Consider the following 55,103-nt stretch of genomic DNA (forward strand, 5'->3'; position numbering starts at 1 on the left):
TCCTCAAGCGCCGTTATGCCCCCCTTATGAGCTAGGGCCTCTGATGTTAGGTATGCGGCCGGGGCTGCTTCCCAGCCCATCGCCGGCAACGCCGGCTCCCACGGGAAAGGGGTCACCACCAGACCTGTAGGAGCTGGCAACGCCTGCGATCGAGCGCAAAGCGCTCGCAAAAGAGGCACCTGCAATGATTGACCTCTACCCAAGACTTACTCCCTGGCTCCAAGCCCCCGCCTGGTGCGTCGCGCTCTCCGGCGGCCTCGACTCCACGGTCCTCCTGCATCTGCTGGCACGTCTGCCCCGTCAGCACCCGTTACCGCCCCTTCGCGCGATCCACATCCACCACGGCCTGCAAGCCGCGGCTGACGCCTGGCCGGCCCATTGCCAGCGACTGTGCGACGATCTCGGCGTCGATCTGCAGGTCATCCACGTCACGGTCGCCCCCGGTGCCAGCCTCGAGCAGGGCGCTCGCGATGCACGCTACGCGGCCTTTGCCCAGAATTTGCGTCCAGGCGAAGTGCTGTTCACCGGACAGCACCGCGAAGATCAGGCCGAAACCCTGTTGTTCCGGTTGCTGCGTGGGGCCGGAGTGCGCGGTCTGGCAGCCATGCCTGCGCAGCGTGGGCTGGGGCAGGGGGGGCTGGTGCGGCCTTTGCTCGACGTATCGCGTACGGCGCTGGAGGCCTATGCCAATACGCAGCATTTGGCGTGGGTGGAAGACCCCACCAATGCCGACACGCAGTTCTCGCGTAACTATTTGCGTCACGCGGTGTTCCCGCTGTTGCGCCAACGCTGGCCGCACGCCGCGCAGAACCTGGCACGCGCCGCCGAGCATCTGGGCGAGGCTCAGGGATTGCTGGATGAATTGGCAGTCGCGGACCTGAAGCAGGCCTCAACCCCCAGTGGTTTAGACTGGTTGTGCCTGGCTTCGCTGGACCTGACGGTGCTACGTGGGTTCTCTGCGGCGCGCCAGCGCAATGCGTTGCAGTATTGGCTGGCGATGCGCACGCGCCTGCCTGATACCCGGCACTGGGCTGGCTGGGAAGACCTGCGTGATGCCTCAGGCGACGGGCGGCCGTGCTGGCGCCTGACCGACGGTGAACTGCACCGGGGCAATGAGCGCATCTGGTGGCTGTCCGACGACTGGTTGAAGGCGCCTCTGGGGCAGGATTGGGAAAGTCCTGCGCAACGGCTGGCACTGCCGGGCAACGGCAGCCTGCACCTGAGCGGCATGATGCCGCAGGGCCCGTTACGCATCGCTTATCGCCAAGGCGGTGAAAGCCTGCAGATTGCCGGGCGTGGCAGGCGTGATCTGAAGCGCTTGCTCAACGAGCGGCAGGTGCCCGCGTTTGTTCGCTCGCGCCTGCCTTTGCTCTATCGCGGCGAACAACTGCTGGCGGTGGCCAACCTGCCGGAACTGAGTCAGGGCGACTGGCAATTACATTGGTGTGTACCGACGAGCGCGCAAGGTTTGAGATGAAAGGCACATTCCGGTAGACTACGCTCCCTTCTTGATACAACTTCTGTGGCTTCCCTGAAATCACGGCAGTTGCCGATTACCAAGCAGTTTTTTGCTGGGCGATTCTAAAAATGTGTAGCGAGCTCCGTACCGGGTCGAAAACCCCCGGTCTGTCCAGACGCGGCAGTTTTTTAAGTAGCACTGTGATTGACGCAGGTGATCGGGGGCTTCGGCCTTCCTTCGCTTTCCCCGGCGGCGCAGACCGCTTTAACGCAGACTTCTAGGGTTTTTCATGACGCGCTACATATTCGTCACGGGCGGTGTTGTTTCTTCATTGGGGAAAGGCATTGCCTCGGCTTCATTGGCGGCCATCCTGGAGGCGCGGGGGCTCAAGGTCACCATGCTCAAGCTGGACCCGTACATCAACGTCGACCCCGGCACCATGAGCCCGTTCCAGCACGGTGAAGTGTTCGTCACCCACGACGGCGCCGAGACCGACCTGGACCTGGGGCACTACGAGCGGTTCATCCGCACGACCATGACCCAGAACAACAACTTCACCACCGGCCGTATCTACGAGCACGTGCTGCGCAAAGAGCGTCGTGGTGATTATCTGGGCGCGACCATCCAGGTCATTCCGCACATCACCGACGAGATCAAGCGCCGCATCATCAAGGGTGCCGGCGATGCCGACGTGGCCCTGGTGGAAATCGGCGGTACCGTGGGTGACATCGAGTCGCAACCGTTCCTCGAAGCCATCCGTCAGCTGCGCGTTGAAGTGGGCTCCAAGCGCGCCATGCTCATGCACCTGACCCTGGTTCCGTACATCGCCACCGCAGGCGAAACCAAGACCAAGCCGACCCAGCACTCGGTCAAGGAGCTGCGCTCCATCGGCCTGCAGCCTGACGTGCTGATCTGCCGTTCCGACCACCCGGTCGACGTCTCGTCGCGCCGCAAGATTGCCTTGTTCACCAACGTTGAAGAGCGTGCGGTGATCTCCCTGGAAGACGTCGACACCATCTACAAGATCCCGGCCGTGCTGCACGCCCAGGGCCTGGATGATTTCGTCGTCGAGCGCTTTGGCCTGCAGTGCAACGGCGCCGACCTCTCCGAGTGGGAAAAGGTCGTCGATGCCAAGCTCAATCCAGAGCACGAAGTGACCATCGCCATGGTCGGCAAGTACATGGAACTGCTGGATGCCTACAAGTCGCTGATCGAAGCGATGAGCCATGCCGGTATCCAGAACCGTACCAAGGTCAACCTGCGTTACATCGACTCCGAAGACATCGAGAACCAGGGCACCAGCCTGCTCGAAGGCGCCGATGCCATCCTGGTGCCGGGCGGCTTCGGTCTGCGTGGTGTCGAAGGCAAGATCACTGCCGTGCAGTACGCTCGCGAGAACAAGGTCCCTTACCTGGGTATCTGCCTGGGCATGCAGGTAGCGGTCATCGAGTTCGCCCGTAACGTCATGGGTTGGAAAGACGCCAACTCCACCGAGTTCGATCGCAACAGCGGTCATCCGGTCGTCGGCCTGATCACCGAGTGGGAAGATGCCACCGGCGCGGTCGAAACCCGTACCGAAGCGTCCGACCTGGGCGGCACCATGCGTCTGGGTGCCCAGGAATGCCAGCTGGAAAGCGGCTCCAAGGTCCATGATTGCTACGCCAAGGACGTGATCGTCGAGCGTCACCGTCATCGCTACGAAGTGAACAACAAGCTGCTGCCGCAACTGGTTGACGCCGGCCTGAAAGTCTCCGGTCGTTCCGGTGACGGCGCGCTGGTCGAGGTGGTTGAATCGCAGGATCACCCATGGTTCGTCGCTTGCCAGTTCCACCCGGAATTCACCTCGACCCCGCGTGACGGCCATCCGCTGTTCAGCGGTTTCGTCAAGGCGGCACTGGCTCAAAAGAACAAGGCCTGATTCATGACCCAGAAGATCATTCGCGTCGGTAACATCGAGATCGCCAACGACAAGCCGTTCGTTCTGTTCGGCGGCATGAACGTCCTGGAATCCCGTGACCTGGCCATGAAGGTCTGCGAGGAATATGTACGGGTTACCGAGAAGCTCGGTATCCCTTACGTGTTCAAGGCCAGCTTCGACAAGGCCAACCGTTCGTCGATCAACTCGTACCGTGGCCCTGGCCTGGAAGCGGGGATGAAGATCTTCGAAGAGATCAAGCGCACCTTCAATGTGCCGGTGATCACCGACGTGCACGAGCCGCATCAGGCCCAAGCCGTGGCGGACGTCTGTGACATCATCCAGCTGCCGGCATTCCTGTCGCGCCAGACCGACCTGGTTGTGGCCATGGCCAAGACCGGTGCGGTGATCAACATCAAGAAGGCCCAGTTCCTCGCGCCGCAGGAAATGAAACACATCCTGACCAAGTGCGAAGAAGCCGGTAATGATCAGTTGATTCTCTGCGAGCGCGGATCGAGCTTCGGCTACAACAACCTTGTGGTCGACATGCTGGGCTTCGGCATCATGAAGCAGTTCGAATACCCGGTGTTCTTCGACGTTACCCACGCCCTGCAAATGCCGGGCGGTCGCGCCGATTCCGCCGGAGGCCGTCGTGCCCAGGTCACCGACCTGGCCAAGGCGGGCCTCAGCCAGGGCCTGGCCGGGCTTTTCCTCGAAGCCCACCCGGACCCGGACAACGCCAAGTGCGACGGTCCATGCGCCCTGCGCCTGGACAAACTGGAGCCATTCCTGGCCCAGCTCAAGCAACTGGACGATCTGGTGAAGAGTTTTCCGACGGTAGAAACCGCGTAATCCTCATTTCTCCGGTAAAGTACCGCCCGTTCAACCCCTGACCTTCGGGTCAGGGGCACGCCATCGTCAGGCCTGCCCGTTTTCAACAGCCAGGCGAACGGCAAAGATTTTTTTCAGCTGCGTTGTTTTCGTCAATTCTGGAGTGCTTACAACAATGGCAAAAATCGTCGACATCAAAGGTCGTGAAGTTCTCGATTCGCGTGGTAACCCTACCGTAGAAGCGGACGTACTGCTCGACAACGGCATCATCGGCAGCGCTTGCGCGCCGTCCGGTGCTTCCACTGGCTCGCGCGAAGCGCTGGAGCTGCGTGATGGCGACAAGAGCCGTTACATGGGTAAAGGCGTACTGAAAGCCGTTGCCAACATCAACGGCCCGATTCGCGACCTGCTGCTGGGCAAAGACCCGGTTGACCAGAAAGCCCTCGACCACGCCATGATCAAGCTGGACGGTACCGAGAACAAGGCCAACCTGGGCGCCAACGCCATCCTGGCAGTTTCCCTGGCTGCAGCCAAAGCCGCAGCCCAGGATCAGGACCTGCCGCTGTACGCACACATCGCCAACCTGAACGGCACCCCGGGCCAGTACTCGATGCCGGTTCCGATGATGAACATCATCAACGGTGGCGAGCACGCCGATAACAACGTCGACATCCAGGAGTTCATGGTTCAGCCAGTTGGCGCCAAGACCTTCTCCGACGGCCTGCGCATGGGCACCGAAATTTTCCATCACCTCAAAGCCGTGCTCAAGGCCCGTGGCCTGAACACCGCCGTGGGTGACGAAGGTGGTTTCGCACCAAACCTGGCTTCCAACGAGGACGCCCTGGGCGCCATCGCCGAAGCCGTTGCCAACGCTGGCTACAAGCTGGGCACCGACGTGACCCTGGCCCTGGACTGCGCGGCCAGCGAATTCTACGAAGACGGCAAGTACAACCTGTCTGGTGAAGGCAAGTCGTTCGACGCTGAAGGCTTTGCCGAGTACCTGAAAGGCCTGACCGAGCGCTTCCCGATCATCTCGATCGAAGATGGCCTGGACGAGTCCGACTGGGCTGGCTGGAAGATCCTCACCGACAAGATCGGCGCCAAGGTGCAACTGGTCGGCGACGACCTGTTCGTGACCAACACCAAGATCCTCAAAGAAGGCATCGACAAGCAGATCGGCAACTCGATCCTGATCAAGTTCAACCAGATCGGCTCGCTGACCGAAACCCTGGAAGCCATCCAGATGGCCAAGGCTGCCGGTTACACCGCGGTGATCTCGCACCGTTCGGGCGAAACCGAAGATTCGACCATCGCCGACCTGGCCGTCGGTACTGCTGCTGGCCAGATCAAGACCGGTTCGCTGTGCCGTTCCGACCGCGTTTCCAAGTACAACCAGCTGCTGCGTATCGAAGAGCAACTGGGCAGCAAGGCTGTGTACCGTGGTCGTGCCGAGTTTCGCGGCTAAGCAAGAGATGGTAAAAAGACAGCAGCTAGCGTTCGCTGAACAGCCATACTGACGGTTCAGCGGCGTTATGCAGCAGGTCTGACTTCACAAAGCCTGGCTTCGGCCAGGCTTCGTGCCATCAGAGCCCTGCTGAGGCAGCGGTTTTTTTCCACTGGATACCCTGATGCGCAGTCCCTATTGGTTGTTCCTCGTCCTGCTTCTGCTGCTCGGTGGCTTGCAATATCGCCTGTGGGTGGGCAATGGCAGCCTGGCCCAGGTCACCGAACTCAAGCAACAGATTGCCGACCAGCACGCCGAAAACGAGCGTCTGCTGGAACGTAACCGTGTGCTTGATGCAGAAGTTCTGGAGTTGAAGAAAGGTATGGAAACCGTCGAAGAACGGGCTCGCCATGAATTGGGTATGGTCAAAGAGGGCGAAACCCTCTTCCAGCTGGCCCAATGATCCAGACCTTGCCGGCCTTCTGGGCCGTGATTCCCGCCGCGGGCGTTGGTGCCCGCATGGCCGCCGACCGTCCCAAGCAATACCTGCAACTGGGCGGGCAGACCATCCTCGAGCATAGCCTCGACTGTTTTCTTGACCATCCCTGCGTCAAAGGGGTGGTGGTCAGTGTCGCTGCTGACGATCCTTACTGGCCGGGCCTGCGTTGTGCCACTGATCCGCGTATTCAGCGCGCAGAGGGTGGCCAGGAGCGCGCCGACTCTGTCCTCAATGCCCTGCTGTTGCTGCATGCCCAGGGGGCAGCCGACAGTGACTGGGTGCTGGTGCACGATGCTGCACGGCCCAACCTTGCGCGTAGTGATCTCGACCGGCTACTGGGCGAACTGGCCGACGATCCTGTCGGCGGGCTACTGGCGGTACCGGCGCGTGACACCCTCAAGCGGGCCAACGCCGATGGCCGTGTGAGCAAAACGATCGACCGCAGTACCGTCTGGCAAGCTTATACCCCGCAGATGTTTCGTCTTGGCGCCCTGCATCGCGCGCTTGCTGATAGCCTGGTGGCGGATGTGGCAATTACCGACGAGTCCTCGGCCATCGAATGGGCAGGGCAGTCGCCACGTTTGATCGAAGGACGTAGCGACAATATCAAGGTTACCCGCCCGGAAGACCTGGAGTATTTGCGTCAGCGCTGGGCCAAGCGCAGCTGAAGCACGTCAGGCGACCCGGTATTCTGGCAAGCCAGCCAATCCCTCACGCAGGTAATCCACCAGTTTGCGTACTTTTGGCGACAGATGCCGCTGTTGCGGGTAGAGCGCCCATACTGCTGTGTTAGGTGGCTGCTGGGCCTCAAGCAGAGAAACCAGCGCCCCGGTGTTCAGATGCTCAAGCACGTAGTAGTCGGGTAACTGACACAACCCCATCCCCTGCAATGCCGCATCCAGCACCGCCTGACCGCTGTTGCAGCGCCAGTTGCCCTGTACCCGCACGCTGTGCTCGCGCCCCTCTTGCTGCAATGTCCAGGTATCCGAGCTGCCGATCAGGCAGTTGTGCCGGGCCAGCTCTGACAGGCTGTGAGGCCGTCCATAGCGCTCAAGATAAGCCGGTGAGGCGCACAGGTACATGCGCCGCGGGGCCAGGCGAGTCGCCACCAGACGCGAGTCCTGAAGGCGGCCGAGGCGAATGGCCAGGTCCATGCCTTCGTGAAGCAGGTCGAGCGTGCGGTTGCTCAGTTCGATATCCACGCGCAGCTGCGGGTAGGCCGCCATGAAGCGTGTCACCAGCGGCACGATAAAGCGTTCGCCATAGGCCACAGCACAGGTCATGCGCAGCAAGCCTTTGGGTTCGCTGGTGAGGTCACCCATGGCACGCAGGGCTTCCTCACGGCCATCTTGAAGGCGCTGGCAATGCTGCAGGAAGGTGTGCCCGGCTTCGCTCAGGGTCACTTTACGCGTGCTGCGGTAGAGCAGGCGGGTTTGCAGGCGGTCCTCCAGGCGGGCGATCTGGCGGCTGATATGCGACGACGACACCCCCAGGCGCTCTGCGGCGGCGGTGAATTGTCCCGATTCGGCCACGGCAACAAACTCATCGATGCCTTCCCAGCGACTGCTCATTGATTATCCCTGAATGGCAATAATGTTTTGTCTTCGGCCTGATTATTAATCAAATGGCGATGAATTACACTTTGAGCTTGAACTGAACCCTTGCTGGAGAAGATTGATGATCAAGTCCCGTGCCGCCGTTGCCTTCGAGGCCAAGAAACCGCTGGAGATCGTTGAAGTCGACGTGGCCATGCCCAAGGCAGGCGAAGTGCTGCTGCGCGTTGTCGCCAGCGGTGTTTGCCACACTGATGCCTACACGCTTTCTGGCGCGGACCCTGAGGGTATCTTCCCGTCGATTCTGGGCCACGAAGGCGGTGCTGTCGTCGAGGCGATCGGTGAGGGTGTTACGTCGGTGGCGGTGGGCGATCATGTGATCCCGCTGTACACCCCCGAATGCGGCCAGTGCAAATTCTGTCGCTCCGGCAAGACCAACCTGTGCCAGGCGATTCGCGCCACGCAAGGCAAGGGCCTGATGCCGGATGGCACCACGCGCTTCTCCTACAAAGGCCAACAGCTGTTCCATTACATGGGTACGTCGACGTTCTCCGAGTACACCGTGCTGCCGGAAATCTCGGTTGCCAAGATCCAGAAAGAAGCTCCGCTGGAGAAAGTTTGCCTGCTGGGCTGTGGCGTTACTACCGGGATCGGCGCAGTGCTGAACACCGCCAAGGTCAAGCCGGGCGATACCGTTGCCATCTTCGGCCTGGGCGGCATTGGCCTCTCGGCGATCATCGGCGCGGTCAAGGCCAAGGCCTCGCGGATCATTGCCGTGGATATCAACCCGGGCAAGTTCGAGATCGCCAAACAGCTGGGGGCCACCGATTGCGTCAACCCGAAGGACTACGACCGTCCGATCCAGGACGTTATCGTTGACCTTACCGACGGCGGTGTGGATTTCTCCTTCGAGTGCGTAGGCAATGTGCAGCTCATGCGCGCGGCGCTGGAATGCTGCCACAAGGGTTGGGGCGAGTCGGTGATCATTGGCGTCGCAGGCGCTGGTCAGGAAATCGCGACCCGTCCGTTCCAGCTGGTGACTGGTCGCGTATGGCGCGGTTCGGCGTTTGGTGGCGTGCGTGGCCGCAGCGAGCTGCCGAGCTACGTGGAAATGTCGGAAAAGGGCGAGATCCCGCTGGATACCTTCATCACCCATACCATGGGCCTGGAAGACATCAACAAGGCCTTTGACCTGATGCATGAAGGCAAGAGCATCCGTAGCGTCATCCATTTCTGAGGTTTGCCATGAGCCTGGAAAACATTTCCTGCCAGAAAAGTTTCGGCGGCTGGCACAAGCGATACCGTCACCGCTCCGAGGTGCTCGGTTGCGACATGGTGTTTGCTGTCTACCTGCCGCCGCAAGCAGAGCAGGGCGGCAAGCTGCCAGTGCTGTACTGGCTGAGCGGTCTGACCTGCACTGACGAGAACTTCATGCAGAAGGCGGGGGCGCACAAGCTGGCGGCCGAGCTCGGGTTGATCATCGTCGCCCCCGACACCAGCCCGCGCGGGCCTCAGGTGCCGGGTGATCCGGACGGCGCCTGGGACTTTGGTCACGGCGCCGGCTTCTACCTGAACGCCACCGAACAGCCCTGGGCGCAGCACTACCGCATGCACGACTATGTGGTGCACGAGCTACCGAAGCTGGTCGAGGCGCATTTCCCCGCGTCCGATCGTCGCGGTATCAGTGGGCACTCCATGGGTGGCCATGGGGCGTTGGTTTGTGCGCTGCGCAACCCCCAGCGATACCAGTCGGTGTCGGCGTTCGCCCCGATCAGCAATCCGATGGATTGCCCTTGGGGGCAGAAGGCCTTCTCCCGCTACCTGGGTGAAGACCGCACGCGCTGGCGTGAATGGGATGCCAGTGTGTTGATTGCCGAAGCCGGGGAGCGCCTGCCGTTGCTCGTGGACCAGGGTGATCGTGATGATTTCCTCGAAAACCAGCTCAAGCCCCAGGTGTTGATCCAGGCGGCGAAGGCTGCCGGTCATCCGCTTGAGCTGCGTCTGCAGCCAGGTTATGACCACAGTTATTACTTCATCGCCAGCTTCATCGATGAGCACCTGCGCCATCACGGCGTGGCCCTGGGTTTGTTGTAGGCACCGCCCTACAAATCAGCCAAAGGCCCGGCAAAGCAGGTAGAATCACGCCCTGACTCAATCAGGGCGTTTTTTATGCGTATTGGCCACGGCTACGATGTGCACCGCTTCGCGGAAGGCGATTTCATCACCTTGGGTGGGGTGCGCATTGCGCACAAGTTCGGGCTGCTGGCCCATTCCGATGGCGACGTCCTCTTGCATGCCCTGAGCGATGCCCTGCTGGGTGCTGCTGCGCTGGGCGATATCGGCAAGCACTTCCCCGACACCGACCCGCAGTTCAAAGGCGCCGACAGCCGAGTGCTGTTGCGTCACGTGGTACAGATTGTCCAGGCCAAAGGCTGGAAGGTCGGTAACGTCGACGCCACCATCGTTGCCCAGGCACCAAAAATGGCTCCGCATATCGACACCATGCGCACGCTGATCGCCGAAGATCTGCAGGTTGAACTGGATCAGGTCAACGTCAAGGCCACCACCACCGAGAAACTTGGTTTCACCGGTCGTGAAGAAGGCATTGCCGTGCATGCCGTTGCCTTGTTGCTGCGCGCATGACGGAACTTGAACTCCTCGGCCCGCGCGCATCGGGCCCGGCACTGGGTAGCGCAATTCTCAAGGCCACTGCCGAAGACTTCCAGGTGGATGAGGTCCTCGATATTCCCTTGTCCGGTACTGGCGAGCACCTGTGGTTGTGGGTCGAAAAACGCGACCTCAACACGGAAGAGGCTGCCCGCCGCCTGGCCCGCGCCGCCGGTGTGCCGCTGCGCAGTATCAGCTATGCCGGCCTCAAGGACCGTCAGGCCCTGACCCGCCAGTGGTTCAGCCTGCATTTGCCGGGCAAGGCCGACCCGAACCTGAGCGCTGCTGAAAACGAAACCCTGAGCATCCTCAAGCAGACCCGGCATTCGCGCAAACTGCAGCGTGGCGCTCACTCGGCCAACGGTTTTACCCTGCGCCTGACCGGCTTGAGCGCTGACCGCGCTGCGCTGGATGCGCGCCTGGAACAACTGCGAAGCCAGGGCGTGCCGAATTACTTTGGCACCCAACGCTTCGGCCATGCCGGCGGCAACATTCACGACGCCCGTGACTGGGCGCAGCGCCAGGCGCTGCCGGAGCAGCGCAATGTGCGTTCACGGTTGCTCTCCAGCGCGCGCAGTTACCTGTTCAATCAGGTGCTTGCCCAGCGTGTTGCCGATGGCAGCTGGCAGCGTGCTCAGGTCGGTGACCTGCTGGCCTTTACCGATAGCCGCAGCTTTTTCCCGGCGGGCGAAACCGAGTGCTCCGATCCTCGCCTGGCGATTCTCGACCTGCACCCGACCGGCCCGCTGTGGGGCGAAGGTGTGTCGGGGGCCACTGGCGCTGCCGGGGTGCTTGAGCAAGCGATCGCCGAACAGCACGCCGCGTTGTGCCAATGGTTGGCGCGGGCGGGCATGAGTCACGAACGTCGCATCCTGCGACTGCCCATTGGCGGCCTGACGTGGCATTATCCCGAGCCTGATATCCTGCAACTGGAATTCGTCCTTCCGGCCGGATGCTTTGCCACCGTCGTGGTGCGCGAGCTCGTTGATCTGGTGCCGGCAGGGCAGACGGACAGCCCATGCGTATTCTGATTTCAAATGACGACGGGGTCACCGCACCCGGAATCGCCGCGCTGCATGCTGCGCTGGCGGATTATGCCGACTGTGTGGTCATCGCGCCGGATCAAGACAAAAGCGGCGCCAGCAGTTCGCTGACGCTGGATCGGCCGCTGTGCCCGCAGACGCTGGCCAACGGCTACATCAGCTTGAACGGTACACCGACAGACTGTGTTCATCTGGGGCTTAACGGTTTGCTGGAGCACACGCCGGACATGGTGGTGTCGGGGATCAACCTCGGCGCCAACCTCGGTGATGACGTGTTGTATTCCGGCACGGTCGGCGCTGCCCTTGAGGGGCGTTTTCTGGGGGGCACTTCCTTTGCGTTCTCATTGCTCTCGCGCCTGCCCGACAACCTGCCAACCGCGGCCTATTTCGCGCGCAAACTGGTTGAGGCGCACAAGAGCCTGGAATTGCCGCCGCGAACAGTGCTCAATGTGAATATCCCCAACTTGCCGCTGGAGCACATCCGCGGCATCCAGTTGACGCGCCTTGGGCATCGCGCCCGTGCGGCGGCGCCTGCCAAGGTGGTCAACCCGAGGGGCAAGGAAGGCTACTGGATCGCTGTGGCCGGTGACGCCGAGGACGGTGGCCCCGGCACCGATTTTCATGCGGTGATGCAGGGCTATGTCTCGATCACCCCATTGCAGCTGGACCGCACGTTCAATGACGCCTTTGAGCGTCTGGATGGCTGGCTGGAGGGGCTGCTCTGATGCGTGAACAGGAGGATCTGATGCGCCATGGTATCGGTTTTACCTCTGAGCGAACCCGTGAGCGGCTGATCAAGCGCCTGATCGAAGAAGGGGTATCCAACCCCAAGGTGCTCGATGTGCTGCGTCGCACACCGCGCCATCTGTTTGTAGACGAGGCGCTGGCGCACCGTGCCTATGAGGACACGGCACTGCCGATCGGCAATAACCAGACGATCTCCCAGCCGTTCATGGTCGCGCACATGAGCGAACTGTTGCTCCAGGCCGGGCCGCTGGACAAAGTGCTGGAAATTGGCACGGGCTCTGGTTACCAGACCGCGATTCTGGCGCAACTGGTCGAGCGGGTGTTTTCCGTGGAGCGCATCAAGGTGCTGCAGGATCGTGCCAAGGAGCGCCTGAGCGAACTCAATCTGCGCAATGTGGTATTTCGTTGGGGCGACGGCTGCGAAGGATGGCCGGCACTGGCGCCCTACAACGGTATCATCGTCACCGCAGTAGCGCCGGAAGTGCCTCAGGCCCTGCTTGACCAGTTGGCCCCGGGCGGGCGAATGGTGATTCCTGTAGGGCCGGCAGGTGAGGTTCAGCACCTGATGCTGATCGTCCGTGAAGAGCACGGTTTTTCACGACGGGTGCTGGGCGCTGTCCGCTTTGTACCGTTATTGACCGGCCCGCTCGCCTGATCAGGACTTTTTTTCGCAGCGGGCGAATTCCTCCGACATTGCCCTGTCTATCTGGCGGGCTACCCTGCACTGTCAGGGTTCACAATTTGCGAATGTCCGGCGTCCGCAAGGTGTAGGCGCTCGGTTATAATTGCAACAATATTGCATTTTTACAGCAGTCACCATGAGAGGGAGCGGCGGGTGGGGCACACAATCATTCGGCAGCGCAGGGGATTTTCGAGCGTCAGGCTTGTGTTGATTGCGCTTGCCGTGGGGTCGATGGTGACGGGTTGCTCCAGCACCTCCAGCAACAGCGCCCGGGTAGTCGATCGCAATGCACCTGCGGTGGCCAAGCGTCCTGCCACCACCAGCGGTCAGTATGTGGTGCGCCCTGGCGATACCCTGTTCTCGATTGCCTTCCGTTATGGCTGGGACTACAAGGACCTGGCTGCCCGCAATGGTATTGCTCCCCCCTATACCATCCGCCCAGGGCAGGCGATTCGTTTTGACAGTCGCTCCGGTACCGCTACGCGGACTACCACCGTTGTCACAAGCTCGTCATCGTCTTCAAGCAAAACTACCGTAACCACACGCCCTGTAGGCACGCCAGCCAGCAAGCCCGTGACGACCGCGCCAGCGACAGTTGCAACACCCGCGCCGGTGGTAGCCACCCCAACTCAGGTGCCTGCCGCAGAGCGTGCAGTGGGCGGCTGGGCATGGCCGGCCAACGGCGTGTTGATTGGTAAATTTGCTTCAAACGGCAGTTTGAATAAAGGCATTGATATCGCCGGTGATTTGGGACAGCCTGTTTTTGCTGCGTCTGATGGTTCGGTGGTCTATGCCGGAAGTGGCTTGCGGGGCTACGGCGAGTTGGTAATCATCAAACACAGCGACACCTACGTCAGTGCCTACGGCCACAACCGCAGGCTTTTGGTTCGGGAGGGACAGCAGGTCAAGGTTGGGCAGACAATTGCCGAAATGGGTTCCACGGGCACAGACCGGGTGAAGCTGCATTTTGAGATTCGCCGCCAGGGCAAACCTGTAGATCCGCTGCAATTCCTGCCGCGTCGTTGATTGCTAGTACCCGGCCTGTTCCTCGCGTAGAGGGGACAGGCTCCAGCGCTGCCAAGGATATCGGCGCCGCTCGAGTCTGAGTTCGAACTCAGCAAAGGACTATAACAATGGCTCTCAGTAAAGAAGTGCCGGAGTTTGACATCGACGATGAAGTGCTCCTGATGGAGACGGGCATCGTTTTGGAAACGGATGTGGTGTCAGACGAACCTGCTGTACCTTCGGTTCGGACCAGAGCTAAACAAGGCTCTACGCTCAAGCAGCACAAGTATATTGATTATACCCGTGCGCTTGATGCGACCCAGTTGTACCTTAATGAAATTGGTTTCTCACCGCTGCTCTCGCCAGAGGAAGAAGTCCATTTTGCGCGCCTGTCGCAAAGTGGCGATCCGGCAGGGCGCAAGCGCATGATCGAAAGCAACTTGCGTCTGGTGGTGAAAATCGCCCGGCGTTATGTGAATCGGGGGCTTTCGCTGCTGGACCTGATCGAAGAGGGCAACCTGGGCTTGATTCGTGCGGTCGAGAAATTCGACCCTGAACGGGGTTTCCGTTTTTCCACTTACGCCACCTGGTGGATTCGGCAGACCATCGAACGGGCGATCATGAACCAGACCCGTACCATCCGCTTGCCCATTCACGTGGTCAAGGAATTGAACGTATACCTGCGTGCCGCGCGGGAGCTGACCCAGAAGCTCGATCACGAACCGTCCCCGGAAGAGATCGCCACCCTCCTGGAGAAGCCGGTCAATGAAGTCAAGCGCATGCTCGGTCTCAACGAGCGAGTCTCCTCGGTGGATGTGTCGCTTGGGCCAGACTCCGACAAGACGCTCCTTGACACCCTGACTGACGATCGACCCACCGACCCGTGTGAGCTGCTGCAGGATGATGACTTGTCCCAAAGCATCGATCAGTGGTTGAGCGAGTTGACCGACAAGCAGCGTGAAGTGGTGATTCGCCGGTTTGGCTTGCGGGGGCATGAAAGCAGTACGCTGGAAGATGTTGGTCTGGAGATCGGCCTGACCCGTGAACGGGTTCGTCAGATCCAGGTAGAGGGGCTCAAGCGTCTGCGCGAGATCCTTGAAAAGAACGGTCTGTCCAGTGAGTCGTTGTTTCAGTAATTGTTGTTCCGTTAACTTCGGTTAACCGCAAAAGACGCCTCGATATGATCGAGGCGTTTTTGTTTGTGCACGAAAAAAGTGGGCCTATGTTTCGTGCTATTGCTATACAAACATCCGGTTTCACTCAGCGCGACCATGTGTTGTTCCTCTGGTTATATTCTGTGTAAGCCTTTGCTTACCTGTTATGTAAGTCATCGCTGTAAAGCTCAGTAAACCGAAGTCGCTTTTTCTGTATGCGATTTAGTAAACTATTGATAAATAGATGTTTTTTATTTATTTCACTAATGCTTCAGCAGCTTTTTGAGAGCTTTAACCAGTTGCTGGAAAATTCGCAGGCGCTAGTATCTGAACTGTGTCTACGGACTGACACAGGCTTTCAAGGATGAAGGTCAAGGACATCGCAGGATGCGATTCATCAGGATGATGAAAGGGAATAAAGGGACTACGGAAAAAATGTGGGCGGGTCATACCGCCCCTTTTTTTTGCCCGCACCACATACGAAAAAAGGCCCTTGAAGGGCCTTTTTTGTGATCCGCGAGCGCTTAACGCTCCAGATCGGCGATCTTGCCTGGCTTGCCATCCCACTCTTCAGCGTCTGGCAGGGCATCCTTACGCTCGGTGATGTTTGGCCATACTTCTGCAAGCTCGGCGTTGAGCTCGATGAAGTTCTCCATGCCAGCCGGGATTTCATCTTCCGAGAAAATGGCTTGGGCGGGGCATTCAGGCTCGCACAGTGCACAGTCGATGCACTCATCCGGGTGAATGACCAGGAAGTTCGGGCCTTCGTAGAAGCAGTCCACCGGACAGACTTCTACGCAGTCGGTGTACTTGCACTTGATGCAGTTGTCGGTGACGACGAAGGTCATTTCTAATTCTCTCCTCAGGCGACGGCAGCGATACCCTTCCAGACAGGGTCGCTCGGCTTGGTCGTTGGGCTGCAGGCCAGGCTAGTAACCTGCAGCTTCGCCAAACCGCGCGGGATTCTATCAGCTTGTGCGGGCTCGCGTTATAACAGAGTCTTCAGTGTATAGAGCATTTCGATAGCTTGGCGTGGCGTCATGTTGTCCAGGTCGAGCCTCCCGAGCTTCTCGATGGCCGGGTGAGGCAGGCTGGCGAACAGGTCGCTCTGGTGCGGAACATCGGCTGCACCTTTGGCTACTACTGGCATTTCGTGCGGCAGGCTGGCGGTTTCCAGGCGGCCCAGGTGTTCACGTGCGCGCTGGATCACCGGTGTCGGTACACCCGCCAGCTGCGCAACAGCCAGGCCATAACTCTGGCTCGCAGGCCCCGGCAGCACATGGTGCAGGAACACAATGCGCTCGTTGTGCTCGGTGGCATTCAGGTGCACGTTGGCAACCAGCGGCTCACTGTCCGGCAATACCGTCAGTTCGAAGTAATGCGTGGCGAACAGGGTATAGGCACGCAGTTGCGCCAGGCGCTCTGCTGCGGCCCAGGCCAGGGACAGCCCGTCGAAGGTGCTGGTGCCGCGGCCCACTTCGTCCATCAGCACCAGGCTGCGGTCGGTGGCGTTGTGCAGGATGTTGGCGGTTTCGCTCATCTCGACCATGAAGGTCGAGCGCCCGCCGGCCAGGTCGTCGCTGGAGCCGATACGGGTAAAGATCCGGTCGACCAGTGACAGCTCACAACTGGCGGCAGGTACGAAGCTGCCGATGTGCGCCATCAGTACGATCAACGCGGTCTGGCGCATGTAGGTGGATTTACCACCCATGTTCGGCCCGGTGATGACCAGCATGCGGGTGTTGTCGTCCAGCGCCAGGTCGTTGGCCACGAACGGCGTGGTCAGTACCTGCTCTACAACCGGGTGGCGACCCTGGGTGATGCGCATGCAGGGCTCGTCAACAAAAGACGGGCAGTTCAGGTCGAGGTTCAACGCACGCTCGGCGAGGTTGCTCAGCACATCCAGTTCGGCCAAGGCAGCGGAGGTATCTTGCAGGGGCGCCAGATGACCGATCAGGGTTTCCAGCAGTGCGTCGTAGAGCATCTTTTCGCGAGCAAGGGCGCGACTCTTGGCCGACAGTGCCTTGTCTTCGAAGACTTTTAGCTCGGGGGTGATGAAGCGTTCGGCACCTTTGAGCGTCTGCCGGCGGATGTAGTCGGCAGGGGCCTGCTCGGCCTGCTTGCTGGGCAGTTCGATGAAGTAGCCATGCACGCGGTTGTAGCCGACCTTGAGGTTGGCCAGGCCCGTGCGCGCTTTTTCCCGTGCTTCGAGGTCAATCAGGAACTGGCCGGCGTTCTCGCTCATGGACAGTAACTCGTCCAGTTCGCTGTCGTAGCCGGTTTTCAGTACGCCACCGTCGCGGATGACCGCGGGCGGGTTGTCGATGATGGCCTTTTGAAGCAGGTCGGCCAGCTCCGGGTACGTGCCGGTGATGGCCGCCAGGCGCGCGAGGTGCGGCGCTTCAAGCTCGGCCATGGCGTTTTGCAGTTCAGGCAAGGCGCCGAGGGCATCGCGCAAGCGCGCCAGGTCCCGAGGGCGGGCGTTACGCAGGCCGATACGGGCAAGGATGCGTTCGAGGTCGCCGATTTCCTTGAGTTGCGGCTGCAGCTTTTCGAAACGGTAGCCATCGAGCAAGCAGCGGATGGAACCCTGGCGCGCCTGCAGTACTTTCAGGTCGCGCAGCGGACGGTTCAGCCAACGGGTCAGCAAACGGCTGCCCATGGCCGTCTGGCAGCGATCGATGACTGATTGCAGGGTGTTGTCGCGTCCGCCGGCCAGGTTCACATCGAGTTCGAGGTTGCGACGGCTGGCGCCGTCGAGCACCACGGTGTCGTCCAGGCGCTCGTGCTTGAGGCTGCGCAGGTGGGGCAGGGCGGTGCGCTGGGTTTCCTTGGCATAGCCCAGCAGGCAACCGGCAGCGCCGATGGCCAGGGTCAGCTTCTCGCAACCGAAGCCCTTGAGGTCCTGGGTTGCGAACTGCTGGCACAGGCTCTTGCGAGCCGAGTCGCGATCGAAGTCCCAAGGTGCACGACGACGGGCGCCGCGGCGCTTCTCCGCAGGCAAGCCTTGCGGCCAGTCATCCGGGATCAGCAGCTCGACCGGGTTGATGCGTTCGAGCTCGGCCAGCAGGTTCTCCCAGCCTTTGATCTCCAGCACGGTGAAATTGCCGCTGGTGATATCCAGAACGGCCAGGCCGAACAGGCGCTCGTCACCCAGTACGGCGGCGATCAGGTTGTCGCGGCGCTCGTCGAGCAAGGCTTCGTCGCTGACCGTGCCGGGGGTGATGATACGCACCACCTGGCGCTCCACCGGCCCTTTGCTGGTGGCCGGGTCGCCGATCTGCTCGCAGATCACCACCGACTCGCCCAGCTTCACCAGCTTGGCCAGGTAACCTTCGGCCGCGTGGAAGGGGATACCGCACATGGGAATCGACTGGCCAGCCGACTGCCCGCGGGCGGTCAGGGTGATATCCAGCAGTTTTGCGGCTTTCTTCGCATCTTCATAGAAGATCTCGTAGAAGTCGCCCATGCGGTAGAACATCAGCTGGTCCGGGTGCTGGTTTTTCAGCTTCCAGTACTGCTGCATCATCGGGGTGTGTGCGGAAAGATCGCTCATTACAGAAACTTGGCTCGCAGTGTCGTTTAGACCAAAGGCAAGCGCGCAATGGTACAGGGATTTTGCCGGCGATGCCGAGGTGAACCGCCTTGTCGTGACCATTTATCCATGCATTTCCGTGCATATCGGCTGTTGCGTTTTGCAAAAACCGGTTGCACTATGCAATTTATGCAAAAACGCAACGTAGCATCTGTCTTGAGAGCATTGCTCGACCGCCACGGTATCTCCCCTACGGAACTGTACCGGCGTACCGGCGTGCCGCAATCCACCCTGTCGCGCATTCTCAGCGAGAAAATCGTCGACCCTTCCGACAAGCATGTGTCGAAGATCGCCGAGTATTTCGGTGTGAGCACCGATCAGTTGCGGGGACGCGTCGACCTGGGCGAAAGCCGCGAAGCTGCGCCCGGGCGCAGCCATGCCGAACTACGTGACATCAGCTTGTGGGATGACGACACCCCCGTCGATGACGACGAAGTGTCCATTCCTTTTCTTCGCGAAGTCGAGTTGGCTGCAGGATCAGGGCGGTTCGTCATCGAGGAAAGCGAGAAGGCCAGCCTGCGTTTCGGCAAACGCAGCCTGCGGCACAACGGTGTCCAGTTCGACCAGGCCAAGTGTGTCACGGTACGCGGCAACAGCATGTTGCCAGTGCTGCGTGATGGCGCGACGGTCGGGGTCAACTCCGGCAAGAACGCTATTGGCGATATCGTTGACGGCGACCTCTACGCCATCAACCACAATGGCCAGTTGCGGGTGAAGCAGCTCTACCGCCTGCCTACCGGTATCCGACTGCGCAGCTTCAACCGCGATGAGCATCCGGATGAAGACTACAGCTTCCAGCAGATGCAGGAAGAGCAGATCAGCATCCTTGGTCATGTGTTCTGGTGGGGCATGTACGCCCGTTGACCACTACCCCGATCATCAGAGAACCCGCTTCGGCGGGTTTTTTTTCGCCTGCTGAAAGTACTTCAAACCCCGCGACGCACGGCTTACATGCACATGCGCATTTTCCTGTGCATAAATATTTCCATAAACGCATTGACTGCATATGCATCAATGCATAATCTTCATCTCAAGCCGGTCGACACCGGCGGTGACAAAGGCAGCGATGAACAGGCCTGAACTGTTCAGAGGGTTGGCAACTGGCCCGGGTGTGCAGCGTAAAGCACCACAAGCAGTTATCTGGCGGGTAGGCGGCCGCGGTCGGAGGAACAATGTGAAGCGGAGTTGCCCGGGCACCATGCGTGGCGGGCTTTCTAGATAGCGAGGTAATCGGTTTTAACGCTTACGCCGCAGGCAAGGTGTCGTGCGGAATGACTCAAGGAGACAGGGCAGTGACAAGTGAGCAATTGACGTTACTGGAAATGCCGATCTGGCCGGTGGTGATTCTGGCCTTGCTGGGCGGCCTTAGCGGAGAAATGTGGCGTGCGGACAAGGCCGGTGCCCGGGGATGGGCGCTGGTTCGACGTCTGCTTTTGCGTTCGGGCGCCTGCATGGTCTGCGGCGTGTCGACGGTGATGCTGCTGTATGCCAGCGGCATGTCGATCTGGACGGCCAGTGCCTTTGGCTGTTTGACAGCCATGGCCGGGGCTGACGTGGCAATCGGGCTCTACGAGCGTTGGGCGGCGAGACGCTTGGGTGTTGAAACGAGGGCGCCTGAGTGGAACCGCCAGGACAACAAGGAATGAGCAGATAAAGAGTCAGGTGCGAAGAGCGGTACTGCTTGCTGAAAGGGCATGATGGTGAGGTCTGTATGGAAATGACTGAAAAGACGTTGTTATTGATTTTCCCCAACGCCCGCCAGCAAGCGGGCGTTTTTGTTCCTGCCCTGAACGCCGCCATGCAGCGCTGGGAAATCGACTCTCCGCGACGCGTGACGGCGTTCCTGGCACAGATTGGCCATGAATCGGGGCAGCTGCGCTATCTGAAGGAACTGGGCAATGACCGCTACTTGTCGCGCTATGACACTGGCAGCCTTGCCTTGCGTCTGGGTAACAGCCCGCAAGCCGATGGCGACGGTCAGCTGTATTGCGGGCGGGGTCTGATCCAGGTCACCGGCTGCAATAACTACCAGGCCTGCAGCATGGCGTTGTTCGGCGACGAGCGTTTGCTGGCGCTGCCACAGCTGCTGGAGCAGCCACGCTGGGCATGCGAGTCTGCGGCCTGGTTCTGGCATTCGCGCGGGCTCAACCAGCTGGCCGACCGTGGTGAGTTCAATCGCATTACCCGTCACATCAATGGCGGGCTCAATGGCCTGGAAGATCGTCTGAAACTCTGGGCAAGGGCCCGTGAGGTGTTGGCGTGAGTCGGTTGCGGGTGGCACTGCTGGTGACCCTCTTGTTGGTGATGGCCGCGGCAACCTGGCAGCTCCAGGCCTGGCGATACGGCCGGCAGTTGGCCGAGCAGGCAAATCTGCATGCTCAAGAACGCCAACAGAAGGCCGAAGCCACCACGCGCGCCCAACTTGACCCGGCGCATGCTCGGCGAATTGTCGCCATCACCGACGCGGGCGATCAGGGATTGATCGCGCTGCGCGCCTGTCAGGCGTATGTGCGGGCGTTACAGCGCTGAAGCAGCTGGTGTAGGGTAGGCGACAGTCTTTCAAGGAGCTTGTCATGGACCCGATCACTGCGCTTTCAGCCCGCCTGGGGGAACACCTGCGCCGCTTCAACGCCCAGGTGACCACGGCCGAATCCTGCACCGGCGGCGGTATCGCCGAAGCCATTACCCGGATTCCGGGCAGCTCGGCCTGGTTCGAGGCCGGGTATGTGACCTATTCCAATAAGCAGAAAACCCGCCAGCTGGCGGTACCCGAGACGCTGTTCGTTCAGGTTGGAGCGGTCAGCCAGGAGGTGGTCGAAGCCATGGTTCGCGGCGCCCAGATAGCCAGCGGGGCACGCTTTGCCGTGGCGGTCAGTGGCGTGGCCGGGCCCGACGGCGGTTCGCCGGCCAAACCGGTGGGCACGGTCTGGCTGGCCTGGGCTGATGGCAGCCATGTCAGCAGTGAGCGCAGGCACTTCGACGGTGACCGTGATGAGGTGCGCCGACAAACGGTAACCGCCGCGCTAGAGGGCTTGTTACAGCTTGGCGCAGAGTAAATCGCACATCGGGGGTAGGCGGGAAGAAAACCCTGTGGAATAATACTGGCTACTTATACAGGTGTTCTGGCCGTCAGGCCCTATCGATTACGTGAGGACTTCAATGGACGACAACAAGAAGCGCGCCTTGGCTGCGGCCCTGGGGCAAATCGAGCGTCAATTCGGTAAAGGCGCGGTCATGCGCATGGGCGACCACGAGCGTCAGGCGATTCCGGCCATTTCCACCGGCTCCCTGGGCCTGGACATTGCCCTGGGCATTGGCGGCCTGCCAAAAGGTCGTATTGTCGAGATCTACGGCCCTGAGTCGTCCGGTAAAACCACGCTGACCCTGTCGGTGATCGCCCAGGCTCAAAAAATGGGTGCAACCTGCGCCTTCGTCGACGCCGAACATGCGCTCGATCCGGAATACGCCGGCAAGCTGGGTGTCAACGTCGACGACCTGCTGGTCTCGCAGCCTGACACCGGCGAACAGGCACTGGAAATCACCGACATGCTGGTGCGCTCCAACGCCGTTGACGTGATCATCGTCGACTCCGTGGCCGCATTGGTACCCAAGGCTGAAATCGAAGGCGAAATGGGTGACATGCACGTGGGCCTGCAAGCCCGCCTGATGTCCCAGGCTCTGCGTAAAATCACCGGTAACATCAAGAACGCCAACTGCCTGGTGATCTTCATCAACCAGATCCGTATGAAGATCGGTGTGATGTTCGGCAGCCCGGAAACCACCACTGGTGGTAACGCGCTGAAGTTCTACGCGTCGGTCCGCCTGGACATCCGCCGTACCGGCGCGGTGAAGGAAGGCGACGAAGTAGTCGGCAGCGAAACCCGCGTCAAGATCGTCAAGAACAAGGTGGCTCCGCCTTTCCGTCAGGCTGAATTCCAGATTCTCTACGGCAAGGGTATCTACCGTAACGGTGAGATCATCGACCTCGGCGTGCTGCATGGCTTCCTGGAAAAATCCGGTGCCTGGTACAGCTACCAGGGCAGCAAAATCGGCCAGGGCAAGGCCAACTCGGCCAAGTTCCTTCAGGACAACCCGGAAATTGCCGCCACGCTCGAGAAGCAGATTCGCGACAAGCTGCTGAGCGCGGGTGCCGTTGACGCCGCGGCCAAAGCTGCAGCCGTCAATGCCGAGCCTGAAGACGATCTGGCCGACGCTGAAGCCGGCTACTGATCGCACCCATGTCCGCCGTACTCGACACCCCCGTCGCCGTAAGGCGGACAGCCATGGACCTGCTCGCTCGCCGCGAGCATGGTCGCGTAGAGCTGACGCGCAAATTGCGTCAGCGCGGCGCTCCCCCCGAATTGATTGACCAGGAACTCGACCGCTTGACGGAAGAGGGCTTGCTCAGCGAAGCCCGTTATCTGGAAAGCTTTATCAGCTATCGCTCGCGCTCTGGTTACGGCCCGGCGCGTATACGCGAAGAGCTGAGCCAGCGTGGCCTGCAACGCGGCGACATCGATCAGGCGCTGCGCGAGAGCGGGGTGGACTGGGCGAGTCAGCTGCAGGATGTCTGGCAGCGCAAGTTTTCTGGTCAGCTACCTACCGATCCGCGCAGCCGCGCCCAGCAAACCCGCTTTCTGGTCTACCGGGGCTTTTCCATGGAAATGGTCGGCCGCCTGTTGAGCGGCCGAGGGCTGGACGACTACTAGCGCACGCGCCTCAGGTGACCTTGAGTGCTTCGCGGGCACGTTGTGTCGTGTGCATCGGTTCGGGTTTGGCCCAGTTTTCCGACAGATTGATGAAGTCCACCAGTTCGCGCAGGCGCCCTTGATCACGTCCGTTGAAGGCGAAGGTCAGGCGCGTCAGGTGACTGAACCTGAGCTCATCATGGTGTTCGCCGGCATAGGCGTGCTGATGGTAATGACCGCTCAGCCGCAAGTCGGCAAAGCCCTCCTGCAGATCAAGTAACGCACCTTCGCTGAGCGGATGGTGCATGCGGATCACGAACTGGTTTTTCAGCCAGCGGCTGGAGTGGTAGTTGCTGTAGAACTGGTTGATTTCCTCCACGGCGTCTTCGGCGCTGTGCACCAAACGCAGCAGTTTCAGGTCGCTGGGCAGGATGTAGCGGTTCTCTTCCAGTTGCCGGGTAATGAAGTTCAGCGCGTCCTGCCAGAAGGTGCCCCCCGGAGAATCCAGCAGCACCACCGGCACCAGCGGGCTCTTGCCGGTCTGGATCAAGGTGAGTACTTCCAGTGCTTCGTCCAGCGTGCCAAAGCCTCCTGGGCATAGCACCAGGGCGTCGGCTTCCTTGACGAAGAACAACTTGCGAATGAAGAAAAAGTGAAACGGCAGCAATTTGTCGGTGCCATCCACCGTCGGGTTGGCGTGCTGTTCGAACGGCAGGGTGATGTTGAAACCCAGGCTGTGGTCAACGCCAGCGCCTTCGTGGGCGGCTGCCATGATGCCACCGCCGGCACCGGTGATGACCATCAGGTCGGAACGGGCCAGTGTTGCGCCAAGCTCACGCGCCAGCGCATACATGGGGTGTTCGAGTGGAGTGCGGGCCGAGCCGAAGACGGTGACTTTGCGGCGTCCTTTGTACTGTTCAAGGGTGCGGAAGGCATGGTCAAGTTCGCGCAGCGCCTGCAGGGTAATCTTGGCGTTCCAGCGGTTGCTGTCGTCCTCGGCCATGCGCAGGACGGTCAGCATCATGTCGCGATACAGCGGCAGGTTAGGGCTTTGCGGGGCAACCAGTTGCAGTTGCTCGTCCAGCTTGCTCAGATCGATTCCGTTACGGGTGAAGTGACTCGCTAGCAGTTCATTCGGTTGGTACGGCATTCAACGTCTCCTTCTGCAGCAAAACCTCTGACCGGGCCTGATGCGGCTTCCGGCCGCGACACTGCGTGTGTCGCTGGCTGCCATGGCTCGAGTGTACGCCTCGAGCGTTGCAGTAGACCTGCAAGGTCTTAGTGCAGTGATGATGGGCTCTTTGTAATTGTCGCTCGGCCGTGCATGCAAGGCGTCGGCGGGCATCCCCCTGTGCGAGCCCTGAAACGGGCGGGCGCTTGCTATCAATCTAGACCCTGGCGGCTGTTTATGCTGAAACGATCTTCGTTGAACCCAACAATCGCGAAGGTCCGCAGTAGACCGCTCGTCAGCCGGGATCCAGGCCAGGTGAGGGTCTGGTTAACTGGAGGCCTGAGCGATTGTCGCGGTGCAGGGAGGCTGTCACATGCAACGGCTTAATCTGGAGCTCGATGCTCAGCTGTTTGAGTTACTCGAGCGATCGGCCCAGGCCAATCACCTGAGCCTTGAAGAGGAGTGCCTGCGTCGCTTGGGGGGAGGAGAGCGGCACTCACGTTATGTCCAGGCCCTGGTGGCCGAACTGCGCGCCGATGAAAAACAGCGACGCGATAGCGAGCAGGTGGCCTAGGCTTACTTGCTTAGCTTAATGCCGCAACTCTTGGCATCGAACGCCTGCTCGCTGACTGGGCGGTTCGTCTTGTACTCGGTGAAGCGGTAGGTCAGCACTGCGCCTTTGGCCATCAACTGACGGTAACCGGAATTCTTGCAGACGCTGTCACCCAATTGGCTGCGCACCCGGTTTGGGTCAGCCTTCATTTTTTCAGCGTGGCTTGGAAGTACGCTCAGGTGATTGATCAGCTGCTTGCCTTCAACGGTGTAACCCTGGTCGAGGATGTCTTCGTTGATCGCACGCGGTGTACCTACACTGCTCTCGGTGGCAACTTTTTGCAGCATCTGGCTCAGCTCGTATTCCTGCTTGGAGGCTGCGTTGGCGGCCAGGGGCAGAGCGAGCAACAGGCTCAGGGACGGGGCGATGAAGCGCAGCATGAATTTCTCCTGGGTCGGTAACTGGCGATTGGACCGGCAACACGGCACGGTGTTCCGCCACGTACGTCGTTGCGGTGCCAGCGGGTAGCATCAGGGGGACGATTATAGGGGAGACGGCGCTGTGGCTGCACGGCAAATACCGTAAGTGCGTAAGCTGTCTCTGATAAACTGACCGGGTTTTCACGTCTTGCTGAGTCCGTGCAGTGCCATCCTTCCTTTACCGCCTAAGACTGCTGCCATGAACCATGCTGTTTCGCGCCTGCGGGCCGAGCGCCTGGCGCGCAGTGTCAAACCCTTCGTTGCCCGCGGATCCCGGGCGCCACGCTGCCCGCAGTGTCGCGTTATCTTCAGCCATTGCCTGTGTGCCTGGCGTCCACAGGTGCCAGCCGATTCGGCCATGTGCCTGCTGATGCACGACACCGAGCCATTGAAGCCGAGCAATACCGGCTGGCTGATTGCCGACCTGATTGCCGACACCTCGGCATTTGGCTGGCAGCGCACCTCGGTCGATGAAACTTTGCTGGCCTTGCTCGATCAGCCTCACTGGCAGCCGTACATTGTGTTTCCCGGTGAGTTTGTCGCTCCGCAACGGGTGGTCAGTGAAGTGGTCCGCGAGCCTGGCAAGCGGCCCTTGTTCATCCTTCTGGATGCAACCTGGACCGAGGCGCGCAAGATGTTTCGCAAGAGCCCGTACCTGGATCGCTTCCCCGTACTCAGCCTGCAGCCCGAGCAATTGTCACGTTATCGACTGCGCCGTTCCAAGCGCGACGATCACTTCTGCACCGCCGAAGTGGCCGCCATGTGCCTCGAACTTGCCGGCGATCAGCGTGCTGCCGAGGCGCTGGACGCCTATCTGGATGTGTTCAGCACCCACTACCTCAGCGCCAAGCACCAGTGGCCGCTGGATGAACAGGATACAGTGCATCAGCGTTTGCACACCTTCCTATAGTCCAAGGGGCAGCCAGCGCACATTGGTTCATAATAGATAGCCAGGACGTCCAGATCGTGCCTGCCGTGACCGGGTAATCAACTTGACCACCCGGTTCTGGCTCGGCATCCTTGGCGCCGGTTCAGGCATATCCAGGGCTTGAAACACTATTTTTCTGGCCTTGAAGTGCCTTTTGGGTGGCTGACACTGCTGTCAGCACCTTGAGTTGCCCGCCAGGCGCCCCTTCTTCCTCCCCGCGCCTGCACAGAACAGGATCATTAGATCGATGGCCACGTACGAAATCCTGATAGCCGATGACCACCCGCTGTTTCGCAGTGCCCTGCGCCAGGCCGTTACGCTGGGGCTTGGCCCAGACGTTCGCCTGGTAGAAGTCGCCAGTATTGCCGAACTGGAGACCCGTCTTGCCGAGAAGGCTGACTGGGACCTGGTGTTGCTGGATCTGAACATGCCGGGCGCCTATGGCTTTTCCGGCCTGGTCCTGCTACGTGGCCAATACCCGCAGATTCCGGTGGTGATGGTGTCGGCTCAGGAAGAGGCCGCAGTGGTGGTGAAATCGCGCGAATTCGGTGCCAGCGGTTTCATACCCAAGTCGAGCTCCCTTGAAGTCATTCAGGATGCGGTGAAGAAGGTGCTCGACGGTGACGTCTGGTGGCCGCCACAAGCCTTCGAAAAAGTCGACGTGTCAGCGGAAGCCAAGGCTGCCAGTGAGGGCTTGGCCAGCCTCACGCCTCAGCAGTTCCGGGTACTGACCATGGTCTGTGAAGGCTTGCTGAACAAACAGATCGCCTATGAGCTGAATGTCTCGGAAGCGACCATCAAGGCCCATGTTACGGCGATTTTCCGCAAGCTTGGTGTGCGTACGCGAACCCAGGCCGCGCTGTTGCTGCAACAGTTGGAATCAGTTCCAGCGAGCTGAGGGCCTGGCCTTCACGCTTTTTTGACTGTGCCTACATTAGGCTGCAGCGCATTTTTCAGTGGACGAAGTGATCTTCTATGTCATCGCCTTTCAAGGGCCAGACCGGCCTTAAACGTATTTTCAACGCCGCAGGCTATTCGTTTGACGGTCTGCGAGCAGCTTTTACCGGTGAAGCCGCGTTCCGTCAGTTGGTGCTGCTCAATGTCGTGCTGATCCCGGTGGCGTTCTGGCTGGATGTCAGCCGCGCCGAGCGCGCCATTCTGATTGCCGTGTGCCTGTTGGGCCTTATCGTCGAGTTGCTCAATTCGGCTGTCGAGGCGGCAATTGACCGGATCTCCCTGGACCGCCACCCCCTGTCGAAAAACGCCAAGGACATGGGCAGCGCTGCCCAGTTCGTGGCGTTGTCGATGGTGGCGGTGATCTGGGCGGTGATTCTGCTCTAGGCAATGTTGGGCAGGACGATTTCGTCACTGCGTTGCACGCCGGCGGTAAAGCTGCGGCACAACTCGAGGAACTCTCGCATGGCTGAAGTCTGGTACTTCTGTTTGTGCCAGATGAAGTAAAACTGCCGGGCGAGATCAAGCTCGGGTGTTTCTACCGCCACAAGGCTGCCGCGGCGAAAGGCGTCGCGCAATGCCAGGCGTGAGATACAGCCGATACCCAGCCCGGACTCCACCGCGCGTTTGATCGCTTCGGTGTGTTCAAGCTCCAGGCGAATGTTCAGGTGTGAGCGGTGATGGCGCATGGCCTGATCGAAGGTCAGGCGTGTGCCTGAACCCTGTTCGCGCAGAATCCAGGCCTCTTGGGTCAACTCTTCCAGGCTGGCCTGGCCACGCCTGGCCAGTGGATGTTGCGGGGCGCAAAACACCACCAGTTCATCTTCAACCCAGGGTTGCACTTCAAGGTCCGGATGATTGCAGTCGCCTTCGATTAGACCCAGATCAATTTCATAGTGGGCCACCTGTTGCACTATATGCGCAGTGTTCTGCACATGGAGCTTGACCTGACTCTCCGGGTGGATCTGCATGAAACTGCCGATCAGCAGGGTAGCCAGGTAGTTGCCGATGGTCAGTGTGGCACCCACCGCCAATGAGCCGAAACCGGACTTGCCGTTGAGCAGGTCTTCGATTTCCTTGGCCTGGTCGAGCAGTGCCACCGCTTGTGGTAGTAGCTGATGGCCCAAAGCGTTGAGGCTCAGGCGTTTACCCGCGCGGTCGAACAACTGACAGCTCGATTGGCGCTCAAGTTCGGTGATCGATGTACTGGCGGCCGACTGCGATAGCGCCAGTATGCCAGCGGCTCGCGAGACGCTTTGGTACTGGGCTACGGCAACGAACACCTGGAGCTGACGAAGTGTAAATCGCATATCTATATAACCGATAAGACATATCTTGATAATTCATTTAACAGATATTGTCGCTCGCACTAAACTATCGCGCAATCGCGCTCTAGGTTAGCGCTGCGTTTTATTTCAGGAGCCCGTACATGAGCAACATGAACCACGAACGTGTCCTCAGTGTTCACCACTGGAATGACACCCTGTTCAGCTTCAAGTGCACCCGTGATCCGGGGCTGCGCTTCGAGAACGGTCAGTTCGTGATGATCGGCCTGCAACAGGAAAACGGCCGCCCGCTCATGCGTGCCTACTCGATCGCCAGCCCGAACTGGGAAGAGCATCTGGAGTTCTTCAGCATCAAGGTGCCGGACGGCCCGCTGACCTCCCAGTTGCAGCACCTGAAGGAAGGCGATGAGATCATCATCAGCAAGAAGCCTACCGGTACGCTGGTGCTGGACGACCTGAACCCGGGCAAACACCTGTACCTGCTCAGCACCGGTACTGGCCTGGCGCCGTTCATGAGCGTCATCCAGGACCCGGAAACCTACGAGCGCTTCGAAAAAGTGATCCTGGTTCACGGTGTCCGCTACGTAAACGAAGTGGCCTACCGCGAATTCATCACCGAGCACCTGCCGCAGAACGAGTTCTTTGGCGAGGCGCTGCGTGAGAAGTTGATCTACTACCCGACCGTTACCCGTGAACCGTTCGAGAATCAGGGCCGTCTGACCGACCTGATGCGCAGCGGCAAACTGTTCAGCGACATCGGCCTGCCACCGATCAACCCGCAGGACGACCGTGCGATGATCTGCGGTAGCCCGAGCATGCTCGACGAAACCAGTGAAGTGCTCGACAGCTTCGGCCTGAAAATCTCGGCCCGTATGCGTGAGCCAGGTGACTACCTGATCGAACGTGCATTCGTCGAGAAGTAAGCAGCGCTGAACACAAAAAAGCAGGCCTTGGCCTGCTTTTTTTATGCCCGAACCCAATCCCTACAGGTCTGCCACCACTTCCAGCACCCGGATCCGATCCCGCTGAGGGTAGTGCCAGCGCACCTGTACATCCCAGAACTTCACCCCGTACACACGCTCGGGTGGTGGTACCTGGTAAGCCGGGCGCGGGTCTTGGGCCAGGCACTGCTCGATCAACTCCGTGAGGGGCTCTCCGAGGCGCAGCGCGTGTTCGTGGGCCTGCTGCAAGGCACCATCGCCCCAGGCGACCGGAATCGGTGCTGGCGGCGCGCTGGCCATCTGGTTGGTTGCGCTGCTGACCGCGTCGGCATAGGGCACATAGGGCTTGATGTCGATCACCGGCGTGCCATCGAGCAGGTCGATACCCGACAGTATCAGCCGGCCCGGCTCTATCTTCTCCAGGCGCACCACCGATTGGCCAATGCCGTTGGGGCGGTGGGTCGCACGGGTGGCGAACACGCCCATGGAGGTGTTGCCGCCCAGGCGTGGCGGGCGCACTTTGAGCCGCGGCTTGTCTTCCAGTGCCTGGTGGAACAGGAACAGCAGCCAGACATGGCTGACCTGCTCGAGCCCCGCCACCGCATCAGCGCTGTCGAACGGCGGCGTCAGTTCCAGCACGCCCCGGGCGGCAGGCGCCAGTTGCGGCTGGCGCGGGATCGCGAACTTTTCCTTGAAGCAGGAGCGGACGAAGCCGATCGGCGTGACACTGTAGTTCATCGCCGGCTCAGCCACGAACCCGCAGGGTCAGGCCCTTGAGGAAGTTGCGCAGCAGCTGGTCGCCGCAAGGGCGGTAGTTGTTGTGGCCGACTTTACGGAACAGGGCGCTGAGTTCCGGCTTGGAGACCGGGAAGTCGGCAGCCTTGAGAATCGCGTGCAGGTCGTCTTCCTTCAGTTCGAAGGCCACACGCAGCTTCTTCATGATGATGTTGTTGGTCACCGGCAGTTCGATCGGCAGCGGCGGGCGGCTGTCGTCCTTGCCACGCTTGAAGATCACCAGGCCGTCAAGAAAGTGCGCAATGACTTCGTCGGGGCAGCGCTCGAAGCCTTCTTCGTCTTCTTTCTTGAGGTAGGCGACGATATCGTTTTTGGCGACCTCATAACCGCCGAGCTTGATGATATCGGAGAGCTTGGCGTCGTTGACGTCGAGCAGGTAGCGCAGGCTACGCAGCACATCGTTGTGAATCATGGTGAAAATCCTGTTCGGGAGGCGCAGCCCGGTTGGCGGCGCCTTGTTGCTAGAATCTTTCGCTGGTGGCCAGGTAGCGCCATTGGCCCAGGGGCAGCTTGCTCATCGATACGCCACCGAGGCGAATCCGGCGCATGCTCAGCGGGGTCACCCCGACGCTGCTGCACAGCAGGGCGATCAGGCCGGGCTGCGGATTTTTCAGGACCATGCGCAAGCGCGTTTCGTTCTGCCAGCTGGCCTTGATCTTCGGCAGCTCGTTGCCTTTCCAGATGAAGCCGCGGTTCAGCCGCTCCAGGCCGTGGGCGATCATGTCGCCGCTGACTTCAACCACGTATTCCTGCTCAAGCTTGGCCAGGTCGGCGTTGAGTTTGCGGGTAACCCGCCAGTCCTGGGTGAACACCTGCAAACCGCTGGCGCCCTGTTGCAAGGGGGCCACGCAGCTCAGGCGGGCGAAGTGGCCCTTGAGCGGGCGACGGCCCTCGCTGTGGGCTTCGGACAGGCTGGCAGCGGTGATGCTGTTGCAGGCGCTGTCGAGGTCTTGCCCGGCCGGCTGGTGAAGCAGCAGCGTGACCGGTTCCAGGGCCTCGGCGCGGGCGCCGCCCTGCAGTTCAACCTTCTGTTCGGTGACCTTGAATTGCGGCTCGTCGATGACCGTGCCGTCGACGGTGACCCAGCCGCCCTCGATGTACAGCTCGGCCTCCCGTCGGGAACAACCGACCAGTTCAATAAGGCGTTTGGAAAGACGAGTGGGTTCAGACATGACGACAGCCGTAGACGCAGGGAAAGGTTGTCATTGTAACCGCCTGGGCGGTCTCAGGTCCGGCAACATTCGGCCCCGGGGCAATTATTCTGCGATTTCGCTACATTTCAGAAGGAACTGACGTTATCTGTCAGCCGATCTGCGCTGCTTTTGTCTGAATAAGCCTCAGGTGCAGTAAAGGGTAAGGCTGGCCCATGCCGTCTGTTTCCGAGCGGCCGACTACTTCGAAGCCTTGGCGCAGGTAAAACCCCAGCGCCTGTGCATTCTGCTCGTTGACATCCAGCTGAACGGCGTTGAGTTCTTCGATGGCGTAATGCAAAAGCCTTGTGCCCAGCCCCTGGCCACGTACTGCCGGGTCGATGAAGAGCATCTCGACCCTGCCGGCTGCGACGCCGGCAAAGCCGGTTATGCGCTGCCTGGCGTCCTTGCAGCAAATCAGCATGACGGCATCCAGGTAGTGGCTCAGCAGCAGCTCGCGCAACAGGCTGATGTAGCTGTCGGGCAAGAAATCATGGGTGGCACGCACCGACGCCTCCCAGACCTGCGCCAGCTCTGGATAGTCGCTGAAACTGGGGGTTTGTACGCCATTGTGCCTGTACATCGTTCTGCTCTCCCTGGGCAACAGAGAAACGATAGTTGCAAAAAAAAGCCCCGCCAGGGCAGGCGGGGCTATTTTTCAGCGGGGACCGATCAGATCGGTTCGGCCCACATGTCGTACTCGTCGGCGTCGGTGACACGGCAGCGTACGGTGTCACCCGGCTTGAAGCCGTGGTTGCCATCGATGAAGACGTTACCGTCGATTTCCGGCGCGTCGAAGTAGCTGCGGCCAACCGAGCCTTCTTCTTCCACTTCATCGATCAGCACGTCGATTTCACGGCCGATGCGCAGTTGCAGGCGGGCGCTGCTGATCGCTTGCTGGTGGGCCATGAAGCGGTCCCAGCGGTCTTGCTTGACGTCGTCTGGCACTACGTCAAGCGCCAGGTCGTTGGCCGGAGCGCCTTCGACCGGGGAGTACTGGAAGCAGCCGACGCGGTCGAGCTGAGCTTCGGTCAGCCAGTCGAGCAGGTACTGGAAGTCCTCTTCGGTCTCGCCCGGGAAGCCGACAATGAAGGTGGAGCGGATGATCAGTTCCGGGCACTGCTCGCGCCACTGCTTGATACGCGCCAGGGTGCGGTCTTCGAACGCCGGGCGTTTCATCGACTTGAGCACTTTCGGGCTGGCGTGCTGGAACGGAATGTCCAGGTACGGCAGGATCTTGCCGGCCGCCATCAGCGGGATCACGTCATCGACGTTCGGGTAAGGGTAGACGTAGTGCAGGCGTACCCAGGCACCCAGGCTGCTCAGCGCTTCACACAGCTCGAGCATGCGCGTCTTGACCGGACGACCGTTCCAGAAATCGGTCTTGTACTTGACGTCGACACCGTAGGCGCTGGTGTCCTGGGAGATCACCAGGATCTCCTTGACGCCAGCCTTGACCAGGCGCTCAGCCTCGCTGAGCACGTCGCCCACCGGACGGCTGACCAGCTTGCCACGCATCGACGGAATGATGCAGAAGCTGCAGCTGTGGTTGCAGCCCTCGGAAATCTTCAGGTACGCGTAGTGGCGCGGGGTCAGCTTGATGCCTTGCGGTGGTACCAGGTCGATCAGCGGGTTGTGATCCTGGCGCGGCGGTACCACTTCGTGCACGGCGTTGACCACCTGCTCGTACTGCTGCGGGCCGGTAACGGCCAGCACGCTCGGGTGCACGTCACGGATATTGCCTTCTTCGACACCCATGCAGCCGGTGACGATGACCTTGCCGTTTTCCTTGATGGCTTCGCCGATCACTTCCAGGGACTCGGCCTTGGCGCTGTCGATGAAGCCACAGGTGTTGACCACCACCACATCGGCATCCTGATAGGTGGGCACGACTTCATAGCCTTCCATGCGCAGCTGGGTCAGGATGCGCTCGGAATCGACCAGGGCTTTGGGGCAACCCAGGGAAACGAAGCCGACCTTGGGCGTGGTGGGCGTAGGGGTGGTGGACATGACTAACCTCGGTATTGAAGAGCTTGCCGGGCGGACGGCCGGGCAACCTTTGGCGGGCGTTGGGAGCGCCTCTGATCAAAAAGTGCGCAATTCTAGCGAGCGCAATGTCACTTGACCAGCAGAAAAGCGACGAACGCTCAGCTATGCTTCGCGGCGATATGCCTGCATTTCTATCGAATCCCCGTCACAGCAGTGGTGAGGTAGTGGAAATCATAGTGACTGGCGTGAATTTAACCGACCCCAAGGGTCTTGGTTGCGGGAGTGACGGATGGTTCAGGCAAGCAGTCAGGCGGACTCCGGGCAGTCAGTGGCGAAATCGGCGAGTTTGCTGGTGGCGGCAGTCGGGGTGGTGTTCGGTGATATCGGAACCAGTCCGTTGTACACCCTCAAGGAAGTGTTCTCCGGCGGTTATGGCGTACCGGTCAACCATGACGGGGTGCTGGGTATCCTGGCGCTGATCCTCTGGTCGTTGATCTGGGTGGTGTCGATCAAGTACGTGGTGTTCATCCTGCGTGCCGACAACCAGGGCGAGGGTGGCACCATGGCCCTTACCGCGCTGGCACGTCGCGCTTCGGCGCCTTATCCCAAGCTGCGCTCGATGATGGTGGTGTGCGGCCTGATCGGTGCTGCGCTGTTTTATGGTGACAGCATGATCACCCCGGCGATCTCCGTGCTGTCGGCGGTCGAGGGCATGGAGCTGGCCTTCGAGGGTATTGACCATTGGGTAGTGCCGGTGGCCCTGGTGGTGCTGGTGGGGTTGTTTCTGATTCAGAAACACGGGACCGCACGGATCGGCATTCTCTTCGGGCCAGTGATGGTCACCTGGTTCGTGGTGCTGGGTGCACTGGGCGTGCACGGCATTTCCCAGAGCCCGGAAGTACTCAAAGCGTTCAACCCGGTCTGGGCCGTGCGCTTTTTCATCGTCCACCCGGGCATGGGCGTGGCGATTCTCGGTGCGGTGGTGCTGGCCTTGACCGGCGCCGAAGCGTTGTATGCCGACATGGGCCATTTTGGCCGCAAGCCGATCGCCCGGGCCTGGTTTCTTCTGGTATTGCCTGCGTTGGTGCTGAACTACTTCGGTCAGGGCGCCATGCTCCTGCAAAACCCCGAAGCTGCGCGCAACCCGTTCTATCTACTGGCGCCGGGCTGGGCCTTGATCCCGTTGGTCGGGCTTTCTACGCTGGCCACGGTGATTGCCTCGCAGGCGGTGATCTCCGGTGCGTTCTCCCTCACACGCCAGGCCATCCAGCTTGGTTACGTGCCGCGCATGCAAATTCAGCACACCTCAAGTGATGAGCAGGGGCAGATCTACATCGGCGCAGTGAACTGGGCGTTGATGGTCGGGGTGATCTTGCTGGTGCTCGGTTTCGAGTCGTCCGGGGCGCTGGCCTCGGCCTATGGCGTGGCGGTGACGGGCACGATGCTGATGACCACCTTCCTGGTGTCCACCGTCATGCTGCTGTTGTGGAAGTGGCCGCCCGTGCTGGCCGTGCCGGTGTTGCTCGGCTTTCTGTTTGTAGACGGCCTGTTCTTTGCCGCCAACGTACCGAAGATTGTGCAGGGCGGGGCCTTTCCGGTGCTCGCGGGGATTGCACTGTTTGTGCTGATGACCACCTGGAAGCGCGGCAAGCAGATTCTGGTTGAACGCCTGGACGAAGGCAGCTTGCCGTTGCCGCTGTTCATCAGCAGCATTCGTGTGCAGCCTCCACACCGGGTGGAAGGGACCGCCGTGTTCCTGACCGCGCGTCAGGATGCCGTTCCCCATGCCTTGTTGCACAACATGTTGCATAACCAGGTGCTGCATAACCAGGTGGTACTGTTGACGGTGATCAGTGAGGACATGCCCCGTGTGCCGGCACAACAACAGTTTGAAATCGAAGCCTATGGTGAAGGGTTTTATCGTGTGTTGCTGCACTTTGGCTTCATGGACGAGCCTGATGTACCTGCGGCACTGAAGTTGTGCCACCTGGACGGGGTCGATTTCAGCCCGATGCGCACCACCTTCTTCCTCAGCCGCGAGACAGTGATTCCTTCGCGGCTGGTAGGCATGTCGCGTTGGCGCGCGGTGCTGTTCGCGTTCCTGTTGAAGAACGCCAACGGCACCTTGCGGTTCTTCAACCTGCCACTGAATCGGGTGATCGAGCTGGGAACGCAAGTTGAAATATAAGTAGCAGACAGGCGCGCTTCAATTCTGCTCGGCAACGCTGGTCTTGCCCTGGCGACTCTCGATATCGCCGATCAGGCGCTTGGCCAGTGCCGGGTAGTTTTCGTCGAAGTGGTGGCCGCCGGGCAGCTTCAGGCGTTCACCTACGGCAGTATGGTCGGTGCAGCCGCTCTCGTCGGCTTCTTCCTCGCCATAGATGCATATCACTTTCGCCGCTGGCAGCTTGGCCATTTCCGGCCCGGTAGGTGCTTCCTTGCCGGCATTGCCCAGCCAGCCTTCGACTTCGATCTCAAAACTGCCACTGCGGGCAAACGCCAGCAGTATCACCGCATCGATGCGTTTCTGATCTTCCGCCGGAAGGCGGTTGTAGATGGCCGGCAGCACATCGGCACCGAAGGAGTAGCCGGTCAGCACGAAACGCTTGGTGCCCCATTTCTGACGGTAGTGCTGCATCAGTTCCGACAGGTCGATGGCGCTCTGTTCGGGCGTTTTGTGCTGCCAGTAGTAGCGCAAGGTGTCGATGCCGACCACTGGATAGCCCAGCTTGGCCATCTCGCCGGCGACATCGCGGTCGAGGTCGCGCCAGCCGCCATCGCCAGACAGGAACAGGGTTACGGTGTCGGTGGTCTGGCCGGCGGGCACTTCCACCACCGGGATGCTCATGGCGTTGCCATCTTCACCTACCAGGGCCTGGGTCAGCTGCGCCTTGAGCACCTGTGGCAGGTGGATGTCGTAGTCGCTGATGCTGGTTTCGGCATTGGGCTGGTCACGCACGAAGGCTGCGCTGGCATCGTCTGGGTTGTCGTTCCAGGCCACGCTCCAGTGGCCGTGGGCCGCTGATTTGGGCAGTGCAGTGTTACAGCCAGGCTGCTCGATATTGAAGTCGACCGAAATGGCCTGGGCCTTATCGTCGTTCTGGTTGGCCAGCCAAGCCCAGGCCTGGGCCGCGCCCGGGCCGATACCGGCAACCAGCGTGGCCGGGCCCTGCAACTGTTGCAGGGCCTGTTGCACAGACGTTTGCTGCAAGGTGCAGTCGGCGGGCGGCAGGATCACCTGAACCATTTGCGCCTGGCCGCTTTGGCTCAGGTTCAGCAGTTGCTTGTCGGTGAGGGCCTGATCCTGTGGGACGGCAATGGCAACCCTGGCTTTGGCGTGCACACCTGGGGTAACCCGCGTCAGGCTGCTGCCATCGCCGAGGGTCAGGTGTTCAAGGCTCGGCTCGGGCGCCGGGCGGGTCCAGAGCCAGAAAACCGCTGCGGCGGCCAGCAAGCCCGCGGCCAATATGGCCAGAAGGTACAACCAGTAACGTCGAATCATCAGCGTTTCACCAATCCGGTCAGGCCGCCAGCAATCAGGGCGGCAGTATCGGCCAGTGCCACCAGCGGATCGAGTCCGGCAGGCACGGCCATATAACGAGGTTCCCAGTCAGGCTGGAATTTGTCCTTGAAGCGGCGCAGTCCCTGAAAGTTGTAGAGCTGTTCACCGCGCTGGAACACCATCGAGCCCAGGCGTTGGGTCAGCGGTGCACCACGGCGAGGTTGCAGGCCCGAAAGCGGCACCATGCCGAGGCTGAAGCGCGCGTAGTCATGACGCTTATAGTGTTGGATCAGGCCAACCATCATGAATTCCATGGTCAGCTTCGGCGCCTGCGGGTGTGCGCGCATCAAGTCGAGGCTCGCCAGTTCGCGGCTATGGGTTTCCAGCAGGTTGGCAAACGCCACCGGGCGACCCTCGAAACGGATCAGGGCGATACGAAAATGCTGCAGGTATTCGGGGCTGAAGCGGCCCAGGGAAAAGCCTTTCTCGCGCACATTCTTGCCGGTCAACCACGCGTCGGAGATGGCTTTGAGCTCTTCAAGGGGCGCTTGTCCCGGTTCGTGTACTTCCAGGCTCAGGCCATCCCGGCTGCCACGGTTCCATGTGTAACGCAGGTCTTTCATTTCCTTGCCCTTGGCGTCCAGGTCAAAGCGCTTGAGGTCGACTCGCGCCTCTTCGCCCAGTTTGATCGCGGTCAGGCCGATGTCCATATAAAAAGGCAAGTTCTCGGCTCGTACCTGGTAGAACACCGGGCGGGCGTGGTGTACGTCGCACAGGTCGCGGAACTGCCAGATCATTTCGGCGCGCTTGTAAGCCGGCCCGATGGGGTCGTACAGGGCGACCAGGCTGCGGCCGCGCCGTGCATACATGAGAAAGGCATCGTCGTCGCTGTGAAACAGCAGGGCCTTGTCGCCGGTTAACGCCAGGCCGCCATCCGGTTGGTCGGAGGCTTGCAGAATGCGGTTGGCACGCTGTAACTCTTCCGCGTTGGGCAGGTGAATGACCGGGCGGGCGGTGCGTAGCAACCACGTCAGGGAGATCACCACCAGCAGTACCGCGCTGCCCAGAAGAGAGCGCAGGCCTCGGGGGGCATCGGCATCCAGGGTGAATTGCCACCACAGTTGATGACTGTAGGGCACATCCTGGTAGGCAAACAGCAACAGCCAGATGGAGGCTCCCAATACACAGGCACTTGCGGCCAGATAGACCGGGGAGAAAGGCAGCTCCAGCAGGCGGCTGGGGCGGTAGAACGAGCGGCGGAACAGGGCCAGCAGGCAGGCGGTCAGCGTCAGGATGCTGGCCTCCTCCCAGTCAAAGCCCTTGAGCAGCGAGAGCAGGGCGCCTACCAGCAGCAATACCGTGGTCAGCATCCAGGCGGCGGACAGGCGCCGGCGAAGGCCTTGCGCGAGCAGCAGGCACAGTACGCCGATCAGGCTTGCGCCGAAATGCGAGGCGTCGATAAGTCGATGGGGAATCAGGAAGCCCAGGTGTTCGAGGCGTTCATCGATCTCCGGGGTGGCACCGGAAAACAGCAAGACGACACCGGAAAGAAATACCAGCACTGCCAGTACCGGAGCGGCAAGGCCGGATGCTGCCTTGATGGCCTGGCGAGTGAGCAGAAAACGCCTGGCTTCGCTGGCCAGCAGTAACGCACAGGCCAGCAACAGCGGCAGCACCACGTAGATCAGGCGGTACAGCACCAGGGCTGCAGCCAGCGGTGCGGCACCCAGTTGATCGGCGAAGGCCGCCAGCAGAATGGCCTCGAATACCCCGACACCACCCGGCACATGACTCAACACCCCTGCTGCCAGAGCCAGCAGGTATACCAGCAGGAATGCACCGAAGGGTGGTGCCTCCGGCAGCAGCAGATACAGCACGGTTGCCGCTGCTGCGACATCCAGGGCAGTGATCAGCAATTGCAGAAGCGTCAGGCGAGCACCCGGCAGGCGCAGGGTTCTGCGGCCGACGCGCACCAGCAGGTTGTCGGCCTGGGGCTGTTCCGGCAAGCGCCGCCGGTACAGGCCGTACGCCAGAAGCGCAGTCAGTCCCAGTACAGCCAGAGCGACTCCTGCCAATAACGTTTCGGGAAGATGCAGGGCAGTGGCGGCTGCGGGCAGATTGCTCAAGGTGGCGAGGGCAGCCAGAGGCGGCAGCGCACAGCCCAGTGACAGGCTGGCGAACAGGGTCATGCGCGCGACTTCGGCGGCGCCGACACCTTGACGTGCATAGAGCCGATAGCGCACCGAGCCGCCCGAAAGCAGTGACAGGCCGATGGCATTACCAATAGCGAAGGCGCTGAACCCACCCATGACCAATGCCTGTGGTGGTAACTGGACGCCAGCGTAACGACTGGCCGACCATTCGTACCCGAGCAGAATGACAAAGCCGGCAACGGTTGCCAGCAGCGCCCCGCCCAAGGCTGCGGGTGGCACGCTGAGTAGCGAGTCGTGCAGGGCATAGATGTCCAGCTCGCTGAGCAGGTGACGGCAGGCGATCAGGGCGATGGTGAACAGCAAAAGGGTTACTGCCAGGCCAATGGGCTGGCGATAGCGGCTCAAGCGGTCGAGCCAGCGTAAATGCTGGGCGGCGTTGGGCAGGGCAGTAGTAACAGGTGCTTCGGATTCAGGCGTCTGGCTGCGCATCAAATACCTCGCGGATGGTGCACGCCAGGAGGAACGTATCCAGCCAAGGTACCAATCCCTATGGAAAGTAGTAGCGGCTATGATCGGGCCGCTGCCTGCCTAGAGGATAGTTAAAGATAATTTATTTTGCCGGCAGGCCGGAGGGGAAAGCGGGGAGAGGGTTGAATCGCAGATGCAAAAAAGGCCACTTTTTTCAAAGTGGCCTTTTCTGTTGTATGGTTGCGGGAGCCGGATTTGAACCGACGACCTTCGGGTTATGAGCCCGACGAGCTACCAGACTGCTCCATCCCGCGTCTGATGTGGCGGATTCTACAGCCTTTGACCAGGCTGTCAACCTTAATCGTTGATTTACAATAAATTTCTGCCAGGCCATTTTTTTCAGGCAAAGAAAAAGGCCACTCCGAAGAGTGGCCTTTCCTTAATCTGGTTGCGGGAGCCGGATTTGAACCGACGACCTTCGGGTTATGAGCCCGACGAGCTACCAGGCTGCTCCATCCCGCGCCTGTGAGATGAGATTCTACAGTTATGCGCTGGGGTGTCAAGCGTTCATTTGAAGAAATCCTTTTTTCTTCAAATGCTTAGCGCTCTCACTTGGGAACTGAAGGCAGACTGGCCGGGGATCCTGGCTTGTCGGCGTGTATGTTTATCCAGTATTCAAGGTGCCAAGGTGATGCGGGAGTGAGATACTGCCCACACGATCTTCTACCTTTACCTATAGCTGCCGATGTCCCAGCGCAAAATCATTCATATCGACTGTGACTGTTTCTACGCCGCCATTGAAATGCGCGACGACCCGCGCCTGGCTGGGCGACCGCTGGCAGTGGGGGGCTCGGCTGAGCGGCGCGGCGTGATTGCGACCTGCAACTATGAGGCGCGGGCCTACGGCGTGCGCTCGGCGATGTCGTCCCGGCACGCGCTTAACCTGTGCCCCGATCTGTTGATCGTAAAGCCACGCATGGATGCTTATAAAGAAGCATCCCGGGAAATTCACACCATCTTTCGCGACTACACCGAGCTGATCGAGCCGTTGTCGCTGGATGAGGCCTACCTGGATGTCTCGGACAGTTCCTGGTTTGCCGGCAGTGCGACACGAATTGCGGCCGATATCCGTCGGCGGGTTGCCCAACAACTGCACATCACAGTATCGGCCGGGGTGGCGCCCAACAAGTTTCTGGCCAAAATCGCCAGCGACTGGCGCAAACCCAATGGCCTGTTTGTCATCACCCCTGACGAAGTCGAGGCGTTCGTGGCGGCGCTGCCTGTCAGCAAACTGCACGGCGTGGGTAAAGTGACGGCAGACAAACTGGGACGCCTGGGGATCAGCAGTTGCCTGGACCTGCGCGACTGGAGTCACGTGGCACTGGCGCGTGAATTCGGCAGTTTCGGTGAGCGGCTGTGGGGGCTGTCGCGCGGTATCGACGATCGGGCGGTGCACAATGACAGTCGTCGGCAGTCGGTCAGCGTGGAAAACACCTACGACACGGACCTTCCGGACCTGGCCAGTTGCCTGGCGAAATTGCCTGAACTCATGGAAACCCTGGCCGCGCGCATGGCGCGAATCGACGACAGCTACCGGCCGGGCAAACCTTTCGTCAAAGTGAAGTTCCATGATTTCACCCAGACCACCCTGGAACAGTCCGGGGCCGGTCGTGACCTGGGCAGCTACCAGTTGCTGCTCAGTCAGGCGTTCGCCCGCGGAGGAAAGCCGGTAAGGCTGCTGGGCATTGGCGTGCGATTACAGGATTTACGCAGCGGCCATGAGCAACTGGAGTTGTTCGGGCGCGATTGAATGAAAAAACGCCAGCAAGCTGGCGTTTTTTCAAGGCAGGGCAGGAGAATCAGTGCACGCCAGGGTCAGCGGCCAGGCGGCCGGCATCCTTGTTCAGTGCCTGGAGAAACTCCTGTTGCAGCTCTGGGTCATTGCGCGTGAGCTCGATCAGGCTCTGCTCCAGTTCGCTGGCTTCCTCTTCCATGCCCAGTTCGGCCAGGCGCTTGACCCGATGCACCCACTGGCTGACGTCGTCATCCTCGAGGTCATCGAAAATCAGGTCGTGAGCCTCCACCAGCTTGCCGCGCAGGGCACTGCTGATGAGCAGGCTGGCGTCACCACGCACGGTGTTGTCTTCGTCGGCCACCTGCAGGTGCAGGGTGCCGATGTGCGTCAGGTTCTGCTCGGAGAACGGGCTGTCGAGCAGGTTCAGGTGCAGAACGCCGTTACGGTCAGTGGTCAGCGTGTGGTTGACCTTGCCGGCTTTTACTTCAACCGGACGGTCGCTCCACGGCAGGCTGGTGTATTCCTGGCGTTTATCTTTCTGCACCTCGGTGATGCCGGCAAGGTTCTGCTGGGATCGGCCATTGGATTGCGCATTCATGAACGGGTTGAGGCCATCGATGCCGTAGCTGAACCAGTCATGGGTGACGCTTTCGGGCAGATTGCCCAAGGCGAAGATGTTGACCACGTTGGCGCCAACGCCGGCGACCACTGCCACCGCACCCAGCGGAATCTCGTAGATTTCCCGCCAGGGCTGGTAGGGCGTGTAGCGGTCGTAGCGACGAGTCACTTCGAATTCGGTTACTTCGAAGTTCTTTTGCTCTTGAATGCGCACACGCCGCTGGGGCAGCTCGAGTACCTTGGGGTCCCCGACATCGATCTGCAGGCTGTGTTCGAGCAGCTTGCGCTCGATGCGTTCCTCATGCTCGCTGCGCTGGGACATCTGGTTGGCGCAGCCGCTGAGCAACAGGGCGCCGCACAGTGCGGCGCCCCCTTGGGTTAAGGTACTTCGCTTGAACATGATTACTCTTGTTTGACTATCAGCGACGAATACGGGCCTGCAGGAACGACAGGACATCGGCTACCGGCAAGGACTGGGCTTCGCTTTCGGTACGTTGTTTGTACTCCAGCTTGCCTTCGGCCAGGCCGCGATCGCTGACGACGATGCGGTGCGGGATACCAATCAGCTCCATGTCGGCGAACTTGATGCCGGGGCTGGTCTTCTTGTCGCGGTCGTCCAGCAGGACTTCGAAACCTGCCGCGGTCAATTCGGCGTACAGCTTGTCAGTGGCCTGACGGACTTCCTCGGTTTCATAACGCAGAGGCACCAGAGCGATCTGGAACGGTGCCAGGGCGTCACTCCAGATAATGCCCTTGTCGTCGTAGTTCTGCTCGATGGCGGCGGCTACCACGCGGGAAACGCCGATGCCGTAGCAACCCATGCTCAGGGTTACCGGCTTGCCGTTTTCACCCAGTACCTGGCACTTGAGCGCCTCGCTGTACTTGGTGCCGAGCTGGAAGATATGGCCGACTTCGATGCCGCGCTTGATCACCAGGGTGCCCTGGCCATCCGGGCTCGGGTCGCCCTCTACGACGTTGCGCAGGTCGGCGACCTGTGGAACCGGCAGGTCACGTTCCCAGTTGACGCCGAAGTAGTGCTTGTCATCGATGTTGGCACCGATGCCGAAATCGCTCATCAGTGCGACCGAGCGGTCGATGATGCAAGGCAGCGGCAGGTTCAGCGGGCCGAGAGAGCCTGCGCCGGCGCCGATGGCATCGCGCAGCTCTTCGTCACTGGCCATGACCAGTGGGCTCGCGACTTCTGCCAGGTTGGCAGCCTTGATCTCGTTCAGTTCGTGGTCGCCACGAACGATCAGGGCAATCAGCTTGCCTTCTTCGGCAGCGTGGACAATCAGGGTCTTGACGGTCTTTTCGATCGCCAGGCCGTAGTTTTCTACCAGCTGGGTGATGGTCTTGGCGTCCGGGGTGTCGACCAGACGCAGCTCTTCAGTTGGCGCCGGGCGCACGGTTTCCCGTGGAATGGCCTCGGCCTTTTCAATGTTGGCGGCGTAGTCGGAGCTGTCGCTGAAGATCACATCGTCTTCACCAGAGTCGGCCAACACATGGAATTCGTGGGAGTAACTGCCACCGATAGAGCCGGTGTCTGCCTGCACTGGGCGGAAGTCCAGGCCCAGGCGGGTAAAGATGTTGCTGTACGCCAGGTGCATGCGGTCGTAGGTTTCCTGCAGGGAAGCCTGGTCGGCATGGAAGGAGTAGGCGTCCTTCATGATGAACTCGCGGCCACGCATCAGGCCGAAGCGCGGACGGATCTCGTCACGGAACTTGGTCTGGATCTGGTACATGTTCAATGGCAGCTGTTTATAGCTGTTGAGCTCGTTGCGCGCGAGGTCGGTGATCACTTCTTCGTGGGTCGGGCCCACACAGAAGTCACGACCATGGCGGTCTTTCAGTCGCAGCAGCTCAGGGCCGTACTGTTCCCAGCGGCCGGACTCCTGCCACAGCTCGGCGGGCTGGATGCTTGGCATCAGCACTTCCAGGGCGCCAGCGGCATTCATTTCCTCGCGGACCACGGTTTCAACCTTGCGCATCACCCGAAGGCCCATCGGCAGCCAGGTATAAAGGCCGGAAGCGAGCTTGCGGATCATGCCGGCGCGCAGCATGAGCTGGTGGCTGATGACGACTGCGTCGGACGGGGTTTCTTTCTGGGTAGCGAGCAAATATTGACTGGTGCGCATGGTAGGCCGTTGTCGGTTGCTTAAGACTTTAAATGACCCCGCATTGTACGGGGGCGATTCGATGGCGTACAGGATGCCGGAGCGTGAAGCCGTTGTCAGCCCGAATCGAGACAAGAAAAAGCCCGGCAGTGCCGGGCTTTTTGTGCTGGGAGTACTGAAAGCCCGGGGCTTACAGGATGCTCAGCGGGTATTCCACGATCAGACGCAGTTCGTCGATCGATGGCGAACCGTAGTAAACGCCGTCGCCGGAACGGTAGGTCGCTTGACGAACGCGCAGGCTCAGGTCCTTGGCAGGGCCTTCTTGCAGCACGTACTTCACGTCGATGTCGCGTTCCCATTCCTTGCCGTCGTCGGTGGTACGGGTCTTGGCGTCGGTACCTTTGACATAGCGGGTCATGAAGGTCAGGCCTGGAACGCCGAACTCGGCGAAGTTCAGGTCGTAACGTGCCTGGTAGGACTTCTCGTCTTCGGCGTTGAAGTCGGAACGGGCGATGGAGTTGGCCAGGAAGATGGAGCCGCCGCCGTCGATGCCGTAGGCATAGTCGCCGTCGCCGCTCAGCGCCTGATAGGCCAAGGTGAAGGTGTGAGCGCCAATGTTGTAAGCGCCCGACAGGCTGAACGCGGTGTTGTCCAGTTCGCCGCCGAAGGTGCGGTAGGCACCGGTGCGGTTCTCGCCCTGGGACTTGGTGTCATAGATGTTGAAGTCGAACACCAGGCCCTGGTTGTCGTTGATCGGCAGCGCCCAGTTGATGTTGCCGTACCACTTGCGGAAGTGATCTTCGACGTGGGAGTAGTAAACGCTGGTGGTCAGGTTGTCGGTGAAGCCGTAGGTGCCACCGATGACGTCAGCCTGGGTCAGGCCAGGGTTTTTGTTACGGTCATCGTCCAGGCCACCGATGCTGTCGTGGTACGACTGAGACTGGGCGTTCAGCGCGGTGAAGTGACCGGCGTTCAGTTCAAGGCCTTTGATTTCCTTGCTGGTCAGCAAGAAGCCTTCAACGGTTTCAGGCAACAGACGGCTGTCGTCGGTGGCCAGGACCGGCATAGCGGTGAACTGGGTGCCGTATTTGAGTACGGTGTCGGAGATGCGCATCTTGACCGCGCCGCCGCCTTCAGAGAAGGAGTCTTCGGAGCGACCGTCGGCGCCAGATGGGAACTGGCCAGTACCGGCGCGACCTTTGCCGCTGTCCAGTTTCAGGCCGAGCATGCCGATGGCGTCAACGCCGAAGCCTACGGTGCCTTGGGTGAAGCCGGACTCGTAAGTACCGAGGAAGCCCAGGCCGGTTTCTTCAACGCGGCTTTGATCATCGTGGTCTACGTTACGGAAGTCGCGGCTGAAATACAGCATGCGGGTTTTAACATCGAGCTTGCTGTCTTCGAGAAACCCTTTGGACTCATCTTGAGACGAGGCCATTGCCATTTGCGAGGTGCCGGCGGCAACAGCCAGGGCGAGAACGCTCCACTTCATCACGCGCATCGTGATTTGCTCCTTTGGTTTTTAGGAAGAGTACTGCCGTCGTCGATTGGTTTTTTTATACGACGCGGCTCTTTCTTTTTGTGTCGGCGGAAATGTATATCACGCAGACTGTTGTTGGCGATATGGGGGAGTAGATCCTTTCGGTAACTTTACGGCCATGTCGCTAACGGTTAAATCCCTGTCGCAAATCACGTCCCGGTTTTATGCGGGTCGTACAACGCCAGCGCTGTTCTGTGCGGCTTAAGGGTAGGTAAAAAAAATCTAACCCCGACACGCCGAACTCCCTGGTTCACCCATGCAGCTGTGTTATTTGTCGCGCTTCACCGCAATGCAGGTGTCGTGCCGACTGTGGCAGAGGAGGATGCAACAAGCGTGCACAAACGCTAGACCAGTTCACGAATTTTTCACGCTGGAGCCGATGAAAGGCGCAAAACACCGTAAATCCGGGGGGCTAAGATCCATTGGTTTGCGCAGACAGGTTGTTTGGGAATAAAGGTAGAAACTGTCTTTACGGTCAAATCGTTACCGTGCAACCGCTCTGCTGGGTAGTTTCCGGATGTTTACGGGGCCGCCTGTGGTTGGCAAGCCTCATTTTGGTGCGAAAAGTAGCGTTTCATTCTCCCGCAGGTTGTTACCTGCTCGTTTAGCGGAAACACCACTGTAGAAGTAGCCAAAACGGTGCGTTTCGACGTGTTGGCGCGGGCTTGGCCATGTACCGGTGGGCGAACGGCGGTATCCTGATCACCTGTGGCCTGCTGCGCGGGTTAAACTGGCGCGGGCAACGTACTAAATAGTTTCAGGAGAGCTCCCTGTGTTTGCTTTGGATCTGCGTCTTAAAGACGACACCTATGTGCTTGGGGATTTTCCTCTTTGCCGATTGCTGTTAAGCAAGGATGCGAACTATCCCTGGTTCATCCTGGTGCCGCGCCGTGCCGATATCAGTGAGTTGTTTCAATTGAATGACGCCGATCAGGCGCAGCTCTGGAAAGAAACCACTTTTCTGGCCGAAGTCCTGAAAGATGGTTTTGACGCCGACAAGATGAATGTTGCAACCCTGGGCAATGTTGTCGCGCAACTGCATATGCATGTCATTGTTCGTCGGCGTAACGATCCTGCCTGGCCGTCTCCGGTATGGGGGCACACGCCAGCCACTGCTTACACCAATGAACAGGTTGCTCAGTTGCGCGAGCGGCTGAAAGCGTTACTCAATGATGACTTCACAGTTGCCGAGGTGTGAGCAATGACACTTGAAGCGCGGGTAACCGAGTTGGAGAGTCGCCTGGCATTCCAGGACGATACGTTGCAGGCCCTGAACGATGTGCTGGTCGATCAGCAGCGCGTGGTGGAGCGTTTGCAGTTGCAGATGGCGGCCTTGCTCAAGCGTTATGAGGAAATGGTCGGCCAGTACCAGAGCAGCGAAGAAGAAGCGCCGCCGCCTCATTACTGATCTGCCCGGCGTGCAGGCAATAAAAAACCGCGGTCGCCAAGGCGCCGCGGTTTTTTATTGCAGCACGATCAGCGGCGGGGCGCGGCAATCACGTCTTCGGCCTGCAGGCCTTTGTCGCGGTTCATTACCGAGAACTCCACGCGTTGACCTTCGACCAGCACGCGATGGCCTTCACCGCGGATAGCGCGGAAGTGAACGAAGATGTCATCCCCTGAGTCGCGGGAGATGAAACCGAAGCCCTTGGAGGTGTTGAACCACTTGACCGTGCCGGTATCTCGGTTGGTCATGTCGTACTGGGTGTGCTGCTGGCTGCGCGCGCTACCGGTTTTGAGGAAACCGGCAATCAGGTGCAGGAGTACTGCCAGCAGGGTGCTGCCCAGGGCGGGCAGGTTACCCAGTTCCGGGCGCGCCAGCAGGGTCAGTGTCTGCAGTACCACCGCCGCCACCAGCAAGACACTGGCCGCGCGCTGCAGGTGCAGGCGTGTGCCTTTATAGTGCTGTGGCAGTACCGGGGCGAGGAGCAGGTTGAGCAGCCCGAAAAGTGCCAGGTAGACGGCCTCCGGTTGCTGCAGCAGGGGCGCTGCGTCGGTACGCAGGCTGGGTATGAAGGACAGCAGCAAGGCTGCAACGCCCGTCAGCAAGTGGACGATCTTGAACATGTTGGTTGGCTCACATTAATAAGGCATATCACAGGAAGAGCTGACATCACGGCGCGCATCGGCTTAAAAAGCGCAAAAACGTGAGAAAAGGTCAGCCTATGCGCCTCTGGTTTGACTATCGTCAGAGGCGGCACGCTGCCTATTTAACAGCAAAGCCCAAGGCATCTCAAATCATCGGCAAACCGTGTGTCGATTGCTGTGGGCACGGGCCTGCGGTACCTGCAGCACTGTGTCGCGGTCAGAAGGCTGCGGTGCCGGGAAAGTATTGATACAGTGAGACGGACCTGCTTGATGATCAAGCATCATGGAAAGGGGAATGGCATGGCTATTGATATCGGTATCAGCGAAGAAGATCGCAAGTCCATTGTCGATGGGTTGTCGCGACTGTTATCGGATACTTATGTACTTTATCTGAAGACCCATAACTTTCACTGGAACGTGACTGGCCCGGCCTTCCGCACGTTGCACTTGATGTTCGAAGAGCAATACAACGAACTGGCCCTGGCCGTGGATTCGATTGCCGAGCGCATTCGTGCGCTGGGCTTCCCGGCACCGGGTGCCTATTCGATTTATGCCCGGCTTTCTTCCATTAAAGAGGAGGAAGGGGTGCCGGCGGCCAACGAGATGATCAAGCAGCTGGTCGAGGGGCAGGAGGCGGTGACCCGCACCGCCCGCAGTATCTTCCCGTTGCTCGACAAGGTCAGTGATGAGCCGACGGCCGACCTGCTGACCCAGCGCATGCAGGTGCACGAGAAAACTGCCTGGATGCTGCGTTCGCTGCTGGAAGGCAAGTAACCCGGCAGCCTCCGGACAGAAGCAGAATAATTGCCCGGATTAACCGCAGGTTCGGGCAATTTTTACTATCAGGGAAAGCATTCTACCGTTGCAATAAACCTGCTCACTTGCCGAGTAGTCCTACAGACAGAGTAAGCCAGTCTGCTGGAAGCAATAAATACGTCAGCGCTTTATTAGGGGACGCTCCTGAGTGAAGGCAATCGCTCGGGGTTATTTCCCTGTTAATCAGCGCGAGTGGTGGTTGTATGTCTTCATGGATGAATCGCGGAAGCCGGGTGTCGGGTAAGGCGGGCACGAAAGGCGTCGATCCGTTCGACGCAGGCTTTAATATGGGGCTGGCCCAGCCGTTGTCGCGCTCGGTGCGCTTGAACGGATTCGCGACCTGTTTGCGCCTGGAGGAAATCTACTGGCGCATTCTCGAGCGAATCGCCGAGGCCAATCAGTGCTCGGTCAACGCGGTGTTGTCCTATGTCGACCGTGAAGTGCACCTGCGTCATGGCGGGGTTAAAAATTTCAGCGGCCTGATCCGGGTGGTCTGTGTGGCGTATCTGCTCGGTGGACAGGTGGCACGCTAGTCGGTTGCCGGGCTGCACAGCACTCCTTAACCATATATAATCCCGCTCTTTACTGCCTGAATCAGCCTGTGCTGTGGTTAACGAGACGCGCCTATGCCCCTGTACGACTATCAATGTGCTTCCTGTAATCACCAGATGGAAGTCCTCCAGAAGATCAGCGCCGCAGCGCTGACCGATTGCCCGGCGTGTCAGAAGCCCGAGCTGAAGAAACTGATTTCTGCCCCGGGCTTCCGCCTGGGCGGTACCGGCTGGTACGAAACCGATTTCAAGACCGGCGCGAAAAAGAACCTTGCAAGCGGCGACAAGGCCGACTGAGTTGAATTGCACCGGCAGGGTCTTGCACTATTAGCCCTTTGGGGCGCCAAGGCCTCCACTGAACACACGAATGACGAGAAGCGAAACCACCATCATGATGCGCAGCCATTATTGCGGCCAACTGAACGAGAGCCTGGAAGGTCAGGAAATTACCCTTTGCGGATGGGTCCATCGTCGCCGCGACCACGGCGGGGTGATTTTCCTCGATATCCGTGACCGCGAAGGCATGGCCCAGGTCGTCTTCGACCCGGATCGCGCAGAAAGCTTTGCCGCCGCCGACCGCGTGCGCAGCGAATACGTGGTACAGATCACCGGCAAGGTGCGTCCGCGTCCGGCTGGCGCTGTGAACGCCAACATGGCCTCCGGTGCCATCGAAGTACTGGGTTACGAGCTGACCGTTCTCAACGAGGCCGAAACCCCGCCGTTCCCGCTGAACGAATTCTCCGATGTTGGCGAAGAAACCCGCCTGCGCTACCGCTTCATCGACCTGCGTCGTCCGGAAATGGCCGAGAAGCTGCGTCTGCGTTCGCGCATCACCTCCAGCATCCGTCGTTACCTCGACGAGAACGGCTTCCTCGACGTCGAGACGCCGATCCTCACCCGTGCCACGCCAGAAGGTGCGCGTGACTACCTGGTGCCAAGCCGTACCCACGCCGGCAGTTTCTTCGCCCTGCCGCAATCGCCTCAGCTGTTCAAGCAGCTGCTGATGGTCGCCGGTTTCGACCGCTACTATCAGATCGCCAAGTGCTTCCGTGACGAAGACTTGCGTGCCGACCGTCAGCCGGAATTCACCCAGATCGACATCGAGACCAGCTTCCTCGACGAGTCCGAGATCATGGGCATTACCGAGAAGATGATCCGCAAGCTGTTCAAGGAAGTGCTGGACCTGGAATTCGGCGAATTCCCGCACATGACCTTCGAAGAGGCCATGCGCCGCTACGGTTCCGACAAGCCTGACCTGCGTAACCCGCTGGAATTGGTAGACGTCGCCGACCAGCTCAAGGACGTCGAGTTCAAGGTCTTCAGTGGTCCGGCCAACGATCCTAAATGCCGCGTTGCCGCGCTGCGCGTGCCGGGTGCTGCGAGCATGCCGCGTAGCCGCATCGACGAATACACCAAGTTTGTCGGCATCTACGGTGCCAAAGGCCTGGCGTACATCAAGGTCAACGAGCGCGCCAAGGGCGTCGAAGGCCTGCAGTCGCCAATCGTCAAGAACATCCCCGAGGCCAACCTGAACGTGATCCTCGATCGCGTTGGTGCGGTCGATGGCGACATCGTGTTCTTCGGCGCCGACAAGGCCAAGATCGTCAGCGAAGCGCTGGGTGCGCTGCGTCTGAAGGTCGGTACCGACTTCAACCTGCTCACCTGCGAGTGGGCGCCGATGTGGGTCGTCGACTTCCCGATGTTCGAAGAGAACGACGACGGCAGCTTCACCGCGTTGCACCACCCGTTCACCGCGCCGAAGTGCTCGCCTGAAGAGCTGGAAGCGAACCCGGCAACGGCGCTGTCGCGTGCCTACGACATGGTCCTCAACGGTACCGAGCTGGGTGGCGGTTCGATCCGTATCCACCGCAAGGAAATGCAACAGGCGGTCTTCCGTCTGCTGGGTATCGAGGCGGCCGAACAGGAAGAGAAGTTCGGCTTCCTGCTTGACGCCCTGAAGTTCGGTGCACCACCGCACGGTGGCCTGGCCTTCGGCCTGGACCGTCTGGTCATGCTGATGACCGGCGCCCAGTCGATTCGTGAAGTCATCGCCTTCCCGAAAACCCAGAGCGCTGCGTGCGTCATGACCCAGGCGCCTGGCCTGGTCGACGCCAAGGCCCTGCGTGAGCTGCATATCCGTCTGCGCGAACAGCCCAAGGCTGAGTAAGCGGACCCCGGGCGCATCCAAATGGATGCGCCTTTGCGTTAAGCAGTACTGATTTTATGGTTCCTGCCGGGTTTGTGCCGGGCAGGGGCATGGCATTGTTTCAAAGGATTCGGAGTCGTTATGGCTGGTCATTCCAAATGGGCAAACATCAAGCACCGCAAAGAGCGTCAGGACGCCAAGCGGGGCAAGATCTTCACCAAGTGGATTCGTGAGCTGACCGTTGCCGCCAAGCAAGGCGGTGGCGATCCGGGCTCCAACCCGCGTCTGCGTCTGGCTCTGGACAAGGCCCTGGGTGCCAACATGAGTCGCGACATCATCGACCGGGCCATTGCCCGCGGTGCTGGTGCGACCGAAGCCGATAACGTTGAAGAGCTCAGCTACGAAGGCTACGGTCCGGGTGGCGTGGCGATCATGGTCGAGGCCATGACCGACAACCGCAACCGTACCGCTGCTGCCGTGCGTCATGCCTTCAGCAAGTGCGGTGGCAATCTTGGCACCGACGGGTCCGTGGCTTACCTGTTCGAGCGTAAGGGGCAGATCAGTTTTGCGCCGGGCGTCGATGAAGATGCGCTGATGGAAGCGGCGATGGAGGCCGACGCTGACGATGTGGTCAGCAATGAAGACGGCTCCTTCGACGTGTTCACCTCGTTTGCCAGCTTCTATGCCGTGCGCAATGCGCTGGAAGAGGCCGGCTTCAAGGCGGCGGACGCGGAAATCGTCATGCAGCCGACCACCAGTGCCGAACTGGACCTGGACGGCGCACAGAAGGTGCTCAAGCTGATCGACATGCTTGAAGACCTGGACGATGTACAGAACGTCTACTCCAATGCCGAGATTTCCGACGAAATCATGGAAAGCCTCGGCTAAAGTACAGCCCTGGCTGGTTGGAAGCCGGATCCGCCTGCAGTCGTGTTACGACTGACGGCGGGTCCGGCTTCTGTCTTTACAACGACGCGACGCGCGTCAATGAATACGCAGGCGTTATGACTCTGATTCTTGGCATCGACCCTGGCTCGCGCATCACCGGCTATGGGGTGGTGCGCCAAGGGGCACGGGGCTGCGAGTATGTGGCTTCCGGCTGTATCCGTACCGGCAGCGGCGAGTTGCCTGAACGTTTGCAGATCGTGTTTCGCGGTGTCCGCGAGATCATCAGCCAATACGGGCCGGTAACCATGGGCATCGAGCGGGTGTTCATGGCCCGTAATGCGGACTCGGCACTGAAGCTGGGGCAGGCCCGCGGGGCGGCGATCGTCGCGGCGATTGAAGCAGGGCTGGAAATCGCCGAATACAGTGCAACCCAGGTCAAACAGGCGGTTGCCGGTACCGGTGGGGCCAACAAGGAGCAAGTACAACTGATGGTCATGCACCTGCTCAAGTTGACGCAAAAGCCCCAGATTGATGCCTCGGACGCACTGGCAATTGCCCTGTGCCATGCGCATACGCGCTCCAGTTTGCTGCCGCATGGCCTGGGCACTGCACGCAGTCGCAGCGGGCGCCTGCGGCTCTGATAGCATCATGCGCTGAAACAAATTTTGACCGCGCAATGCCTTGGCGCATTGCATTTGCTGTTAGGGTTGACCGGTTGTTTGCCGGCGCCCATGAGGAAGGATGGCAACGTGATTGGACGTTTGCGCGGCACCCTGGCTGAAAAGCAGCCGCCGCACCTGATTGTTGATGTCAATGGCCTGGGCTATGAGCTCGAAGTGCCAATGACCACCCTTTACCGCCTGCCCAAGGTCGGCGAGGCGGTGACCCTGCACACCCACCTGGTGGTGCGCGAAGACGCTCACCTGCTTTATGGCTTCCATGAGAAGCGCGAGCGGGAGCTGTTCCGCGAGCTGATCCGCCTCAACGGCGTCGGCCCCAAGCTGGCCCTGGCATTGATGTCGGGCCTGGATGTCGACGAACTGGTACGCTGCGTCCAGGCACAGGATGCCTCGGCACTGGTCAAGGTGCCCGGCGTTGGCAAGAAGACCGCTGAGCGCTTGCTGGTCGAGCTCAAAGACCGCTTCAAGGCCTGGGAAACCTCGCCGGCCATGTTTGCCCTGGTGCCCAACGGGCCGCTGCCACTGGCAACGGTTTCCAGCGCCGAGGCCGATGCCGTCAGTGCCCTGATTTCCCTGGGCTACAAGCCCCAGGAAGCCAGCAAGGCGGTGGCTGCTGTCGATGCCAAGGGCCTGAGTAGCGAAGAGCTGATCCGCCGCAGCCTGAAGGGAATGATCTAAGTGATTGAAGCCGATCGATTGATAGCCGCCACCGGGCGTGACCGCGAAGAGGTCCAGGACCGGGCGATTCGCCCGCTGCGCCTGGCCGAGTACATCGGTCAGCCGGTGGTGCGCGAGCAGATGGCCCTGTTCATCCAGGCTGCCCGCGGGCGCAGCGAGTCGCTGGACCACACCTTGATCTTCGGCCCGCCCGGGTTGGGCAAAACCACCCTGGCCAACATCATCGCCCAGGAAATGGGCGTGTCGATCAAGAGCACCTCGGGGCCGATCCTTGAGCGCCCGGGCGACCTGGCGGCCTTGCTGACCAACCTCGAGCCGCACGATGTATTGTTCATTGACGAAATTCATCGGCTATCGCCGATTGTCGAAGAAGTGCTGTACCCGGCCATGGAAGATTTCCAGCTCGACATCATGATCGGTGAGGGACCGGCAGCGCGCTCGATCAAGCTCGACCTGCCTCCGTTCACCCTGGTGGGTGCAACCACGCGTGCGGGCATGTTGACCAACCCGTTGCGCGACCGCTTCGGCATTGTCCAGCGCCTGGAGTTCTACAACACCGAAGACCTGGCGACCATTGTCAGCCGGTCTGGTGGCATCCTCGGTTTGCCGATCGAAGACGAAGGCGCCTTCGAGATCGCTCGCCGTGCACGAGGCACGCCGCGGATCGCCAACCGCCTGCTGCGTCGGGTACGGGATTTTGCCGAGGTGCGTGGCAAAGGCCATATCACCAAGTCGATTGCAGACCTGGCGTTGAACCTGCTGGACGTCGATGAACGCGGCTTTGATCATCAGGACCGGCGCCTGCTGTTGACCATGATCGAGAAGTTCGATGGCGGACCGGTGGGCGTCGACAGCCTGGCTGCAGCGATCAGCGAAGAGCGTCATACCATTGAGGATGTGCTCGAGCCCTACCTTATCCAGCAGGGTTACATCATGCGTACGCCGCGGGGCAGGGTGGTAACGCGGCACGCCTACCTGCATTTCGGTCTGAATATCCCCAATCGCCTGGGCGAGTCGGTCAACGGCGAGGGTTTTTCTGCGCCGACCGATGAATGACAGATTTATCCGGTGTTTTTGTGGTCCTATCGGCTGTCACGGAAGGACCACGCTGGCAATACGACATAATCGATGAAAAAACAGTTGCCGGGGCGGATTGGCAAGCTGAGGAGTAAGCACTAGAGTATGCGCGCGCAAAATGGGCTTGAGCCGTTCGCACACCGTTGTCGGGTCTACTACGAAGACACCGATGCGGGCGGCGTGGTGTATTACGTCAACTACCTGAAATTCATGGAGCGTGCCCGCACCGAGCGGTTACGCGCACTGGGCTTTGCCCAGTCGGCATTGGCGCAGGACAACCTGCTGTTCGTGGTCCACTCCAGCGAAGCGCGCTATCACGCGCCTGCGCGGCTGGACGATGAACTGCGGGTTACCGCACACGTGCTTGAATTGAACCGCGCCAGCCTGCGCTTCGTACAGCAGGTCTGGCGTGAAAGCGATGCAA

56 protein-coding genes and 2 tRNA genes (1 of these 58 running past the window's edge) are annotated in these 55,103 nt (G+C 60.2%); 39 read left to right on the forward strand and 19 right to left on the reverse strand.

All coding sequences use genetic code 11. From position 1 onward, the window contains the following. Positions 1-184 precede the first annotated feature (184 nt). The 6 genes from tilS (at position 185) to ispD (ending at position 6,816) form a co-directional block, all read left to right on the forward strand. Positions 185-1,477: a tRNA lysidine(34) synthetase TilS gene (gene tilS, locus I5S59_RS16650; protein WP_197877597.1), complete on the forward strand. Its 1,293-nt coding sequence runs from the start codon at positions 185-187 to the stop codon at positions 1,475-1,477. A gap of 271 nt (positions 1,478-1,748) precedes the next feature. Continuing rightward, positions 1,749-3,377, forward strand: a complete 1,629-nt coding sequence (locus I5S59_RS16655; RefSeq protein WP_128322413.1) for a CTP synthase — start codon at positions 1,749-1,751, stop codon at positions 3,375-3,377. Between the two features lie 3 nt (positions 3,378-3,380). Then, positions 3,381-4,226 carry a 3-deoxy-8-phosphooctulonate synthase gene (gene kdsA, locus I5S59_RS16660; RefSeq protein WP_197877598.1) on the forward strand — a complete coding sequence of 282 codons (846 nt, stop codon included), beginning with the start codon at positions 3,381-3,383 and terminating at the stop codon, positions 4,224-4,226. Between the two features lie 154 nt (positions 4,227-4,380). Then, complete coding sequence (eno, locus tag I5S59_RS16665) at positions 4,381-5,670, forward strand: phosphopyruvate hydratase (protein WP_157193719.1); 1,290 nt, start codon at positions 4,381-4,383, stop codon at positions 5,668-5,670. A gap of 163 nt (positions 5,671-5,833) precedes the next feature. Further along, on the forward strand, positions 5,834-6,112 hold the full coding sequence (gene ftsB / locus I5S59_RS16670) for a cell division protein FtsB (protein ID WP_128322410.1): 279 nt from the start codon (positions 5,834-5,836) through the stop codon (positions 6,110-6,112). Next, entirely contained in the window at positions 6,109-6,816 is a 708-nt protein-coding gene (gene ispD, locus I5S59_RS16675) for a 2-C-methyl-D-erythritol 4-phosphate cytidylyltransferase (RefSeq protein ID WP_197877599.1), read from the forward strand. The genes ftsB and ispD overlap by 4 nt, the downstream gene beginning before the upstream one ends. 6 nt (positions 6,817-6,822) lie before the next feature. Here the strand turns inward: ispD and I5S59_RS16680 are convergent, their stop codons facing one another. Beyond that, positions 6,823-7,719 (reverse strand): LysR substrate-binding domain-containing protein, encoded by an 897-nt coding sequence (locus I5S59_RS16680; protein WP_197877600.1) that lies wholly within the window; start codon positions 7,717-7,719, stop codon positions 6,823-6,825. A 106-nt stretch (positions 7,720-7,825) separates the two neighbouring features. On the opposite strand from I5S59_RS16680, the gene I5S59_RS16685 reads away from it, so the two are divergent. The 8 genes from I5S59_RS16685 to rpoS all read left to right on the forward strand — a co-directional run bounded on the left by I5S59_RS16685 (position 7,826) and on the right by rpoS (position 14,981). Further along, a complete protein-coding gene (locus tag I5S59_RS16685; RefSeq protein ID WP_197877601.1) occupies positions 7,826-8,938 on the forward strand; it encodes an S-(hydroxymethyl)glutathione dehydrogenase/class III alcohol dehydrogenase in 1,113 nt (370 codons plus the stop codon). Positions 8,939-8,946: 8 nt separating this feature from the next. After that, on the forward strand, positions 8,947-9,795 hold the full coding sequence (gene fghA / locus I5S59_RS16690; protein WP_197877602.1) for an S-formylglutathione hydrolase: 849 nt from the start codon (positions 8,947-8,949) through the stop codon (positions 9,793-9,795). Between the two features lie 75 nt (positions 9,796-9,870). After that, positions 9,871-10,344 (forward strand): 2-C-methyl-D-erythritol 2,4-cyclodiphosphate synthase, encoded by a 474-nt coding sequence (gene ispF / locus I5S59_RS16695; RefSeq protein WP_197877603.1) that lies wholly within the window; start codon positions 9,871-9,873, stop codon positions 10,342-10,344. Further along, positions 10,341-11,399 (forward strand): tRNA pseudouridine(13) synthase TruD, encoded by a 1,059-nt coding sequence (gene truD, locus I5S59_RS16700; RefSeq protein WP_197877604.1) that lies wholly within the window; start codon positions 10,341-10,343, stop codon positions 11,397-11,399. Before ispF ends, truD begins: the two co-directional genes overlap by 4 nt. After that, positions 11,387-12,136: a 5'/3'-nucleotidase SurE gene (gene surE / locus I5S59_RS16705; protein ID WP_197877605.1), complete on the forward strand. Its 750-nt coding sequence runs from the start codon at positions 11,387-11,389 to the stop codon at positions 12,134-12,136. Before truD ends, surE begins: the two co-directional genes overlap by 13 nt. Positions 12,137-12,156: 20 nt before the next feature. Further along, positions 12,157-12,813, forward strand: a complete 657-nt coding sequence (locus tag I5S59_RS16710; RefSeq protein ID WP_420066460.1) for a protein-L-isoaspartate(D-aspartate) O-methyltransferase — start codon at positions 12,157-12,159, stop codon at positions 12,811-12,813. 180 nt (positions 12,814-12,993) lie between these two features. Beyond that, on the forward strand, positions 12,994-13,866 hold the full coding sequence (locus I5S59_RS16715; RefSeq protein ID WP_197877607.1) for a peptidoglycan DD-metalloendopeptidase family protein: 873 nt from the start codon (positions 12,994-12,996) through the stop codon (positions 13,864-13,866). A 107-nt stretch (positions 13,867-13,973) separates the two neighbouring features. Then, positions 13,974-14,981: an RNA polymerase sigma factor RpoS gene (rpoS, locus tag I5S59_RS16720; protein WP_128322400.1), complete on the forward strand. Its 1,008-nt coding sequence runs from the start codon at positions 13,974-13,976 to the stop codon at positions 14,979-14,981. A gap of 542 nt (positions 14,982-15,523) precedes the next feature. Here the strand turns inward: rpoS and fdxA are convergent. Together fdxA and mutS are read right to left on the reverse strand one after the other, a co-directional pair. After that, on the reverse strand, positions 15,524-15,847 hold the full coding sequence (gene fdxA / locus I5S59_RS16725) for a ferredoxin FdxA (protein ID WP_060510084.1): 324 nt from the start codon (positions 15,845-15,847) through the stop codon (positions 15,524-15,526). A gap of 140 nt (positions 15,848-15,987) precedes the next feature. After that, complete coding sequence (gene mutS, locus I5S59_RS16730) at positions 15,988-18,555, reverse strand: DNA mismatch repair protein MutS (RefSeq protein ID WP_197877608.1); 2,568 nt, start codon at positions 18,553-18,555, stop codon at positions 15,988-15,990. Positions 18,556-18,714: 159 nt separating this feature from the next. Here mutS and I5S59_RS16735 point away from each other — a divergent pair, with 159 nt between their 5' ends. The 7 genes from I5S59_RS16735 (at position 18,715) to recX (ending at position 23,303) form a co-directional block, all read left to right on the forward strand. After that, positions 18,715-19,458 (forward strand): LexA family transcriptional regulator, encoded by a 744-nt coding sequence (locus I5S59_RS16735; RefSeq protein ID WP_197877609.1) that lies wholly within the window; start codon positions 18,715-18,717, stop codon positions 19,456-19,458. Between the two features lie 428 nt (positions 19,459-19,886). Next, positions 19,887-20,240, forward strand: coding sequence for a phage holin family protein (locus tag I5S59_RS16740; RefSeq protein ID WP_197877610.1), 354 nt, complete (start codon positions 19,887-19,889; stop codon positions 20,238-20,240). A gap of 65 nt (positions 20,241-20,305) precedes the next feature. Then, entirely contained in the window at positions 20,306-20,857 is a 552-nt protein-coding gene (locus tag I5S59_RS16745; protein ID WP_197877611.1) for a glycoside hydrolase family 19 protein, read from the forward strand. A gap of 41 nt (positions 20,858-20,898) precedes the next feature. Then, positions 20,899-21,123 (forward strand): hypothetical protein, encoded by a 225-nt coding sequence (locus I5S59_RS16750; RefSeq protein ID WP_197877674.1) that lies wholly within the window; start codon positions 20,899-20,901, stop codon positions 21,121-21,123. Between the two features lie 44 nt (positions 21,124-21,167). Beyond that, positions 21,168-21,650: a CinA family protein gene (locus I5S59_RS16755; RefSeq protein WP_197877612.1), complete on the forward strand. Its 483-nt coding sequence runs from the start codon at positions 21,168-21,170 to the stop codon at positions 21,648-21,650. Positions 21,651-21,753: 103 nt separating this feature from the next. Then, the gene (gene recA, locus I5S59_RS16760) at positions 21,754-22,824 is read left to right on the forward strand and encodes a recombinase RecA (protein ID WP_197877613.1); all 1,071 of its coding nucleotides are present in this window, start codon (positions 21,754-21,756) and stop codon (positions 22,822-22,824) included. Between the two features lie 8 nt (positions 22,825-22,832). Continuing rightward, entirely contained in the window at positions 22,833-23,303 is a 471-nt protein-coding gene (gene recX / locus I5S59_RS16765; RefSeq protein ID WP_197877614.1) for a recombination regulator RecX, read from the forward strand. 10 nt (positions 23,304-23,313) lie between these two features. Here the strand turns inward: recX and I5S59_RS16770 are convergent, their stop codons facing one another. After that, on the reverse strand, positions 23,314-24,432 hold the full coding sequence (locus tag I5S59_RS16770) for an LOG family protein (protein WP_197877615.1): 1,119 nt from the start codon (positions 24,430-24,432) through the stop codon (positions 23,314-23,316). Positions 24,433-24,826: 394 nt separating this feature from the next. Here I5S59_RS16770 and I5S59_RS16775 point away from each other — a divergent pair, with 394 nt between their 5' ends. Next, complete coding sequence (locus tag I5S59_RS16775; RefSeq protein WP_197877616.1) at positions 24,827-25,027, forward strand: hypothetical protein; 201 nt, start codon at positions 24,827-24,829, stop codon at positions 25,025-25,027. Between the two features lie 2 nt (positions 25,028-25,029). Here I5S59_RS16775 and I5S59_RS16780 read toward each other — a convergent pair whose 3' ends face one another. Further along, positions 25,030-25,446, reverse strand: coding sequence for a quorum-sensing-regulated virulence factor family protein (locus I5S59_RS16780; protein ID WP_197877617.1), 417 nt, complete (start codon positions 25,444-25,446; stop codon positions 25,030-25,032). Between the two features lie 238 nt (positions 25,447-25,684). Here I5S59_RS16780 and I5S59_RS16785 point away from each other — a divergent pair, with 238 nt between their 5' ends. The 3 genes from I5S59_RS16785 to I5S59_RS16795 all read left to right on the forward strand — a co-directional run bounded on the left by I5S59_RS16785 (position 25,685) and on the right by I5S59_RS16795 (position 27,754). Further along, positions 25,685-26,395 carry a tRNA-uridine aminocarboxypropyltransferase gene (locus I5S59_RS16785; protein WP_197877618.1) on the forward strand — a complete coding sequence of 237 codons (711 nt, stop codon included), beginning with the start codon at positions 25,685-25,687 and terminating at the stop codon, positions 26,393-26,395. Between the two features lie 265 nt (positions 26,396-26,660). Beyond that, positions 26,661-27,311: a response regulator transcription factor ErdR gene (gene erdR / locus I5S59_RS16790; RefSeq protein WP_197877619.1), complete on the forward strand. Its 651-nt coding sequence runs from the start codon at positions 26,661-26,663 to the stop codon at positions 27,309-27,311. A 77-nt stretch (positions 27,312-27,388) separates the two neighbouring features. Further along, positions 27,389-27,754, forward strand: coding sequence for a diacylglycerol kinase (locus tag I5S59_RS16795; RefSeq protein WP_197877620.1), 366 nt, complete (start codon positions 27,389-27,391; stop codon positions 27,752-27,754). Here I5S59_RS16795 and I5S59_RS16800 read toward each other — a convergent pair. After that, positions 27,751-28,677, reverse strand: coding sequence for a LysR family transcriptional regulator (locus I5S59_RS16800; protein ID WP_197877621.1), 927 nt, complete (start codon positions 28,675-28,677; stop codon positions 27,751-27,753). The genes I5S59_RS16795 and I5S59_RS16800 overlap by 4 nt on opposite strands. 119 nt (positions 28,678-28,796) lie before the next feature. On the opposite strand from I5S59_RS16800, the gene fpr reads away from it, so the two are divergent. After that, positions 28,797-29,576 (forward strand): ferredoxin-NADP reductase, encoded by a 780-nt coding sequence (gene fpr, locus I5S59_RS16805; RefSeq protein ID WP_197877622.1) that lies wholly within the window; start codon positions 28,797-28,799, stop codon positions 29,574-29,576. A 60-nt stretch (positions 29,577-29,636) separates the two neighbouring features. On the opposite strand, the gene tsaA is transcribed toward fpr, so the two are convergent. From tsaA to rimO, 5 genes are all read right to left on the reverse strand, one after another. After that, on the reverse strand, positions 29,637-30,332 hold the full coding sequence (tsaA, locus tag I5S59_RS16810) for a tRNA (N6-threonylcarbamoyladenosine(37)-N6)-methyltransferase TrmO (RefSeq protein WP_197877623.1): 696 nt from the start codon (positions 30,330-30,332) through the stop codon (positions 29,637-29,639). 7 nt (positions 30,333-30,339) lie between these two features. Beyond that, positions 30,340-30,801 (reverse strand): DUF1456 family protein, encoded by a 462-nt coding sequence (locus tag I5S59_RS16815; RefSeq protein ID WP_197877624.1) that lies wholly within the window; start codon positions 30,799-30,801, stop codon positions 30,340-30,342. Between the two features lie 49 nt (positions 30,802-30,850). Further along, positions 30,851-31,561 carry an rRNA pseudouridine synthase gene (locus tag I5S59_RS16820; RefSeq protein ID WP_197877625.1) on the reverse strand — a complete coding sequence of 237 codons (711 nt, stop codon included), beginning with the start codon at positions 31,559-31,561 and terminating at the stop codon, positions 30,851-30,853. Positions 31,562-31,691: 130 nt separating this feature from the next. After that, positions 31,692-32,162, reverse strand: a complete 471-nt coding sequence (locus I5S59_RS16825; RefSeq protein WP_197877626.1) for a GNAT family N-acetyltransferase — start codon at positions 32,160-32,162, stop codon at positions 31,692-31,694. Positions 32,163-32,251: 89 nt separating this feature from the next. Then, a complete protein-coding gene (gene rimO / locus I5S59_RS16830; RefSeq protein ID WP_197877627.1) occupies positions 32,252-33,589 on the reverse strand; it encodes a 30S ribosomal protein S12 methylthiotransferase RimO in 1,338 nt (445 codons plus the stop codon). A gap of 268 nt (positions 33,590-33,857) precedes the next feature. On the opposite strand from rimO, the gene I5S59_RS16835 reads away from it, so the two are divergent. Then, positions 33,858-35,756: a potassium transporter Kup gene (locus I5S59_RS16835; RefSeq protein WP_197877628.1), complete on the forward strand. Its 1,899-nt coding sequence runs from the start codon at positions 33,858-33,860 to the stop codon at positions 35,754-35,756. Between the two features lie 18 nt (positions 35,757-35,774). On the opposite strand, the gene I5S59_RS16840 is transcribed toward I5S59_RS16835, so the two are convergent. The 4 genes from I5S59_RS16840 to I5S59_RS16855 form a co-directional block, all read right to left on the reverse strand. Further along, the gene (locus tag I5S59_RS16840) at positions 35,775-37,070 is read right to left on the reverse strand and encodes a virulence factor family protein (RefSeq protein ID WP_197877629.1); all 1,296 of its coding nucleotides are present in this window, start codon (positions 37,068-37,070) and stop codon (positions 35,775-35,777) included. Then, positions 37,070-39,712 (reverse strand): bifunctional lysylphosphatidylglycerol flippase/synthetase MprF, encoded by a 2,643-nt coding sequence (gene mprF, locus I5S59_RS16845; RefSeq protein WP_197877630.1) that lies wholly within the window; start codon positions 39,710-39,712, stop codon positions 37,070-37,072. The genes I5S59_RS16840 and mprF overlap by 1 nt, the downstream gene beginning before the upstream one ends. 216 nt (positions 39,713-39,928) lie before the next feature. Further along, positions 39,929-40,005 (reverse strand) — tRNA-Met (locus I5S59_RS16850). A 131-nt stretch (positions 40,006-40,136) separates the two neighbouring features. After that, a tRNA-Met gene (locus I5S59_RS16855) sits at positions 40,137-40,213 on the reverse strand. 223 nt (positions 40,214-40,436) lie between these two features. On the opposite strand from I5S59_RS16855, the gene dinB reads away from it, so the two are divergent. Further along, the gene (gene dinB, locus I5S59_RS16860; RefSeq protein ID WP_197877631.1) at positions 40,437-41,501 is read left to right on the forward strand and encodes a DNA polymerase IV; all 1,065 of its coding nucleotides are present in this window, start codon (positions 40,437-40,439) and stop codon (positions 41,499-41,501) included. Between the two features lie 49 nt (positions 41,502-41,550). On the opposite strand, the gene I5S59_RS16865 is transcribed toward dinB, so the two are convergent. From I5S59_RS16865 to I5S59_RS16875, 3 genes are all read right to left on the reverse strand, one after another. Beyond that, positions 41,551-42,504 (reverse strand): hypothetical protein, encoded by a 954-nt coding sequence (locus tag I5S59_RS16865; RefSeq protein ID WP_197877632.1) that lies wholly within the window; start codon positions 42,502-42,504, stop codon positions 41,551-41,553. 19 nt (positions 42,505-42,523) lie between these two features. Next, positions 42,524-44,239, reverse strand: coding sequence for a proline--tRNA ligase (locus tag I5S59_RS16870; RefSeq protein WP_197877633.1), 1,716 nt, complete (start codon positions 44,237-44,239; stop codon positions 42,524-42,526). Positions 44,240-44,408: 169 nt separating this feature from the next. After that, the gene (locus I5S59_RS16875; RefSeq protein ID WP_197877634.1) at positions 44,409-45,716 is read right to left on the reverse strand and encodes an OprD family porin; all 1,308 of its coding nucleotides are present in this window, start codon (positions 45,714-45,716) and stop codon (positions 44,409-44,411) included. Positions 45,717-46,527: 811 nt separating this feature from the next. Between I5S59_RS16875 and I5S59_RS16880 the strand changes: the two genes are divergently transcribed. Together I5S59_RS16880 and I5S59_RS16885 are read left to right on the forward strand one after the other, a co-directional pair. Next, positions 46,528-46,953: an HIT family protein gene (locus I5S59_RS16880; protein WP_197877635.1), complete on the forward strand. Its 426-nt coding sequence runs from the start codon at positions 46,528-46,530 to the stop codon at positions 46,951-46,953. 3 nt (positions 46,954-46,956) lie between these two features. Next, positions 46,957-47,163, forward strand: coding sequence for a SlyX family protein (locus I5S59_RS16885; protein WP_128322371.1), 207 nt, complete (start codon positions 46,957-46,959; stop codon positions 47,161-47,163). Positions 47,164-47,231: 68 nt separating this feature from the next. On the opposite strand, the gene I5S59_RS26525 is transcribed toward I5S59_RS16885, so the two are convergent. Further along, positions 47,232-47,822, reverse strand: coding sequence for a cold-shock protein (locus tag I5S59_RS26525; protein WP_197877636.1), 591 nt, complete (start codon positions 47,820-47,822; stop codon positions 47,232-47,234). Positions 47,823-48,143: 321 nt separating this feature from the next. Here I5S59_RS26525 and I5S59_RS16895 point away from each other — a divergent pair, with 321 nt between their 5' ends. The 9 genes from I5S59_RS16895 to ybgC all read left to right on the forward strand — a co-directional run. Beyond that, positions 48,144-48,617, forward strand: a complete 474-nt coding sequence (locus tag I5S59_RS16895) for a Dps family protein (protein WP_128322369.1) — start codon at positions 48,144-48,146, stop codon at positions 48,615-48,617. A 245-nt stretch (positions 48,618-48,862) separates the two neighbouring features. Beyond that, positions 48,863-49,192, forward strand: a complete 330-nt coding sequence (locus tag I5S59_RS16900; protein ID WP_197877637.1) for a ribbon-helix-helix domain-containing protein — start codon at positions 48,863-48,865, stop codon at positions 49,190-49,192. Between the two features lie 93 nt (positions 49,193-49,285). Continuing rightward, positions 49,286-49,507, forward strand: coding sequence for an FmdB family zinc ribbon protein (locus tag I5S59_RS16905; protein WP_197877638.1), 222 nt, complete (start codon positions 49,286-49,288; stop codon positions 49,505-49,507). A 94-nt stretch (positions 49,508-49,601) separates the two neighbouring features. Next, positions 49,602-51,377, forward strand: coding sequence for an aspartate--tRNA ligase (gene aspS, locus I5S59_RS16910; RefSeq protein ID WP_128322901.1), 1,776 nt, complete (start codon positions 49,602-49,604; stop codon positions 51,375-51,377). A 120-nt stretch (positions 51,378-51,497) separates the two neighbouring features. After that, positions 51,498-52,244 (forward strand): YebC/PmpR family DNA-binding transcriptional regulator, encoded by a 747-nt coding sequence (locus I5S59_RS16915; protein ID WP_128322367.1) that lies wholly within the window; start codon positions 51,498-51,500, stop codon positions 52,242-52,244. A gap of 116 nt (positions 52,245-52,360) precedes the next feature. After that, entirely contained in the window at positions 52,361-52,885 is a 525-nt protein-coding gene (ruvC, locus tag I5S59_RS16920) for a crossover junction endodeoxyribonuclease RuvC (RefSeq protein ID WP_197877639.1), read from the forward strand. A gap of 108 nt (positions 52,886-52,993) precedes the next feature. Next, complete coding sequence (gene ruvA, locus I5S59_RS16925) at positions 52,994-53,602, forward strand: Holliday junction branch migration protein RuvA (protein ID WP_038613864.1); 609 nt, start codon at positions 52,994-52,996, stop codon at positions 53,600-53,602. After that, positions 53,603-54,658, forward strand: a complete 1,056-nt coding sequence (gene ruvB, locus I5S59_RS16930; protein ID WP_197877640.1) for a Holliday junction branch migration DNA helicase RuvB — start codon at positions 53,603-53,605, stop codon at positions 54,656-54,658. Between the two features lie 126 nt (positions 54,659-54,784). Then, positions 54,785-55,103 carry the 5' portion of a tol-pal system-associated acyl-CoA thioesterase gene (gene ybgC, locus I5S59_RS16935; RefSeq protein ID WP_128322364.1) on the forward strand. The gene runs 137 nt beyond the window's last position, so 319 of the gene's 456 nt are visible here — the first part of the coding sequence; it begins with the start codon at positions 54,785-54,787; the stop codon falls past the right edge of the window.

This window comes from Pseudomonas alkylphenolica (assembly GCF_016009175.1).
In the GTDB taxonomy this organism is placed as follows: domain Bacteria; phylum Pseudomonadota; class Gammaproteobacteria; order Pseudomonadales; family Pseudomonadaceae; genus Aquipseudomonas; species Aquipseudomonas alkylphenolica_B.

Bases quoted from the DNA above. Each gene is read 5' to 3' on its own strand.
- tilS (WP_197877597.1), top strand. From the start codon at position 185: ATGATTGACCTCTACCCAAGACTTACTCCCTGGCTCCAAGCCCCCGCC.
- I5S59_RS16655 (WP_128322413.1), top strand. From the start codon at position 1,749: ATGACGCGCTACATATTCGTCACGGGCGGTGTTGTTTCTTCATTGGGG.
- kdsA (WP_197877598.1), top strand. From the start codon at position 3,381: ATGACCCAGAAGATCATTCGCGTCGGTAACATCGAGATCGCCAACGAC.
- eno (WP_157193719.1), top strand. From the start codon at position 4,381: ATGGCAAAAATCGTCGACATCAAAGGTCGTGAAGTTCTCGATTCGCGT.
- ftsB (WP_128322410.1), top strand. From the start codon at position 5,834: ATGCGCAGTCCCTATTGGTTGTTCCTCGTCCTGCTTCTGCTGCTCGGT.
- ispD (WP_197877599.1), top strand. From the start codon at position 6,109: ATGATCCAGACCTTGCCGGCCTTCTGGGCCGTGATTCCCGCCGCGGGC.
- I5S59_RS16680 (WP_197877600.1), bottom strand. From the start codon at position 7,719: ATGAGCAGTCGCTGGGAAGGCATCGATGAGTTTGTTGCCGTGGCCGAA.
- I5S59_RS16685 (WP_197877601.1), top strand. From the start codon at position 7,826: ATGATCAAGTCCCGTGCCGCCGTTGCCTTCGAGGCCAAGAAACCGCTG.
- fghA (WP_197877602.1), top strand. From the start codon at position 8,947: ATGAGCCTGGAAAACATTTCCTGCCAGAAAAGTTTCGGCGGCTGGCAC.
- ispF (WP_197877603.1), top strand. From the start codon at position 9,871: ATGCGTATTGGCCACGGCTACGATGTGCACCGCTTCGCGGAAGGCGAT.
- truD (WP_197877604.1), top strand. From the start codon at position 10,341: ATGACGGAACTTGAACTCCTCGGCCCGCGCGCATCGGGCCCGGCACTG.
- surE (WP_197877605.1), top strand. From the start codon at position 11,387: ATGCGTATTCTGATTTCAAATGACGACGGGGTCACCGCACCCGGAATC.
- I5S59_RS16710 (WP_420066460.1), top strand. From the start codon at position 12,157: ATGCGCCATGGTATCGGTTTTACCTCTGAGCGAACCCGTGAGCGGCTG.
- rpoS (WP_128322400.1), top strand. From the start codon at position 13,974: ATGGCTCTCAGTAAAGAAGTGCCGGAGTTTGACATCGACGATGAAGTG.
- fdxA (WP_060510084.1), bottom strand. From the start codon at position 15,847: ATGACCTTCGTCGTCACCGACAACTGCATCAAGTGCAAGTACACCGAC.
- mutS (WP_197877608.1), bottom strand. From the start codon at position 18,555: ATGAGCGATCTTTCCGCACACACCCCGATGATGCAGCAGTACTGGAAG.
- I5S59_RS16735 (WP_197877609.1), top strand. From the start codon at position 18,715: ATGCAATTTATGCAAAAACGCAACGTAGCATCTGTCTTGAGAGCATTG.
- I5S59_RS16745 (WP_197877611.1), top strand. From the start codon at position 20,306: ATGGAAATGACTGAAAAGACGTTGTTATTGATTTTCCCCAACGCCCGC.
- I5S59_RS16750 (WP_197877674.1), top strand. From the start codon at position 20,899: ATGGCCGCGGCAACCTGGCAGCTCCAGGCCTGGCGATACGGCCGGCAG.
- I5S59_RS16755 (WP_197877612.1), top strand. From the start codon at position 21,168: ATGGACCCGATCACTGCGCTTTCAGCCCGCCTGGGGGAACACCTGCGC.
- recA (WP_197877613.1), top strand. From the start codon at position 21,754: ATGGACGACAACAAGAAGCGCGCCTTGGCTGCGGCCCTGGGGCAAATC.
- recX (WP_197877614.1), top strand. From the start codon at position 22,833: ATGTCCGCCGTACTCGACACCCCCGTCGCCGTAAGGCGGACAGCCATG.
- I5S59_RS16770 (WP_197877615.1), bottom strand. From the start codon at position 24,432: ATGCCGTACCAACCGAATGAACTGCTAGCGAGTCACTTCACCCGTAAC.
- I5S59_RS16775 (WP_197877616.1), top strand. From the start codon at position 24,827: ATGCAACGGCTTAATCTGGAGCTCGATGCTCAGCTGTTTGAGTTACTC.
- I5S59_RS16780 (WP_197877617.1), bottom strand. From the start codon at position 25,446: ATGCTGCGCTTCATCGCCCCGTCCCTGAGCCTGTTGCTCGCTCTGCCC.
- I5S59_RS16785 (WP_197877618.1), top strand. From the start codon at position 25,685: ATGAACCATGCTGTTTCGCGCCTGCGGGCCGAGCGCCTGGCGCGCAGT.
- erdR (WP_197877619.1), top strand. From the start codon at position 26,661: ATGGCCACGTACGAAATCCTGATAGCCGATGACCACCCGCTGTTTCGC.
- I5S59_RS16795 (WP_197877620.1), top strand. From the start codon at position 27,389: ATGTCATCGCCTTTCAAGGGCCAGACCGGCCTTAAACGTATTTTCAAC.
- I5S59_RS16800 (WP_197877621.1), bottom strand. From the start codon at position 28,677: ATGCGATTTACACTTCGTCAGCTCCAGGTGTTCGTTGCCGTAGCCCAG.
- fpr (WP_197877622.1), top strand. From the start codon at position 28,797: ATGAGCAACATGAACCACGAACGTGTCCTCAGTGTTCACCACTGGAAT.
- tsaA (WP_197877623.1), bottom strand. From the start codon at position 30,332: ATGAACTACAGTGTCACGCCGATCGGCTTCGTCCGCTCCTGCTTCAAG.
- I5S59_RS16815 (WP_197877624.1), bottom strand. From the start codon at position 30,801: ATGATTCACAACGATGTGCTGCGTAGCCTGCGCTACCTGCTCGACGTC.
- I5S59_RS16820 (WP_197877625.1), bottom strand. From the start codon at position 31,561: ATGTCTGAACCCACTCGTCTTTCCAAACGCCTTATTGAACTGGTCGGT.
- I5S59_RS16825 (WP_197877626.1), bottom strand. From the start codon at position 32,162: ATGTACAGGCACAATGGCGTACAAACCCCCAGTTTCAGCGACTATCCA.
- rimO (WP_197877627.1), bottom strand. From the start codon at position 33,589: ATGTCCACCACCCCTACGCCCACCACGCCCAAGGTCGGCTTCGTTTCC.
- I5S59_RS16835 (WP_197877628.1), top strand. From the start codon at position 33,858: ATGGTTCAGGCAAGCAGTCAGGCGGACTCCGGGCAGTCAGTGGCGAAA.
- I5S59_RS16840 (WP_197877629.1), bottom strand. From the start codon at position 37,070: ATGATTCGACGTTACTGGTTGTACCTTCTGGCCATATTGGCCGCGGGC.
- mprF (WP_197877630.1), bottom strand. From the start codon at position 39,712: ATGCGCAGCCAGACGCCTGAATCCGAAGCACCTGTTACTACTGCCCTG.
- dinB (WP_197877631.1), top strand. From the start codon at position 40,437: ATGTCCCAGCGCAAAATCATTCATATCGACTGTGACTGTTTCTACGCC.
- I5S59_RS16865 (WP_197877632.1), bottom strand. From the start codon at position 42,504: ATGTTCAAGCGAAGTACCTTAACCCAAGGGGGCGCCGCACTGTGCGGC.
- I5S59_RS16870 (WP_197877633.1), bottom strand. From the start codon at position 44,239: ATGCGCACCAGTCAATATTTGCTCGCTACCCAGAAAGAAACCCCGTCC.
- I5S59_RS16875 (WP_197877634.1), bottom strand. From the start codon at position 45,716: ATGCGCGTGATGAAGTGGAGCGTTCTCGCCCTGGCTGTTGCCGCCGGC.
- I5S59_RS16885 (WP_128322371.1), top strand. From the start codon at position 46,957: ATGACACTTGAAGCGCGGGTAACCGAGTTGGAGAGTCGCCTGGCATTC.
- I5S59_RS26525 (WP_197877636.1), bottom strand. From the start codon at position 47,822: ATGTTCAAGATCGTCCACTTGCTGACGGGCGTTGCAGCCTTGCTGCTG.
- I5S59_RS16895 (WP_128322369.1), top strand. From the start codon at position 48,144: ATGGCTATTGATATCGGTATCAGCGAAGAAGATCGCAAGTCCATTGTC.
- I5S59_RS16900 (WP_197877637.1), top strand. From the start codon at position 48,863: ATGTCTTCATGGATGAATCGCGGAAGCCGGGTGTCGGGTAAGGCGGGC.
- I5S59_RS16905 (WP_197877638.1), top strand. From the start codon at position 49,286: ATGCCCCTGTACGACTATCAATGTGCTTCCTGTAATCACCAGATGGAA.
- aspS (WP_128322901.1), top strand. From the start codon at position 49,602: ATGATGCGCAGCCATTATTGCGGCCAACTGAACGAGAGCCTGGAAGGT.
- I5S59_RS16915 (WP_128322367.1), top strand. From the start codon at position 51,498: ATGGCTGGTCATTCCAAATGGGCAAACATCAAGCACCGCAAAGAGCGT.
- ruvC (WP_197877639.1), top strand. From the start codon at position 52,361: ATGACTCTGATTCTTGGCATCGACCCTGGCTCGCGCATCACCGGCTAT.